Source organism: Bacillus taeanensis (genome assembly GCF_003318295.1).
GTDB lineage: Bacteria > Bacillota > Bacilli > Bacillales > UBA6769 > Maribacillus > Maribacillus taeanensis.
Genome location: NZ_QOCW01000004.1, coordinates 115,344 through 171,891, shown reverse-complemented (window position 1 = coordinate 171,891; position 56,548 = coordinate 115,344). Strand labels below are relative to the sequence as shown.

Genomic DNA, 56,548 nt, shown 5'->3' with positions numbered 1-56,548 from the left:
ACCACTAATTAAGCCTCAAAGCGGAATGAACCGCTTAAAAAGAAAACTGCAGGAATTTATTGAAAATGATGATCATACGTGGGCTGTAGAAGCTCGTCAAAGATGGCAGGACGACCTCGTATTATTAAACCAATTTTATGAAGGAAAAGAAGAGGATGAAAATTTTCAAAACGAAAAAGAAGCATTGCGTACACAATATGAACCAAATATTTCAATAGAAATTATCAATGGCGGGCTTTTTTATTTAAAAACAGCTTTACACAATTAAAAAGTCCACAAATACACATGTGGACTTTTTAATTATTAACTTTGCTGTTTTTTAAACATAGAAGTAAGAGCTAATGGAATCATTCCAAACCATCTATACAAAAATGGTGGACGGTTAGACTTTCGCTCATTTTTAATTTCTTCTCGGGCTTCTTTTGGCTGCGAAATATACTCAACAATTTGTTCTGTCATATATTTTACATAATCGTTTGAAGACATACCATCACCCTGCTTTTTTATTTCTAGTATGTCACATCTTTATATAAATTAATCAATATAGTCAATGATCTTTTTAACAACTTGATCGACTGTTAAAGCAGTTGTATCAATCACATGATCTGCTTCTAGATAATAAGCTATTCGCGCTTCGAGTCTTTCTTTAATTTGCTTTTCTTTATCTCCAATTAACAGAGGGCGTGATTCATCATCTGCTACCCGCCTTAAAATTTCTTCAGGGTCACAATGAAGATAAATAACCGTTCCATTTTCTTTCATAAAACGCCGATTTTCTTCTTTTAAAATAATCCCCCCTCCGGTAGTAATAAGGATATTTTCTACAGGAAGATCATACAAGACCTCTGTCTCATACTTACGAAAGGCTTCTTCACCTTGTTCTGCAAAGATTGATGCAATCGTTTCTCCATATTTTTTTTCAATGTATTGATCGGTATCAATTCCTTTTATGGAAAGCGCTTGACTTAGTGCCTTTCCAATGGTTGTTTTACCTGCTCCCATAAATCCTGTTAAATAAATGGCCTTCATTCAATTCCCTCCACCCAATCTGATACGGCTTTCTTTTCTTTATCATAGTAAAAACTTGCTGTTCGTTCACCTTGTTCAGTAGTGGATGAACGTATATTACTGCATCTTGCTGAGGAATAATTTCATACTGAACAATTCCTGCCTCATACTCCATTATACCTTCTTGTTCTTCTAATGTATCGTTACTTTCTATAATTTCGATACTATCAATAGAACCTATTTGCAGTAAAGTATTATGATAAAGATTATTTTCTGTTTCAGATAAAAAGTGGCGATCATTCGTATAAAGCATCAAATAATGAAGAACAACTAAACAACAAATAAACGAAAGCATAACAACCGTTGGTAAAATAAACCCTTGGGTAGACTTTATTGTTTTCATTGTAATAACACTGTATTCCTTGATGAAAACACCCTTTTCAGTCTATTTCCATCCTTCCCACTAATCGAGATCTCCACCTGCTCTCCACTTACCGAAAACGAAAAACCCTCCACATTTTGCAGCATCACTTCATGGCCCATACCGTTTACCTGTCTCCGAATTAATGCCCCATAACGTTCATAAGTAACGGTTTCGCCATTTCGATTTATCATTTCTAATTTTCGCCACGTTTCATTCAAAGCCTTTGCTTCTCGTATTTCCTTACCTGCTTGATTTAAAAAAAGCTCTACCTCTTTTTGATTCAATCCATCGCTCTTTTTTTCATAAAAAACATTCATCACTAGAGGAAAGAAAGCAAATATCGTACATATTACAGAAAAAGCAAGCATTGCTTCCATTAATGTAAAGCCGCTTTGACTGTGGCTATTATTTAGCTTGTATGCATTTTTTATATTCTCGTTCATTTGCTCCCACCCATTCTACGCAATACTTATGAATATGGCTATTTCCTTCAGATGTTATATAAAATGTTGTGTTTTTTAGAGTGGTTTCTGTTGTCTCTATTTCCATTGAGGCATTTATAACATGTTTTTCTAACAAATCATGCAGGAATGCTAACGCTAAATAGTGCTGCTGCACAGTTTGCCGTTCTTTATACAAAAACTCTAATAATGGTGAAAACACTAAAATCGACAGAATAAGCACAGCAAAACCGGTCATAACTTCAATCAATGAAAATCCTTTACAATTTTGCAACATAAAACCTTCCTTTCCCAAGTTGGACGACAACTTTATATGAAGCGAAATTTGTATTAATAAAAAGCGTGCCTGGTTTTTGAACATTTCCATTTGCTAAATAAACCACTTTATACCCAAGCGTTCCTCCTTTAAAAACAATATGGGATGGAAAGGTCCGCCTTATCAGAAGTTTTTTGTTTTTTCCATACACAACATATTCATGGTTTTCAGGATAAATAGTAAGCGATGTCGTTTCTCCTCTGCTTATTGCGACAGCTTGCGTATAATAAAGATCATCCTGCAGTTGTTCGAGAAAATGGGATGTTTGTTTTGCGGAATAGGCTGTTTGAAAAGAGCTAACAACAATGGCGGTGACTGAAGATAAAATAAGCAGCACAATCATCATTTCAATAAGGGTATAACCTTTATTATGGGGTGGTCGGTTCACTTACGACAACACTACCTTCACTAATGGTGATCGTTCTATTATCCGGGCACACTAATGCGGTCCCTTCAATCGTAACCTCTTCTGGATTTAAATAGTTTGCTGTTACTAGATCATCAATTGTCGATGCTGGAGCTCCTAGCTCTGCTTCATAAGCTGTAGTTTGTGCCTGAACAACTTTAACCGTAGCGTCACAGCTCTTTTCTTTAACAACCGAATTATTTTTTGACATGCTTGGCACCACAATTAATAAAAGGACAGAGATAATCATAATTACAATCATCATTTCAATTAACGTAAATCCTTTTTCATTTTTACACTTCATCCTCGTTTCTCTCCTTCTTTATACCGATTGAATAACATGAAACATTGGTAGTAGAATTGACAAAAACAACAATAAAATAATAAACCCAATACACATAAACAGAATTGGCTGCAGCATCATTAAGTAGCGCTGAATGCGCTCTTCTAATTTTTTTAAAACCATTTCACTATAAAGAGTTAATTCATCAGCAAGTTTTCCATTTGCATGGCCATGACTAATCACAGAAGAAAGCTCCTTTAAATAAAAAGGACGTGTTAAAATAATATTTTCAAGCGGTTCACCCTGCTGAAGTAAAGCCTTTAATTCTTTACCTTCATCTTGAAAAAATAATAAATAATTCTGCTTCTCGAAAACAAGAACTGCTTCATGAATCGACAAGCCACCTTTTAATAGCGCACTTAAATGATTACTGAATAAATAAGTGAAAAATAGAGTAAGTAACGATTGAACAAGAGGAAAAGACAGAAAAATACGAAGCTTTTCATGAGGAGTCTTTCGTCTAATTGACAACAAATAATAAATAAGAACTAAAAATAAAATCGTGCCCATACTTAATATAAGCCATGGCAATATATGAACAAATTGTAAGAGAATTGTTGTTACAAGAGGAAGGTCCACATCTAAGGAATGATAAAGGGATTGAAATTGTGGAAATAAATATTGGAAGACGATGATAATCATTACAATCATAATCCAACATAAGAAAAGCGGATAACGGAGAACTTTTCCTGCTGTTTCTTTTAATGTTTGACGTTTTTTTAGCATCACTCCACTTTGTATGAGCGCTTGTGCAAGATCATTTTTTTCGGAAAAGTATAAATATCCAAGAACATCAGGAGGAAAAGAATAAATATCTAACACTTCGTAAAAAGAACAACCTTCTTTTAGTTGATTTAAAAAAGGAAGAAATATTGTTTCAGCTTCACTTTTATCGTTTAAACTATATAGTTCAATCGCGTGTGCTAAAGGATATCCCTGCTGCAGAAGCTGACCAATGCGTATTAAAAATTCAGCTTTTTGTTTCACACACCATTTTCGCCGCCTTTTAATCATATTAACCGCTCCACCATTCATAACTTTTTTCATTGATATACCCTAAACTTACCGCTGTTTTTAACTGATCCTTTATTAAAGAAAACTTAGGGAATAAGTGAGTATTTGATTGAATTGCTCTTCCTACATCACTTAAATGCTGTTCAGTTAGCACTTCAAATACCGCAAGCCTTCTTATTTGTCTCATTTTCAAACATAATGAATGGCAGCTTCCTTTACAAAAAGGACAGGCTATTTCTATCAACCTCTGCGCCACTACTGCAATTAAGGTTTGAAGTAAATCTTGGAGCGGAATTCCCAATTCGAGCATCCGAAATAATGCCCCAATTGAATCACGCGTATGAACAGTTGAAAGCACAAGGTGTCCAGTTAATGCCGCCCTTACAACAAGCTTAGCTGTTTCAGCATCTCTAATTTCACCGATCATGATAATATCAGGATCATGCCGCAGCAGCGCTTTAAATCCTTCTAAATACGTTACGCCAGCTTTTTCATTAACTTCCACTTGAATAAACTCCTCACAATATTTTTCTATTGGATCTTCAATTGTGATAATTCGCCGCTTTTTCGTTGAATTTGCAGCTTCTAACATCGCATGCAGTGTAGTCGTTTTTCCTGAACCTGTGGGCCCCGTAATAAGAATTAATCCGTGGGGTTTTTGGGCAATTGCATTTAATTTCTGTGCACTTGTAGGAAAAAGAGATAAGGTTGATAAAGAATGATGAGCATTTTGAGGTAAAATTCTTAATGTTAAGCTTTCTAAATATGGAGTAGGCAGTGTAGATAAACGAAGGTTAATGAGCTGGTTTTCAAGCATTAATACCAATGAACCGGTTTGGGGACGACGTTTTTCACCAATATTCATTCCAGCTTGAAACTTAAAAAAAGAAATCAGGCGTTCATAGATAAGTTTTGACATTCTTTCCACTTCCACTAAACTGCTATCAATTCGAAATTGCACGAGCGTATCGGTTCGCTGAGGATGAAAATGCATGTCTGAAGCATGATATTCCAATGCTTTTAATAATATTTGATTGCTTTTTAATTCCATGCTATTCAGTTTTTTTCACCACCTTTCTCGTTCAATACAGATAATTCGCTATTTATCCAGAAATTCCTTCAAATTTTTTATAATTTTTTCCTCGTTTTTTAAAGGTGCATATCCCTTAAAAATTTCTGACATAATAAACGTATTGCCGCATCAATTTCTTTACGATACAAGAAGGGAGAAGCAAAAATGACACAGCCAAAACATCGCAGAGAAGGACAGTTTAAAAGAAGAAAGCAAGCTCAAAACCCTCACGGAAAAGTGAAATCTTTTGAAGAAATTGCTGATGAAGTATCACCAGGAACGTTAACAAAATCACAGCAGCCTACCCCTCAACCGAAAGATTATGATGAAATTGAATATTAATTCATCAAATAAATAATTAAATGATGTATATTTTTATATAAACTTGACATACTAGAAATAAGATTGGGCTATAGCCAAGCGGTAAGGCAACGGTTTTTGGTTCCGTCATGCGTTGGTTCGAATCCAGCTAGCCCAGTTTTTTCTTTATTAAAATTCCTAGACAATCTTTATCCAATGTTATTAAACAATAATTTTTTATTTTCCAACTTCTTTAAATTTCCTTTATCAAACCCCACAATTAATTTTTCTCCATCTGTTAAGATAGGCCTTTTTAATAAACGAGGTTCCTCTGTCATTAACTTTAATAATTCTGTTACACGCAATGATTCAATGTCAATGTTTAGTTCTCGATACGATTGACTTCGAGTCGCTAATATTTCATCAATTCCCTCAGTTGTTAACTTTATTAAATTTAAAAGTTCTTCAATATTGGGTGTTTCACGAAAAAGATGACGTTCTTCAAATGTAATATTATGTTCTTTTAACCATGCTTTTGTTCTGCGGCAAGATGTACAGCTTGGATAAGTATAAAAAACCAAATTTTTTTTCATCGTTTTCCTCCTACTAAATAGTTGTACAATAATCATACAATATTTATACATTAATTGTACAATATTTTAATTTGTTATAATAACCTCTTTGTAAACACCCTATACATAAAATAACCTATAAATGCACATAGTATAGTTTAAATCGACACAAAATTGACAACGGAATAACGTTTACAATTAAAACAATTCTCATATATAATACATATTGAGCTAGTTTGAGCGAAAAGGAGGGACATCTATGGAAATGATGTATCGTGTATTAGGCTTTTGGGCTGGTGTTATTGGTGTAATGGCATGGCTTGGTGACATGCAAAACATGGCTTTACTCTTTTTAGGCCAAACCATTGTCTTTGTATCACTTAGTTATTTGAAATTATCTGAGCGTACGTATATTTATATTTTCGGTGCATACTTAACGTTGTTCATGGTAGGCTTTACATATATCTCAATTTTTGTAATGCCTGTTGGCGGCGCAGGTCACTAAAAAAGACGATGAGGACATTCCTCACCGTCTTTTTTATTTCCAGTTATGATGTTGAATTTGTTTCCCTTGAACAATGACATGAAAATAAGAACTTAAATCACCTTGTGTGATCAGCGTACGTATCGCTCGATTTTTACGGTTTGTTTCAGAAAATGGATTCCGATCTTGATGCTCCTCAAGTTCTTCTAATATGCCTGAAGCTAATAAAAATGATGTTTGAGACATCGTTTTTATATGAATGAGCCCATAGTCTTCTCCAATTTTCTGTAACCCGTCTAAATAAATATGTGTCGTTAAATCCATCTCTCCTAAATAAAGCAAGGGATTTTCAATCATTTGATGACGATAATAGCCCCGCAAGCTGCCATTCCTTCTCGCAGGATGCTGCCACTCCTCATTTGTATATCCATAATCAATTGTTACAATGATCCCCCTTTTCATCCATGAAGCTAACATTTTAATGTAAGCTGTCATTTGTAAAGGAATTTCTAAACGCTGCTTATCAGCAAGGGGAAAGCCATATTTTTCTATCCATTGTAGAATTAATTGATTTTCACATGGTTGATTACGCTCTATTAGTTTACCTTCATCGTTAACAGTAACAAACACTTCATACAATTGATTTTTGCTTTGCTGCACAACATGGACAGGAAAAGCATCAAATAACTCATTAGAAAAAATAATTCCCTCAAAAGAAGGATGGTGTTTTATAAGTTCAGAGACGTTATTATAGTACTTTACTCGTTCTCCAAGATGCTTATATTGAAGACTTTGATGATAAGCACTTTTTTCTACAGCATAATAACAAAAATCGTCTTGACACACACGCTCCCACTCGTTTAAAAAGACTTCGGCAAATTTCCCTTCTCCTGCACCAATTTCACATAACACCCGGGGCAGGTTTTCATCTATAATCATTTTAATAAGTGCTCTAGAAACAACCCTGCTAAAAATAGGGTTCACACTAATACTCGTATAAAAATCACCCTGTTTACCAATCTTTTTCTGTGCTTTTGAATAATAACCATCCTGTGAATCATATAAAACAGTTTCCATAAAGGCAGCATAATCCATACATTGATTAGGACTGCTTTTAATTTTATTAATTAAAAATTCCTTAATCATCTCTTTTTAATTTAATCCTTAAAAACCTGATAAAAACGGATTAGTATCCATCTCTTGTCCAATTGTTGTTTCAGGACCATGCCCGGGAGCTACTACAGTGCCTTCTGGAAGTTCTAATAATTTTTTATGAATGCTCTCTAACAATTGTTGGTGGTTTCCTCCTGGTAAATCTGTTCTTCCGATGCTCCCTTGAAATAAAGCATCACCTGAAAAGACAATACCAGCTTCCTTGTTATAAAATGAAACACTTCCCGGCGAATGACCTGGAGTTTCAAAAACTGAAAATGAAAATCCTCCTAAGGTTAAACATCCTTCTTCCTTAATAAGGTGATCTGCGTCCCGAGCAGTTACTTCTTTTCCAATTGGAAATAAAAGCGAACCATTCTTTGTGCTATCACTAAGCCAATCTTGTTCATTTGTATGGACATAGACTGGAATTGAAAAATGGTCACGAAGCTCATCCACTGCACCAATATGATCAAAGTGAGCATGTGTTAACAAAATTGCCAACGGTTTTAATGAATGCTCTTCTATTATGTGAATTAGCCGCTTTCCTTCACTTCCCGGATCAACAATTAATGATTCTTTTTCCTTATTTGATAAAATATAAGCGTTTTCCTGCAGCGGTCCTACAGGACATTGAAGCCATTTCATAAATTCCCCTCCATTGCAACATTTTCCTTTCTATTTTACACTAAACACAGGTAGATTCCCAAGGAGTGATTCCAATATGAAAATTTGTTACGGAGTAGAAATGAAGGCTCTAAAAGAAAAATTACCAGGCTATACAGCCCAGATTATTAAAAAAACAGCTGAACTTGCTAATGTCATTGATCGTGACGATCAGCTCGTTATTATCGAATCAAAAACCGAAGCAGCACAGCTGGCTGCCTTTTATCAAGAAAAAGACATTTTAGAAAATCAGTTCACTCTTTTTAGACTGGAACAGGTCGAAATGACAGATTTGTTTTTTGACTATGGATTTTCTTCTACTAGTAATCATGCATATTTATATGAAGAAACCTCTCTCCCATTTATTATAAAGAATGGAGATTTAAAACAAATCGAAATGGCACTGCTGCAAATAGAAGAACACCTTATCGCTAAAGAAACGAATGATCAAATCTTTTATTATATTAATCGCCATCAAAAAGAATTGATTGAAAAATATGCACAAGCGTACAACATTACAATCTCATTCCCATACGATGATGAAAACGCTTCTCGACAAACACTGTGAAAACAGTTAAAATAATTGTGGAAAATACCCGCTTAATTTTCATACATAAAACGTTAAAAAGTTGTCACGATTAGCTGTCGGTAACGTTTAGTATTTTTGGGTATACTTAAAAGAAGAGAGGTTTACGTAAGTAAGAGGGGAGGATAATACATGGGTCTTGCAATTATTTTTGGTTTAGTTACTCTTTTAGCTGTTTTTGGGGTTTTTCGTGAGTTACGTAAAAAAAACATGTTTGCTGTGACATTTGCAGTTTTAACTGTTGCTGTATTTGGCTGGTTCACTGTTATGACAGTCATCGATGTTATTTTCGGTGGCGGAGGCTCTGGCGGCCACTAATTTTATCGTGAACTATTTGTAAAAGAGGCTATCTCAATAGGGTCAGACCCTATTGAGATAGCCTCTTTTTTACTAACGATTCATTTTATTTTGGACGCTTTGTAATTTACCCGCCATTGTTGTCTTTTTATCACGTCTGTCATCTATGCGAATATTAGTTGCCACTCGTTTAATCCCAGCTTGAAAAGGAACTTCATGAATGGCCTGTATAACTTGAAATAACTCTGAAAGTTCTCCTTCAATTAGTGTATTCATCGGGGTAAGCTGGTAATTAATTTTCCCGTCTTGTTTATAGGATTCTAACACTTTTTGTATGTCTGCTACATAATTACTGACACTCGGTGATCCTGTTCCAATCGGAATAATTGTTACATCGACAATTGCCATTAATACTCTCTCCTTTTTAATCGTAAATTAACTGCATTTGCTTATTAAAGAAAAAGCGATACATTACTATTGTAACAAGCATTGCACATATTGACACGGACGAAAAGATGCTTAATGAAACAACAATTTGATAGCGAATTGCCTCAATTGGTGAAGCTCCTCCTAAAATAAGTCCCGTCATCATACCTGGAAGCTGTACAAGTCCAATTGTCTTCAATCCATCGATATTTGGAATCATCGCTGCTTTTAATGTCCTTTTTACAATAACCTTTGAAGCTTGATGTGGTTTTGCACCAAGAGATAGTGCCGCCATTATTCTACCTCTTTGTTCCTGAAACTCGCTCTTCATTCTTTCTAAAGAAAGACCAACGGCTACCATACCATTTCCAATAATCATTCCACTCATTGGAATAACTTGCTCTGCCTGAAAAGGAATTAGATCAAATAAAAGCCATAACGATAATACAAGAGCTTCAATAAGAAAAAGAATAAGAAAAACTGAAACATAAATATATGGCAAGCTCTCTCCTCGTTTTCCCGCATGATAGGTTGCGACACTAAGCATAACAGCAAGCATCATTCCAATACCTTTCCAATCATCTATTGAGAAAAGGAATGTTAAAATATAGCCGATTAAAAATAATTGTAAGACCCCTCGTAATGAGGACCATAATATAGACTTACTTAGGCCAAGAACGAAAAACATAGAAAGCGAAACAGGAATCATTACAAAAACGATCATCGTTAACAGTGAAGCATTTGTAATAGTTGTCATAAACCTACTCCTTTAAAAAATAACGCAGCTCTTCTGTTTGCGGAGACCTAAAAAAGGACTCTGTTTCACCATGCTCTACAAGTCTTCCATCTTTAATAAAAAGCGTATGGTTACCTAAACGCTTTGCTTGTTGAAGGTCATGTGTTACCATTACGATTGTTTTCTTTTTTTCTACCATTAATATTGTTAACAGCGATTCAATAACTTCAATTGTTTTAACATCTAAGGCACTTGTTACTTCATCAAGAAGCAGTACTTCTGGATTATTTGCCAACACTCTTGCTAAAGCAATACGCTGCTGTTCTCCTCCGGACAGCTGTGAAATTGGTCTTGTAAGATAGCTTTTAGGAAGCTGCACCCAGTCCAGCAGCAGATGAGCATCTCCCACATCCCATTTATCTCCATTAATAATAGGACCATATTGTAAATTGTCTTCTACAGTCTCTTCAAATAAAGACGGATTTTGGAACACTATGCCAACTTCTTTTCTCAACTTTGAGATATCATAGTCTATAAGCTGGCGTTCTTTATAATAGATCGTCCCCTCAATAGGAGTAACCATACGATTTAATAAAAGTAACAAACTGCTCTTTCCAGCGCCAGAAGGGCCAATAATTGTCAAACATTGACCTTGCAATACATTAAATTGCACATTATGTAAACGCTCTGTAGTTACATTTTCGGCTCTTAAAATTTTTGTCATGACCTTTTGCTCCATCTAATTATAAATTTCACCTATATTAGCTCTTTCTCCATTTATGTTTTAAAATTTCTTATTTAACAGCTTTAGTGTACCATATCAAAAAAAGAATGAGCATTATTTGCTCATTCTTTTTCAGGTCGATTTTACAACATAATGACGGTATGCTGAATGGTTTGTTGGACCAATACCAGCTCCTATATTTAATGAGTGCTCAATAGCTGTTGTAATAAACTCTTTTCCAAGTGCAACAGCTTCTGAAACAGACTTACCTTTTGCAAGTTCCGCTGTAATTGCAGCTGAAAATGTACAGCCTGTACCGTGTGTATGTTTTGTATCAATACGCTTCGTTTTGAACACTTCAAAATTACGACCATCATATAAAAGGTCAATCGCTTTATTGCTTTCATCTAAGTGGCCGCCTTTTACAAGAACAGATGCTGATCCTAAATCATATAAAATTTTAGCCGCTTCCTTCATTTCATCAACGGTTTCAATGTTATCCCAGCCTATTAATTTTGATGCTTCTGGTAGGTTCGGCGTAATAACTGTCGCAAGGGGCAAAAGCTTTTCTTTCATCGCCGTCATTGCTTGCTCCTGCAGCAGAGGAGCCCCACCTTTTGCGATCATAACAGGATCAATGACAACATTTGAAAGCTTGTTCTCTTTTATTTTTTCAGCGATTAATTCAATAATTTCCGCAGAAAACAGCATTCCTGTTTTTAATGCATGAACGCCAATATCAGATATAACAGCATCCATTTGCGCTTGAATTGCCTCTAAAGATTGCGGATATACCCCATGAACACCACGTGTGTTTTGTGCTGTAAGAGCAGTAATAACACTCATTCCATATACGTCGCGTTCTTGAAATGTTTTCAAATCAGCCTGGATTCCAGCACCCCCACCGCTGTCTGACCCCGCAATTGTTAAAGCTTTAGCTATAGCCATTAACTTAATCCTCCATTTCAACCTTAAAAAGTATTCGTTACAGAAAAACGCTTCGGATTAAAATTATCTAATGGAAGACGATCAGCAGCTCCCTCTAGTTGATCGGCCACAATTTTTGCTGTAACAGGACTTAATAAAATACCATTTCGATAATGCCCTGTTGCAAAAATAATATGTTCAAATGGTGCTAATTGACCAATTAGCGGAAAGCCATCTTGTGTTGCTGGTCTTAATCCTGCCCAACGATGAAAAGGATCTCGTTCATGAAGCATTGGTAGGACCTTCTTATTCCATCTTTCTAACCTTGCTATCCCTTTTTCTGTAACGCTTGTATTAAAACCTGCAATATCTTCGGATGCACCGCAAACAAGAGAACCATTTTCTTTGGAGACAAGATAACCTTGGCTTGTAAAGACAAGATGATGAATTGGTTCAGTCATTTTATAAGCACAAATTTGACCGCGAATTGGAAATACAGGAATCGAAATACCAAATGTATCTTCTAATTCTGTCGACCATGCACCATTTGATATAACTAATGTATCTCCATAAAAACACTGACCATCTTTTGCTTGAAGTACAACATTTTGCTGCCATTCTAAAATTTTAACATGTTCTAATTCTTCTTTAATAACAACTCCCATATTTTCACAAGCTTGTTTTAATGCTTTTACATAGTCTGGTGCATAAACGTGGCTTTCTTCAGGGCAATAAAGAGCTGCAGCAATATTTGGTGATAAATTTGGTTCAATTCTTTCAAGCTCATCTCTTTCAAGAATAGATGCTTTCACACCAAAGGTTTGCTGCCATTTCATCCGCGTTTCAAGCGGCAGCCGTTCTGCTTCATGAAAAATAGCGTATAAGCTGCCAGTATTACGATATTCAAATTCACTTCCTGACAGTTCCTTTACAACCTGCTGCCATTCTGGATACAGCTTTAGACTTTGCTGAGATAAACGGAAAAAGTCATCAGGATCTTCAGCAATTTCAGAATAAGGTGCAAGCATACCAGCAGCCGCACCAGAAGCTTGTCCGCCACATTTTGTAATTTCTAACAACGTAACATTATGACCTCTTTGCTGACATTCCAACGCAGCTGATAGCCCGATTACACCGCCTCCAAGGATAACGACATGTTTCCCCATTACTTTCACTTCCTACTTTGTTAATTGTCCTTCAAATGGACTGCTTGCGGTTGCAAATTTCTTTTTCGGAATGCGTCCTGCTAAATAGGAAAGACGCCCTGCTTCAATTGCATATTTCATCGCTCGTGCCATTTTTACAGGGTCTTTCGCTTTTGCGACAGCTGTGTTTAAAAGAATACCGTCTGCACCCAACTCCATGGCTTGGACAACATCATTAGCTGAACCAAGTCCAGCATCGACAATAATCGGTACGTTCGCTTCTTCAATAATAATTGATAAATTGTATGGATTCAAAATACCGAGACCTGTTCCAATTGGTGATCCCCCTGGCATAACCGCTGCTGCACCTGCTTCTTCTAGACGCTTACAAAGGATCGGATCATCTGATGTATAAGGAAGAACAGTAAACCCTTCACTCGCTAAAACTTCGGTTGCTTTTAATGTTTCGATTGGATCAGGCAAAAGCGTGCGTTCATTAGCACTAATTTCAACTTTAATCCAATCGCTAAGTCCTGAAGCTTTTGCAAGTCGTGCAATACGAATTGCTTCTTCAGCTGTGGTCGCTCCTGATGTATTCGGTAAATAAGAAAATGTTTTTCCATTTAAATGCTGTAAAATTGCATCCTCATCTGGTGCTTCTAAATTAACGCGTCGAATCGCAAATGTTAAAACATCTGTCCCTGATTCCTCAATCGCTTGATTTTGAATAAAAGGATTTGGAAAACGTCCCGTTCCTAAAAAAAGACGAGATGTTAATTTTTGGTTACCAATTTCTAAATAATCCTGTTTCATATCAATCATCCTCCTCCAACAAAATGAACAAGTTCAATCTGCATTCCTTCTACTAACGACTTACTATTCCAATTGTTACGGTCAATAATTTCCCCGTCTACTTCTGTTACCACAAAGCCTTCTTGTAAGCCAAAATGCTCGACAACATCCTGAAGGGTTTGGACGGATAATTGTTTTTCTTCCCCGTTAATGATTAATTTCATACCTTTATTCTCCTTGCATCAATTTTACTTACAAATTGTTTAGCAGCATCTTTCACGTCCTCATTTGCCACTACCGCTGTAATCACACAAATTCGAGAGGCCCCTGCATCAAGCACTTGGTCAACATTATGAAGCTTAATTCCACCAATCGCTACAAATGGAATCGTGATTTCTTTCGCTACCTGCTCTACATAAGAGGTTGTCACAGGATCTACAACATCCTCTTTACTATTTGTAGGAAAAACTGGACCAACTCCGATATAATCAGCTCCATTTTTTTCAGCTTCTCTTGCTTCTTCGATACAATGAGTAGAAATCCCAATCACTTTATTAGCCCCAACAATCTTTCGTGCTTCATGAAGTGGAAGATCATCTTGACCTAAATGAATCCCATCCGCATCAACAGCAAGAGCCACATCAATATGATCATTCACAATAAATGTCACACCATACTTTTTCGTTAATTCACGAAGGGCTTGTGCTTTTTTTAATACTTCGATTTTACTGCTTTTCTTATCGCGAAGCTGAATAATATCTGCTCCTCCTTGAATTGCCTCTTCCATTACTTCTAATAGATCACGATCTTTGTGAAACTCTTCGCCTGTAATCACATAAAACTTAAAATCTTTCATACCAATCCCCCTCACAACACCAATAAAATTATTTCACTGCTCTAAAATAAAAAACCATAATCCAGAAAGCGGATTATGGTTTTTATCTCATTAAACCGACTTTCCTACGCTGGGATCATCCAGATCAGGTTCAAGGGTAAAAGATAAGCGGATCTTATTCTCAGCTCACCCGTATTTGTGAGCACCCCTAGTCTTATATCATATTAAATTTTTTATATCTTCTATGAATTCTATTATTGCAAAAAACTTCTTAAGATACAATAGGTGATATATTACAAGTTCTAATAACCTCTATTTCTATTCCATATAAAGGCTTGCTAATAAAATACCTAGATTTTCCTCATAAATTTCTTCAAATTGCGATAATGGAAGCGGGTTTACTCCCATTCCTACTTCAATTGTATATCCTGGCCGTTTCCATTCTTGAATAAACCAATCTTTATATCCTGCAAAACTATCAAGCAATCGAACCGGCTTATAGCCGCTTACACGAGAAAACTCTTTAACAATTGTTTCTGACTCTTTTGGCTCTAAACTCTCATATCCCCAATAAATTTCTTCTCCTTGAGAATGAAAAGCTAACACACGATCAAAGTTACGCTTTTTTGTTAATTCACTCATCGCTAATGCTTCTGGTTCTGTTAAAGGTGCTTGACCCGGATAATCTCTTGGTGCTGGCTCCTGCGGTTTTCGCCTTTGTTCAATCTCCCATTTTGCGGGAAATTGATTATTTAAATCAACACCACGAATATTGGCCTTCCAATTTGAAAAATCAGAATTTCCTTCATTTAATTTTAATACAAGACTGCGATAAGGTTCTTCATTAGGAGGACCATTTAATACAAGATCAACACCATCTGGATCTACCATTGGGACGAGTGATAAAAAGGATGTCAGATACAAAGGCATAAGCATCATTTTGCGAATAGGCTTTATATTTGTAACTGCTAGTAAATAATCATTTAAGAAAGTCATTAAAATAGCAGATGTAATCCATTCATTCCCGTGAAAGGAGCCATTTGCATGAACTTTTTTAGTTCCTACGCCAATTGTTACTTCTGGAATTGGTTTCCCCATAACAGATTTACCAATTGTTTGAGTACGAAGAAATGGATAGACGGTTTTCAGCCTCCGTAAATCTGTCATCATTTCTTTATAATCGTATTCTTTTTTTCCTTGAACAATAGGCCAAGTAACTTTTAAAGGTAAATTTATTGTTTGTCCTACGGTTAATTGATAAGGGTTAATTGATTGATTAAGCAAATAGATTGCATCAATTGACACATTATATCTTTGAGAAAGAACCCAAAAACTTTCTCCTGATTGAACAATATATTTTTTCGTAATAAACCCTGGAATATAAACGGTTTCTCCAATCATTAACTTTGTAACACTTTTATTTAAATTAGAGTCTAATACAAGTTGAAAAGGTACTCTAAACAGCTGACTGTAATACCACAGCGTATCGCCTTTTCTCACCTTCACCTGCAAATGCATCCCCTCCTTAAAAAAAGGAATCTCCTACATTCTAGTCTATGACTGCTTCTAGAAGAGATACATCTTTTTCGTAAAGAGGGCGCTGTTAAACAATACTATGGATAGTAAACTTTTATAGTAAACCTCTACATATAAAAATCCCCTGCACATCATAAAAAAGCGCAGGGAATCCATGTTATTCAATTGGTTGTTCCAATTCGATATAAGACTCTTTTGATTGAGCATTAAAAAACCTTAATAAATCACCATAAATAATTTTGTCAGAATAGGCCAGCTGTGTTTTCGCTTTTTCTTGATATGGCTGGCATTTTTCGCTTTCTACTTCAATGCCGTCTGGCTTTTGGTAGCAAATATTATTTGTATAAACATACTCTTCTGTAATGAAGCTGCCATTACGTAAAACAGCAAAACTAGGACGTTCCTTAGAAAAAAGATCATTGCCAAATTCAATATTTTCTTTCGTATCAATGCCTAATAAATTTAATATAGTCGGCTTTAAGTCAATTTGCCCGCTAACTGTATCAATTACTTGGCCTTCTTGACCTGGGATATGAATAATCATTGGAACCTGCTGAAGCTGTACTGTTTCATAAGGACGAATTTCCGTTTCAAGGTACTCGCTCATCGCTTTATTATGATTTTCTGAAATCCCATAATGATCACCATACAAAATAAAGATTGAATTTTCATATAAACCTTCTTCTTTTAATTGTTCAAAAAACTTTTTAACAGCTTCATCTGTGTATCGCACCGTTGTAAAGTAACGATTTACCGTTCCATCATCAGAAGTCCATTCTGGAAGATACTCATCTTTGGCTCCAAGTGTGAATGGGAAATGATTGGTTAGTGTAATATATTTTGTATAAAAAGGCTGCGGCATCGTTTTTAAATAATCGATGGATTGTTCAAACATAAATTCATCCTTTAAACCCCAACCAATTGAATTCTCATCCGTTACTGTAAAATAACGCTGTGAAAAGAATTGATCATATCCTAACGAATCATACATCACATCGCGATTCCAAAAGCTTTTATTATTTGGATGAAAAACAGATGTATAATAGCCATTTTCATTAAGCATCTTTGGTAAGCCATTATATTGATTTTGGGAATGTGTAAAAAATACAGCCCCACTAGGAAGTGGATACAATGAATTATCTACTAAAAACTCAGAATCGGATGTTTTCCCTTGTCCTGTTTGATGATAGAAATTAGGAAAATAGTAGCTTTCTTTTATTAATTCATTTAAAAATGGTGTAATAACATGTCCGTCTACTGTATTGTTTAACACAAAGCTTTGAATAGACTCTAAAGAAATAACAAACACATTTTTACCTTCTGCTATTCCTGTAAAATTAGGGTTTGGCGCAGTTTTATTTGCATTGATATAGTTTTCAATATCAACAATTTCACTGCCATCGGCTATTGCACGCTGTGCTTTAGCCTTTGATTGCATGATCACATCATAAATATGGTAGTTATAGGTGCCGATGTTTTTAATAAGCATACTTCGATCAAAAGTTCTTGTTAAAAGCTGAGGACGTTCTGTTTCTGCTAATCCAATATTAATTGCAAATAATAGTGCTACACTTGTAAAAACGAGCGCAATTTCTTTTTTGTTTGTTTCAAAGGTTTTAAATGTAGTAAACTTCATAATAAATGCTAGTAAAAAAACATCTGCAAAAAAGATACAATCTGATAATTCAATTAACGACCAAACACTATTTCCTAAATCCCCCATATTGCTCGTTTGAAAAAGAACAGGAATGGTAATAAAATCTGTGAAGAAACGATAAAACACAATATTTGCAAATAAAACAAATGAAGCAATAAAGCTAATAATAAGAATGATTCGATTGCGGATTTTTGAAGAGAAAAATAAACTAATTCCTAAAAATAAAACAACAGAACTAAGCGGATTGATGAACAAGATAAATTCCTGCATAGCATTTTCAATTGATAGATCAAAATAAAACTTATTCACTAAATATGTTTTAAGCCATAATAAAAGTGCAGCAAGCAAGAAAACAGCATACTTTGAAAAGGTATTTTTCATCACTTTTATTACCTCCCTTAACCTTTACAAACCTGTTTTTATGTAATATTTTTATAACAATTTTATTACAAATTCTTTACATACAGCATATGATAATTGTTTTTTTTAGTTTTTGCAATAAAAAATCTGCATTTATTTTCAAATAATGACATCAGACCTACTATTTTATACTCATGATTTTCCATCTATAAATATGAAAAAGGAGCATAAGTATGCTCCTTCCTAAATATTCGTTTTATTAAATCGTATTATGAAGGTATCACTTTATCTTTTTTCGCTAACTTTGTTTTTACAAGCCAAGCTCCTCCAATAACGCCTGCATCATTTCCTAGTGTAGCAATCGCAAAGTCTGATCCTTCTGCAACGCGAGGCAGTGCATAAGTTTCAAAAGATTTTTGCAGTGGTGTTAATAATAAATTTCCTGCCTTGGAAACGCCGCCCCCGATAACAATTTTTTCTGGATTAATTGCATTGGCAAGATTTGCAATCGCTAAACCTAGATGAAAACAAATATGGTTCACAACTTCTTTTGCATAGAGATCTCCTTGCTCTACCGCATCAAATATATCTTTAGAAGTTAACTCTCCACTTTTTTGGAAAATATCAGCTAATACACTGTATGGAGCTTCTTTTATCCCGGCTGCAGCCACTCTTGCAATTCCTGTTGCTGAAGCAATTGTTTCTAAGCATCCTGTTTTTCCGCAATTACAAGGGGTGCCACCTTCTGGAAGTACTGTAATATGCCCAATCTCTCCCGCCATTCCATTTGTACCATGCAGGATTTCTCCATTGGCAACAATGCCACCTCCAACACCTGTTCCAAGTGTTACACAAAGAAGATCTTTGGCACCATCTCCAGCTCCTCGCCACATTTCGCCTAATGCTGCAATATTAGCATCATTATCAATAATAACTGGCAGACCTGTTTCTTCCTCTAAACTTTCTTTTAGCGGGTAATTTCTCCAGCCAATATTAACTGCTTGATAAATAAAGCCTGTTTCCATCTCAATAAATCCTGGTGCTCCCATTCCTATTCCTACTAACTTTTCTTTCTTTTCCCCCAGCTCTTGGAGTTGATCTTGAAGAGCTTTTGCAATATCTTTTGTAATATTTTTACCTTCGTTTGTAATATCAGTTGGAATTTCCCATTTTTCAACAATATTTCCTTTCTCTGAAATAAAGGCCATTTTAATTGTCGTTCCGCCTAAATCAACACCTACATACCACTTTTCCATCATTTCTTCCCCTTTATTTTGTAATTTTATTTTAGTGCAAACGCTTGTATCTTTATTTTAAAGGAAATCTTTTATCTTGCAAATGTTCCTCTTTTAGTTATTTTTTCTTTTCTCTTTTTCCTGCTCACTTTTTAACAGCAGCAGGGCTTGCTGAAATACTTTTACATCAATTAGTTTCGTTTGGAATAATTCCCGTAATTCTTCTTCCATTAATTCAAGGTCAGCTAATCGATTGCCTGTATAAATAATCGTCCCGAACCCTTTTAAAACTTGTTGGATATCAAATACTGTTTTTACACTCTTCACAGTCATTCACCTTTTCTAACCGTTTTCATATTTAGCAGTCCGTTTAAAATCGTTATTACATATTATAGCAACACCTTTCATATATTAAAAGGTTTTCATCTCTTACATGTTAAATATAAAAAACCGCCCAACAACCATTTTGGGCGGTTAACGATCAGGATCTTTCGGTCTAAGTATGCTGGGTCTACGGTTTTTAAGCGGAATAGGAGAACGCAGTAATACATCTCGAAATCCTCGGTGTGAAAACGGAATAAACGGCCATAGATAGGGAATATGAAAAGAAGTTAATCTTGTAAGCAGCACAATCCAAAGTACAGATCCCACCATAATACCTGGCCATGAGAACAATGCTGCTAATAGAAGAAGAACTAATCTTACAAGTCGATTCGCTAAACTAAGCTCATAAGATGGTGTAGCAAATGATCCTAATGCAGCAATAGAAAGATAAAGAATTACTTCATTTGTAAATACGCCTACCTCAACTGCAACTTGACCAATTAAAATAGCAGCAACAAGCCCAAGAGCTGTTCCTAATGAAGAAGGAATATGAATAGTCGCCATCCTTAAAATATCTAATCCTATCTCAATAATAAACAACTGAATAATTAGCGGAATAGCCCCTATTTCTTCAACACCTATAAACTCCAGCTGTGAAGGAAGCAGTTCTGGATCAGACGCTAACACATACCAAATTGGCAGCGCAAAAATTGATAAGAAAACGGCCAGAAAACGCACCAACCGTAAATAGGCGCCAACAAGCGGTTTTTGCCGATACTCTTCAACATGCTGTAAATGGTGCCAAAAAGTTGTCGGTGTAATCAAAACACTTGGTGTACCATCGGTGTAGACTAATATATGTCCTTCATATAAATGAACGGCAGCAGTATCCGGTCGTTCTGTATAACGTACTAATGGATAAGGATTCCAATGCTGACCTACCAGATATTCTTCTATCGTTTTTTCCCCCATTGGCAAACCATCTGTATCAATTTTTTCCAATGAACGCTTTATTTGGTTGACCATATCGGGATCAGCAATATCTTCAATATAACTAACACATATATCTGTTTTCGATCGCCTTCCGATTTGCATATATTCCATTCGCAATGTACGGTCCCTTACTCTTCTTCTCGTTAAGGCTGTATTAAAAATAATGGTTTCAACAAACCCATCACGTGCTCCGCGTGTGACACGTTCTAAATCTGGTTCTTCAGGTCCGCGCACTGGATATGTTCGAGCATCAATAATAATAGCTTCACTAATGCCTTCCACTACAAGAGCAGTTGGTCCGCTTAATACGGAATCAATCACTTTATCTAAGTCATTTTCCGTATCTACTTCTACATAAGGAATATGCGTTTTCATTAATTTAAAGAGCGGATCAGGGTCGAGCTGTTCAGGCTCAAGCTGTGAGAGCAGTTTCATTAAATAGTGAAGAATATCATCTTTGGCAAAGCCATCAATAAAAAACATTGCCATTTTACGTCCAGCATACACTAAATCTAATTGAATAACGTCAAAGCTTTTTTCTACTCCTAGTTCTCTATGTAAATAGTTTACATTGTCTTCAAAATTCGCACTAACAGAATGCTTTTTTTCACTTTCACTCATACCATCTTCCTCCTCCCTCTCCATCTTTAACCAAAATTATTCAGGGCATACCTTTTCAATAAAAAAACTGCGCTTGATGGCTGAAATCCACGAAGCACAGTTTTTATTTATTTTCTTAAAGGCTTATTTAGTAAAAGATGTGACGATTGGTGATTGAAGATAATGATACAATAACCACCATGTATGAGATAAAGAGTCTTGATGTGTGCGTTCATAAGCATGAGAAGCTTCAATACCTGGACCAATTAATCCATGAACAATATCATAACCGGCACGAATTGCAGCAGAAGCATCAGAACCGTAAAATGGGTAAATATCTACTTTATAATCAATGTTATGTTGATTTGCTAAGCGAACGAGATGTTTACGTAAAGCATAATGATAAGGTCCGCTTGAATCTTTTGCACAAATAGAAACAGTATATTCATCAGAAGATTGTCCATCACCAATAGCTCCCATATCAACGGCTAAGTATTCAACCGTTTCGATTGGAATATTTGAATTGCCGCCATATCCAATTTCTTCATTGTTTGAAATAAGAATATTGGTTGTATAAGGCAGGGCAACATTTTGTTCTTTCAGTGTTTTTACCAGCTGCAGCAAAATGGCAACACTTGCTTTATCATCTAAATGTCTTGATTTAATAAACCCGCTGTTTGTTATTTGTACTCGCGGATCAAACGATACAAAGTCGCCTATTCCAATTCCTAACTTTTCAACATCTTCTTTTGACTGAACTCTTTCATCAATTCTTACTTCAATATTTTTCTCATCACGCTTTGCTTCTCCAGCTTCCTTGTAAACATGAACAGAGGTTTGATGCATTAAGATGGTTCCTGAATAATGATGACCCTCACTCGTTTCAATCTGACAATACTCTCCTTCCACTGCATTCCACCGAAATCCTCCAATCATCGCAAGCTTTAAACGGCCATTTGCTTTTATTTCTTTTACCATCGCCCCTAATGTGTCTACATGGGCAGTTAGCAGACGCTGTGCTTTTTCCTCTCTTCCTTTTAACGTAATCATCAGACCGCCTTTATGATTGCGCATTGATTGTATTCCGATATTTTCCAAGTATTTCTCGACATATGTAATTACTTTATCGGTATTTCCCGAAGGACTCGGAATTTCTACAAGTTCTTTAATTAACAACATGATCTCTTCTATATTCAGCTTATTTTTCAATGCAATCAAACCTTTCTATATTGTCATAATCATTATTAACTGTACAACATAATTTTAATTTACCATTCATAAATTGAAAGTATAGGCTGTCCAGTTCGGGAGGTGAACAATGAAAAAACATATTGTGATGCTTGTTATTCTGCTTGCTCTTATTTCAATTTTGCTTCTGTGTTTTATAAAAAAAGACACAGTAAAAGAAACGATCATCTTTTTTCCACTGGATGAGACAGTTCATTTTACTAATGCTAAAACAAACTTAACACTGCTCAAACAAACAGATGAAGATGAGTATACTGTAAAATGGCTTACTTCAGCCTCATTAGCACAACCTGTCTATTTAAGACAAGACATTTCTCTTCTATATGAAGATGGCTATTTAATAGACACCTTCTCTAAATGGAAAGAAAATGCAAATGAGCTGGAACAAATAAAACGAATTAACAGTGAAGACAGCAGCCATTTTCAATCGATTAGTTTTCATCATGCTGAAATTCATTATCCAAATGATATTATTAAAAGCAGTCAAATGATGAGCTATGATGAATTGTATGTAATTGATTCACCAATGAGTCCGCTTGAGTCATTTAAGCAACCTCAAACAAAACAAGAAGAAGAATGGCAAAAAATACTTGATCATGCTAAAAACCAGCATATACAAGTGGTATGGGAAAGTCTGCTCCGCTATTATCAAATACCGATTCAAAAATATAATATGATTTCTTTAACCAACTTATATCGTTATAACACTTCGCCTCTTCCCGGCTTAACTCAACAGCAAACGAATGAAGCTTTGGGAAGGCTTTGGGAAGGGTTATACAAAAATTATTTCCTTGGTTATAAAAAACAAAACGGTCAAGTTGTTTCGCCAATTGAAAGCAGTATTCCTTTAGTATTAATTGATAAACAAGCAACCCACCTTATTGTATTATTTCAGCTTCAGGATGGAAGTAAAGTACAATTACTGCAGCATTTACAGCGTTAATTTATGATTGAATAACTGTAACAACTTGATGAAAATCTTTGCAAATGGCGTATGGTTTATAATTTGATGTTATTGTTTCGTTTCGGGTATTTAAAAAAACAGCCTCCCATCCTGCCTGCATGGCTGCTTCTACATCTAAACGCCAAGAATCCCCCACATATAAAGGAGGCTGTTTCATACTGTTGGTTGCTGCTAATTCAAATATTTTCGGATTAGGTTTTGCAATCCCGCATTCTTCAGAAATAATTAAACGATTATCAGGTAATAAATCTAATAAACCTAGTTCCCTTAATTTTTTCCGCTGCGTTTTTGAAGAACCGTTTGTAATAACACCAATTAAAATACCGTTTTTTAACAGAAACTGAAAGAGAGAGTGAACACCAGGAAAAGGTGCTGCATAATAACTAACAATGCTTTCATAACGTTGATGAAACGCATCCGCGTCTTGATCAGAGTATGGTATTTGAAATGCTTCGACTGTTTTTTTATAGCGAAGCCTTCGATATTCCAGGGCAGTTAGTATCTTTTTTTCATATAATCCCCAATATCGATCACAATTTATCTTAAATTGCTCAAACCATTTGTACGCTGTTAACTCATTATTTCGTGATTCATAATGATAAAAATAAAAATAATAACAATCAATCATCGCATCATTAAATGCTCTTTCATGATCGTATAATGTATTATCAAGGTCAAAACATATTAGCGGCCAACGCATCTTTTCCCCTCCAAAAACTTATATACTTGTTACTATTGAAACATAAAAAAAAGACCTGTTACAAACAATCATTTGCAGCAGGGCCTTTTTATTGCTTTTTTAAATTAACGATTGCATCAAACGCTCACGAATTTGCGGTACAGACATTGTTCTTGCTACTACAAATCGACGAATAACACCTATACCTAACATCTTATTCATTACTCGATAACGGTTTTGATAACCAAGGAAAAATAATAAAACAGCGAGTAGAATTAGCCATAAATTTTTCACCATATTTCCCTCCCTGTTACTACTTTTTGCAAAAAATGAACGCTTTATCCGTTTGAAACACTTTATTGTTTAGTGGAAGCGTTCGGAACACCAATTCCTAAATACCCTAATAAAATCGTCATGATTGGTGATAAATACAAAAAGAATACATAAGGTAAATAGTCAATAACCGCAATGCCTAACGTACTGGCAAAAAATGCTCCGCTTACTCCCCAAGGAATAAGAGGATTAACTAATGTACCTGCATCTTCAAGCGTACGCGATAAATTTTTTAAGTGAAGCTGCTGCTTTTCAAAAAATGGCTTAAATGTTTGGCCAGGTAAAAGAATAGACAAATATTGTTCTCCTGTTAACAAGTTTACCCCAATCGAGGAGAAAGCAGTTAAAGAAATAAGATGTCCTCTTTTTTGAAGCTTTGCTGTTAATCCTTTAATAAGAACATCAATTAAACCGATTTCACGAATGACTCCTCCTAATCCAAGAGCAATCATTATTAAAGATATAGACCACATCATTGACTGTAAACCACCTCGGGATACAATTCCATCAACTAATGAATTTCCGCTTTCTAAGACAAAACCATGCTGCAGCACATTAAAAATGTCAGTTAAAATAATGTTATTTTGCATAATAAAAGCGGTAACGATTCCCGAAAACAATCCAAAAATTAATGTAGGAATAGTCGGAAAGCGGCGCATTGCTAAAAACACGACTAATAATGGTGATAACAATGTGAATAAGCTTATATTAAAAGACGTTTGTAAAATATTTTTAGCGTAATCAATGTCTTGTAAATTTTGTGTGGATTCAAAATGCTGACCAAGCAACACAAATATAAGAATGGTTACAAGTAAACTAGGCAAGGTTGTCCACAGCATATGACGAATATGTAAAAACAAATCGACTTCTGCAATACCTGGAGCAAAATTTGTTGTATCAGACAAGGGAGACATTTTGTCACCAAAACAAGCTCCGCAAATAACAGCACCAGCGGCAAGACCAGGATGAACTCCTAATCCTATCCCAATTCCCATTAAAGCCACTCCCACTGTACCAATTGTTGTAAATGAACTTCCAGTAAATGTTGAAACAATAATGGCAATAAATAATGCACTTAACGTATACCATTCCGGAGAAATCACCTGAAAACCGTAATACAATAATGTAGGTACCGTACCGCTCATCATCCATATCCCAATTAACATTCCCACAAGAGATAAAATAAGAATTGGTTTTATTCCAATTGCAATTCCATTTATGATTCCTTTCTCTAGAACAGCCCATTCAAAACCTGAAAATCTTGCCAACAATACGACTAATAATAAACAGCTAAACAAAGGAATATGAGGCTCTACTTTTAAAAAGATCATACTGTAAAAAATAATTCCCATCATGCCTATAAAAAATAATAATGTTGTTGTTAAGTTTAATTCTTTCTTCATGCTCTCTATGCCATCCCTTCAATCATTTCAGCCACTTTATAATTACAATATTCTTCCGTAACTCTTAAACTACTAGATTTAAACAGGTTCTTAGAACATATTGTAAACCATCTTTCAAAATAAATTATTATTACCATAAACTTTTACTTCAACGCTTTTTTGCGTTGAAGCATTAATCCGTTTAATAGTTTAGCTGATAAATTCGTACTCGTCAATTATTTTAATATAATAAAACTTTTCTAAAAAATCAAAATAAACATTATAAAGCCAGAAGAGGAGGCCCTCTTCTGGCTTTATAAACCAATATATCTTGCATATAAAGATTTTGCTCTTACTATATCTTCCGTCCCTTGGACAAGTGTTCTTCCATCAGGAAAAAGAACGAGCCTTTCTCCTTCAGAAAGTTCTACCCGCAGTAAAAATGGTGTTCGCTTTACTTGAGCTACTTTGGATAATCGTTTCTCCCACTCATCTAATGATAAATGACCCCTTACTTTAATTTGCACAGTTTCACGTCCACAAAGTGATGTCACATTATCTTCTGGTTGACGCTTTAAAGCGGGATATTCTTCTTGTTGACATGTCGGACAATCTTTTTTTGGTTGATTAAACTTCATTTCATAGGTTCGATTTTGCCATATATCAATTGTTAATAAACTTTTTCGTTGGCGGGAATCATTTACTAAATATTTTAATGCTTCCACCACTTGATAGGAAGCAACAATATCAACAATAGGCGAAATAACTCCAACAGTATCACATGTTTGTGTTGTACTGCCATTGTCAGTAATAAAGCAGCGTAAACACGGTGTCTCACCAGGAATAAATAAAGCGCTCATTCCTCTTGAACTAACTGCACCTCCGTATACAAAAGGAATCCCTTTTTTAAAACAAGCATCGTTCATTAGAAAGCGTGTAGAAAAGTTATCTGTGCCATCAATGACAAGATCCATTCCATCAAGAAGCTCGTCAATATTTTCTAAAGTAACATCTGCTACAATTCCTTCTATTTTTATAGATGAATTCATTTTTTTAAGTTTTTGTTCTGCCGCTACAGCTTTTGGTAAAGAAGCCTTTACATCATCTTCATCAAATAACATTTGCCGCTGTAAATTACTTTTTTCTACATAATCACGATCAGCAAATCTTACATGTCCAACGCCAGCTCGAACAAGGTGATTACTAATCGCTGTTCCTAAAGCGCCCATACCAACAATTAATACTCTTTTCCCCGCTAATCTTTTTTGTCCTTCTTCTCCAATTGGCTGAAACAACATTTGTCTTGAATAACGCTCATATTGATTTGTCACCAGCATATCCCCCTATTTCCTTATACTCTTTTTGTGTGTTAATATTTTGAAATTGTTCTGCGTTACAACCTAAGTCTTTTTCAGTTACATATTTTACTGTTATCTTATCAAGAAGTCTCTTCATTGCATATGTTTCAGCTTCAAGGAGGACTTCAATCTCGTTTAAACAGCGTCTATGATAAGCAGCAACAAGCGGCTGAATTTGCCCCTTTATAATAGGCACAATCCCATCTACTTCTCTCTCGGTTTCAATAAGTTCAACAAGCTTTTCAATCACCTTTTCTGAAAGAAGCGGCATATCACAAGGTAAAACAATATACCATGAGGCTTGAACAGTCTTCATCGCTGAATAAATTCCAGCGAGCGGTCCTTTTCCTTTAACCTTACCCTCATCTTCTATTACCGACAAGTGCTTTGGAAAACGGCCTCTTAATGATTCATGGCTTACAATGATAGGATGATGAACATAGCTAGAAAGAACTGACAGGGCACGCTCATAAAAATATTGACTATTGTAAACGGCAAATGCTTTAGGTGTTTGAAAACGCACTGATTTTCCTCCAGACAAAATGACACCGATTACCCTATTATCCAAATAACCCCACCCCCTAATAATGCAGCCATAACCGTAGAAAGAAAATTCACGCTATCATTGCTGCAAAAAGATAAACCTTTATAATACTCTGTTGTTTTATGACAATGTTCTAATTTTTCTGTTTCTTCTCCGCAAACAGTACACTGATAAGAAACTTGGACTGTCGCTCCTAAAAATGTATCAATAAAATTCCCAATAAATCCAATCAATGCAAATAACACTGCATACTCCATTTCAATCCTAAAGATGAATCCAGCCAAAAAAGCAATAAAACAGGAGCCCACTAACGCAGCAAAAGTCCCTAATCCAGATATTGCTCCTGATGTGCCGGACATAACCCTTTTAAATCGCGTAATATGAAAAGGAGCATTTCTTCCTAATGGACCAATTTCAGAAGCCCACGTATCAGCATTTGCTTCAGCTAATGTGCAAATAAAGGCACCAATCCACAGAGGTGATGGCCATATGAAACAGCAGACAGCGGCTAACGCAGCCGCCCCCCCATTAGCAAATACTTGCACGATATCACGCCTTGATCCTTTTTTTGTAACTTGTCTTGTTTTCTTTTTTTTCAGCATGCTCCATGCACTCGAACTTATAAAAAAGGCAAGTAAAAGAACTAATCCCTCTCCTTTAAAACCTAAAGTAACCATGGTGCCTACGATAAAGGCACCAACAGAACCAGAAACGGTTAAGGCTCTAATATAATACCCTCCAATGGCTAATAAAAAAATAAGACAAAGAAAGATAAATATTAACATTTTATTTTATATATCTTTTCTTCTGTAATAATTTCTTGAACTGGTAAATCAAATGGCTCTCGCGGTAATGTGTCAATGATTTGACATTCAAATGCAAGCGCAATGGTTTTATTTGTATATGTACTTAAATAGCGATCATAATACCCTCCACCATAACCAATACGATAGCCATTCTTATCAAATAGAAGGCCAGGCACAATTAATAAATCAACTTCATGAGGGCTTACAGCTTTCGTCTTTAACAAAGAAGGTTCTTTAAGATCCATATAAACAACTTCTAATTGTTCAAAGGATGTAAATAATCGAAAATCCAACCGGTTATCTTCTACCATACACCTTGGAACTGTGGTATTTTTTTCTTGTTTCCAAGCTTGCTCAATAATATGAATCGTATCTACTTCTCTTTGTCTTGAAACGGTTATTCCAACTGTATTTGCTTCTTTCCATGCCGAATGATTAAAGAGTTTTTTTGCAGCTTGGGCAGAACGCTCTTGATATTCTTGATCTGTCATTTGAGATAACCTTTTTTTTACCATACTTCTTAATTGTTTTTTCTCCATTTTCATACACATTCTCCTCTATTGTAAAGTAGAGCAAAACTTTCTTCATATTTTAACAAATGATTTTATTTTTGACGATGCTGTCAGTGAAATAAAAAAAACAGTAGGAATAAATTCCTACTGTTTACTTTGTTTCACGATGTAAAGTATATCTTTTTAATCGTGGGCTGTATTTTTTAAGCTCAAGACGGTCAGGGTTGTTACGCTTATTTTTCTTAGTAATATAGTTGCGGTCACCTGTTTCAGTACAAGCTAATGTAACGTTTACACGCATGTTGTTCCCTCCATTCCAAAATGCAATTATAATTCTTGAGATTACTATAGATCTTTATAAGAATCATACTTTTAAATAATAGCAAATTATTAAAAGACCTTCAAGTGTTGTTTATGATTGTTTTAATGCAAATAGTTGGTAAGCCTTTAAATAATCTTGAACCACATCAACATATGTTGCATGAGACCAAGTTAACGGTGCAACTGAGAGAGGTTCACCTGTATAGGGATGAATTTGTTCAGGAAGTACTCCACTTGAGAAAGCTTGTTTTTCAATCCATTGAAAAATCGAATAAGCCTCTTTTAAATCTTCGAGATTTTTAGATTTCTTTATTTTCCACTTTGCCAGCCAAAGCGTACAAATTAGCCACGGATTTCCTGGCGCCTCAGTCAAGTTTTGGGTTTGTTGAAAATAATAATCATTAAAATAACGTGCAATACCTCCAACTGGGGTTTTTATAGATAACTCCTTTTCAATGATTTCCATTGTACGAATAATGCGCGGATCATCTGCTTCAAACACATCAAATGCAAATAAACCGTACATACTGCTTTCAATTGTAAAATCTTTAATCATTTTACTTGATTCTTCATTATAATAAATGCCTCGAATAAATCTTCCAATTTCTTCATCATATAAATATGTTTCAATTCCAACCTTAATCTTTTCAGCTGCTTTTAAAAATTTGTCGCTTAATTCATCTTCTCCAAACATATTTGCAAAATGGTGTGCTGCCATCAATCCACCATATACAGTACTAGCAGTAAAACTAAACACTCCTCTGCGTTCTTCCCATAAATCATAAGATGGTAACGGCAAATCTCTTTTTTCATCGATATAGCTCATTAAAAACTTTCCGCTGGGCTTTACAAGTGAGCGATATAGAGAGTGAGCAAACTCAATATCTCCTGTTTCTAAATAATGCTGCCAAAATGCCCAAATAACAAGTGCTGTCTCATCCTCCTGAATAGGCAATATTTCTTTTCCATGCTGATCAATAAAAGGATGCCAACTCGAACCAATTGAGCCATCAGGATTATATTTGTGATAAAAGTACCCTTCACTTGATAATAATTTTTCACAGCGGCGATAGAAATTGGCAACCATTCCATGAAAGCCTGCTTTTGCTACTGCTGCTGCAATTAACGCGCCATCTCGCGGCCACAAATAACTGTAGTGATCACGATTAAATTGTAAAATATCAGAATCATTTGCAGCAATAATGGTACCATTCACATTTGTTTGTGTACGAATAATTAATAAACACCTTTTATACAGATTAATCATACTTTCCGTTAAATCACTTTGCGGAATATCTGTTTTGTTTACCCACCTTATCCAATAAAGCTTCATTCTTTCAAGGGCTAACTCTGGTCCTGTTTCATGAACATATTCATTTAGACTTTCTACTTCATGTTTTGTTTTACCAACTGTCATCCAATAGTAAGCTGATTTTTCTTCCTGCGCATCCACTACAGCTTCTAAAGAAAATGTACTGTCAACAGATCCTTGGCTAATTGGATGAAAATGCAGTTGACCGTCTTCTGCATCCCGCCATGTCCCTTCTGCTGATTGAAAGCGTTTTACGCCGGTTGTATACTGAACAATACTTTTTTTATTGAAAAGACCGTTAAATAAAAAATAACGATTTCTCTTATAATGAACCATTGCTTGGTTTTTTGGAGCAAAGTATGCCGTATCACCTACTTCTGATTCATAGATTGTTAAATCATGATGAAAAAACAAACGAACTTTTCGTGCCTTTTGCTCATGATTTTTAACCGTAAACTTCCGAAGCAAAATCATTTCTTGCTGATGAACACCTTCTTCTACAATTAATGTAACGTTTAACCTTTTATTATAGGCTTTGCTGCATGTAACAAGAGCATCTGTATGGTAATTAAGATCAATTTGCCAATCTCCTGATTGAAGCCATGAAAAGACTCCATCTATCCATACCCCAATTCGGTTTGGGTGACCTTGAACATGATTTTGCTGACCTACGAATGGAAAATAAATATCTCGTATTTGCAGGTGTTTATCAAGGTTTACAAGAAGCTGTCCATTCCCAATCACTAATTCTCTAGGCATAGTTTACTTCCTTGTTCATTACTATTAATAAATTCATACTTTTCTGAAGGTCTTTTTGTCTCAAATCGTTTTTATGAAATAATTTTTTCATCCCTTTATCCCTCCTGCATATACTCATAAAATTTAACAAGAGAAAAACTTAGCTGCTATTATTACACTACTCCCATCTGTAACAGTTCAGAACGCAATCATGTAAAAAAGCTTTCATCACCATTTCTTGTTCCACTCTCAATAATATAAGTATGATTAGGTTGTAAATGTTCTATACAATCATTATTCTGTTCTATTATATGAAAAGCCCTAACGATAGTGATATCGTTAGGGCTTCCTGTACTATGAGTTTAAATCATAATATTTTCCTTTTACTAAATAAATGACACTTTCAGAAATATTTGTTGCATGATCAGCTGCTCGCTCAATAAAACGGCAAATAAATGTCAGCTGAGTAATTTGTGCAATCCACTCAGGATTATTTGTAACAATTTCTAAAAGTTCTTTAATTAATTTACCGTACTTTTGGTCAACTTCGTCATCACTGTCAGCAATATTTTTTGCCGCTACAACATCTTCATCATAAAACGCCTGCAGTACATCTTTAATCATTCCTCTAGCTGTTTCAGCCATTTTTGGAATTTCTTCAATCGGTTTAACAAACGGTTCTTCCCCGATACGAATAATAGATTTCGCAATATTTACGGCTAAATCTCCAATTCGCTCAAGATCTGTAGAGATTTTTAAGGCAACGATTAAGCGGCGTAAATCTGTTGCAACAGGCTGCTGTTTTGCAATCATTAAAATAACTTTATCATTAATATCTGATTCTAAATTGTTAATTTTATAATCATTCTCGATGATTTGCAGAGCTTTTTCTACATCTTGATTTTTTAAAGCTATAATTGATTGTTTTAACGCATTTTGAGCTAAATTTCCTAATTCTAATAACTCATCTTTTAATTCTTTAAGCTGTGCATCAAAGTTTTCCCGAACTGACATATACAATCACTCCAATTAAAGTTTAACCAAATCTTCCTGTAATATAATCTTCTGTTCGTTTATCTGAAGGATTTGAGAACAGCTTATTAGTATCATCAAATTCAATAATCTCACCGTTTAAGAAGAAAGCTGTCTTATCAGAGATCCGTGCTGCCTGCTGCATGTTATGCGTAACAATTACAATGCTAAATTCTTTCTTTAATTCTTGAACAAGCTCTTCAATCTTTAAAGTAGAGATTGGATCTAGAGCTGATGTTGGTTCATCCATTAAAATAACATCTGGTTCAATAGCAAGGCAGCGCGCTAAGCAAATACGCTGCTGCTGACCGCCTGATAAACCAAACGCATTTTCATGAAGACGATCTTTTACTTCATCCCAAATCGCAGCTCCACGCAAACTTTTTTCCACAATCTCATCAAGAACTTTTTTATTTCGAATCCCATGAATTTTAGGACCGTAAACAATATTTTCATAAATTGATTTAGGAAATGGGTTTGGCTTTTGGAATACCATTCCTACTTTTGTACGTAGTTCTTCCACACGAAATTTCGAATCAAAGATATTTTTGCCGCTATATAATATTTCCCCAGATGTGCGTACAATTGGTACCATTTCTACCATTCGATTTAATGTTTTAATAAACGTTGATTTTCCGCACCCTGATGGCCCAATGATAGCCGTTACCTGTTTCTCAGGAATTTCAAAGTTAATTTCCTTTAATGCCTGATCTTCCCCATACCATAAATTAAGATTTTTAACACTAAAAACAGATGGAATCTCTTTTTTAGATTCATTACTTGTTGAATTATTTTTCTTTTCTTTTTTTTCATTCATCACTGATTGCATATCCATTCACCTCATTTTTAAAGCTTCAAATTAGTAACGCTTCTGAAACTTATTTCGAATTAACACCGCGATAGAGTTCATAATTAATAATAATAAAAGCAATACAAGAATACCAGCGGCAGCCACTTCATGGAATTCTACCTGTGGTCTGCTTGCCCAGTTATAAATTTGAATTGGCATGACTGTAAAGGATGATAATAGACTATCTGGTACAAATGCTACAAAGGCCGCAGCTCCTACTACAATTAATGGAGCTGTTTCCCCAACAGCACGAGACAGTGCTAAAATACTTCCTGTTAAGATGCCCGGAATTGCAGCCGGCAGTACAACACGGCGAATTGTTTGCCATTTTGTAGCCCCCATTCCATAGGATGCTTCATAAAGATGTTTTGGCACGGCTCTTATTGCTTCTTGTGCAGCTACAACGATAACAGGAAGAATTAATAAACTCATCGTTAATCCACCTGCAAGCACGCTTCGCTCTAAGTCCATTAAACGAACAAATACTGTTAATCCTAATAACCCAAATACAATAGATGGTACACCAGCTAAGTTTGCAATATTAATTTGAATGAAACGTGTAAATCCATTTTTCTTTGCATATTCTTCAAGATAAATCGCACAACCAACTCCTAAGATTAATGATACAGGAGCGGTTACAGCCATTAACCAAAGTGTCCCAAAGAGAGCTGCTTTAATGCCTGCACGCTCTGGTCTTCTTGATGCAAAGTTATTAAAGAAATCCCAATCTACATAGCCAATTCCTTGAGTGAACATCCGATATAAAAGAACAGCAAGCACCACTAGTCCAAACAATGTGGCAGAGAGGAATAAACCTTTCAGCAAATTGTTTACGATTAATCGTTTTCCCATTGTGCGCTGTACAATTTTTGTATCAATTAGTTTCATTTAATATTCCTCCCTGAAACGTCGAGAAATATACTGGGCAATCAGGTTCATAATTAATGTAAAAATGAACAAAGTCATTGCTACAGCATAAATACTATAATAAATTGTAGTACCAAAGCCAATATCTCCTAAACTTACCTGAACAATGTATGCTGTCATTGTTTGAATAGACTCTGTTACATCTAATGTTAATTTTGGTGTCGCTCCACCTGCTAATGTTACAATCATTGTTTCCCCAATTGCACGAGAAATTGCTAGTACGAAAGAAGCAATAATTCCTGATAAAGCAGCAGGAAGAACAACTTTTGTAGCGACTTCAAAACGAGTAGCACCTAAACCAAATGCCCCTTCTCGCATTGCGTTTGGCACTGAACTCATTGCATCTTCAGACAATGAAGCGATCATTGGAATAATCATAATTCCAACTACAATACCTGGACTAAGCGCATTAAAAATAGACATGTCAGGAATAATTTTTTGAAGCATCGGCGTAACAAACGTTAAAGCAAAGAATCCATAAACGATGGTAGGAATACCTGCAAGTACTTCTAGAATCGGTTTAATAAATCTTCTTGTTTTATCAGAAGCATACTCACTCAAATAAATGGCAGATGCTAATCCAATTGGAATAGCTACCATCATAGCAATTACTGCTATTAAAAGCGTTCCTGAAATTAATGATAAAATTCCATAGCTTGCATTTGCTTCCACAAATGGATACCATTTTTTATCAGTTAAAAATTGAATAATTGAAACTCTTTGAAAAAAAGTAATCGTTTCTACAATTAATGTAAACACAATTCCTATTGTTGTTAAAATCGAAATTACTGCACATAAAAATAAAAATGCTGGTACTAACTTTTCAACCAGTCCTTGTATATTTTTTTGTTTGGCTTTGTTTTGTTCAATCATTTCTCTAACAGAACTTGATGCCATTATAGTTCCCCCTTCAATCACATACAGAAACAGGCTAAAAGTGAGAGGATGTTACGCTCCTCTCACTTAGCCCCTACATGAGTTATAACATAAGAATATTATTCACCAGCAATTTCAGCTAATTTATCTAATTGCTCTTGATATTTTTCTTCAGGTAATGCAACATATCCAACTTCTTCTGCAAGTGGTCCAGCATTTTCTAAAACGAATTGTGCATAATCATAAGCTGCTGCATCTGTTAATGCCTCATGTTTAGCATAAGTAAATAATGGACGAGAAAGTGGTGCATACTCACCAGATTGAATTGTATCAAAATCAGGTGTTACCGCTTCATTTGTGTCAGGATTTACAATTGGAGCAACTTTAAGTTTATCTTGATTTTCTAAGTAGTAAGCATAACCAAAGAATCCAATTCCATTTTTAGAACCTGATACACCAGTTACAAGTACATTATCATCTTCAGATGTTTGAGCATCTTGGCGAATTCCGCTTTCTTCTAAAATTTCTTCGTTAAAGTAGTCATATGTTCCTGAACCAGTTCCCGGAGCAAAAAATTCAATTTCTTCTTCAGGCCAGCCTTCACGTACATCTGCCCAAGTTTTTACTTCAGAACCCATTGCAAACATTTTATTTAATTCTTCTACAGTAAGTTGATCCACCCAAGTATTTTCAGGGTTAAGTACAACTGATAAACCGTCATAAGCAAGTGTAAATTCAGTATACTCAATGCCAGCTTCTTCTAATGCTGCTGCTTCTTCTTCTTTAATTGGACGAGAAGCATCACTGAAATGTGTTTCACCAGCAGCAAACTTATCAAAACCATTACCTGTACCAGAACCACCAACTGTTACGCGAACTTCAGGATTTTCCATTTGATATTCTTCAGCAAGTGCTTCCATGATTGGAAGTACTGTAGATGATCCATCGATAGCTACTTCACCACTCAACGATTCTCCAGCTTCCCCAGTTTCTCCAGCTTCTTCTTCGTTGCCACCACATGCTGCTAAAGTAAGCAGTGCAGCCATAGCTAAAAATAACATCCATTTTTTCAAATTCATTTAAAAGTCCTCCCTTTTCTCTTTCCATAATAATTGGCATATCTCTTTCTGTTCTGCTGCTTGTACAAGTACGAATTACATTCCCCTAAAACTACTTTCAGTATGCTTTCTGTCTTGCACAATACTTAGATTAAAGCAAAAGTGTTAATTGTGTTTTAAAGAAATGTTAAGGTTTTGTAAAGTTATTGAAAGCGCATCTAAAAAAACGTCTTAAAACCCTCCCCTTTAATATCTGAAATAAATACCTCTTTCATACAAAAAAGAGAAAAAACTGTTAGTACAGCTTTTCCTCTTTATATTAATTAGCCTTTCGCTCTTTTTTTAAGGAGAAGTATTCGTCTAGTATGGCCCGACCAATATTTAAATTAATTGATCCATTTTTTATTGTCGGCACAACAACAGAAAACGCAACTTCAGGATCTTCATAGGGAGCATATCCAACAAGAGTTTGATTATTAATGCCGTTCTTTTTATCTACTTCAGCAGTTCCTGTTTTACCTGCTGGATTGTAAGGAGCCCCTTTAAAGTGAGAGGAAGCCGTCCCAGCAGTCATCACACTTCTAAACCCTAATTGAACTCGGTCAATATATTCCTGTTTCATTTCAATTCGATTTAACACATTAGGTTTAAGCTTATTAATTACATAAGTGTTTTCATTTTCTTCTACCACAGGTTCATGAATTGATTTCAGTAATCTCGGCTGCACTCTATACCCATCATTAGCAATTGTTGAAATATATTGCGTTAATTGTAAAGGTGTATACGTATCAAATTGCCCAATTGCAAAAAATAAGGATTGATAAAGTTCACCTGATCCTCCGTTATAGCCTGCTGCTTCATATGGAAAATCAATCCCGGTTTTTATCCCTAACCCAAACTGCTGATAGTAGTTCCTCATTGTTTGAAACGTTTCCTCCACTTTTTTATCGTTCACACAACACTTGCTTTCATAGTTGTACTCAGCCATCTTCATCGCAATTTTAAACATATAAACATTCGAAGATTTTTCCAATGCTTTCACATCATTAATACTTCCTAATGTTTTATATGAACTAATTGTCGACTCACCAAATTGAAGCGGTGCATCATACAAAACGGTACCTGGTTGAATGACACCTTCTTGTAAACCTGTTAATACTGTAGCCCCTTTCACAGTCGAACCCATTTCAAAAGCATTATAAATATTTACTAAAGGAGAATCAATAAACTTTCCATCTTTATATTGTTTACCTGCTATCGCTAATACCTCTCCTGTTTTTGGTTCTATCATAACTGCGTAAGCACTATTAAAATTACTGTTTCCTGAAATATTTCTTCCATTTAATATTTGACGCTCTAAAACTTCTTCCACACGTTTCTGTAATTCTATATCAATGGTTAATACTAAATCTTTCCCCCGTTCTCCTGGAATAACTTCTGGAATTCCTACAGGTTGGCCTGATTTATTTGTAACATATTTCTGTTGTTCTTTTTTTCCTCTTAATAGCTCTTCATACTGCTGCTCTAACCCACTTGTACCTACCTTATCGTTGCGATCATAGCCTCTTACTTCATAATAATTAACTTCTTCTTTTGGAATTTGTTTAATACTGCCAAATAATTCTTTTAACATTTTATTATAAGGATATGTTCTTTTAGCATCTAATTGAATTTCAACACCAGGCAATTGTATGAGATGCTCTATAACGAGAGCATGTTCAATATCTGATATTCCTTCTTTTACAGGCTGAGGTGTTAAAGCAAATCCACTATCCATTTCTCTTTTAACAGCCAAAGTTTCCATTTCATCTTTCGAAATGTTTGCAATGTCCGCTTCTGTAATTCGTTCTAACTGCAGTTTGTATGCTTCATCATTTTCTAAAGAAAGCCATTCTTCTTCAGTCAGCTTTTTTTTAGCTTCTTCTGAACGAGTAATAATCCAATAATCCTTCATATCCCTTTCAGTAATATGAGATGTATCTTTCTCAATAATGGAAGCTAAACGTTTTGCAACTTTAAGCTTTTCAGCATTTGTCGTTGTATTTGTTTTTGTGTAAGTAATTGTATAGATTGGTTCATTATCTACTAATGTATTTCCGTATCGATCAACTATTTTTCCTCTTGGGGCATCAATGCGGGCTGTTATATTTTCAACCTCTTCTGCTTTTCGTACATATTCTTCTCCCTCTACAATTTGAATAATCCCTAATCGTAATATCAATGTTGAAAACAGAAGGAAAACAGCAACAAATAGCATATTTAATCGAAATGGAACTTGTCTCTTTAATTTCTTTTTTTGTTGTGGTACCACGATACTTCCCCTCTTCTAAAATCTTTCTCTTTCAAAACAGTATTGAAATATTTATTATTTAAATATTTCGCATGTCATAAAAACTTATGACGGGGAAGAAAGCAGATTTTTCTTATGTTCTTTTCTATACCTAATTTTTCTTATACTAAAATAAACAAGCAAATGACCTGCTCCTATAATCATTAATAAGTATGGGATACTCACTGTTTCATCAAAAATTGTTACCGCAATAATAAAAGAAACAATCGACACAATTCTTCCAAGATTTAAATAAAGCTCTCGTACAACGATATACTCAATTCGCATTTCAGCTGCATTCCAAGACTTACCAATCACATCATATGTTAATGACATATATGGAACAAGGAGAAGAGGATAAGCAACTGAAATAACTGCCGCATAAATTAATAAGCGCGGATATGTTAAATTAAAAATAATAATATAGATGGCCGCATAAAGGAGCATCCCCCCAATTAGGATAGCTTTTTTTCGATAACGCGGTTTAATTAACCTTGTTGCTAAATAATAAGCAACAAAAGAAACGGAGGATTGAACTAACCCAAATGTACCTAATGCTAATTCGCTTTGTGTTGTAATAAAAACCCAAACAACAATAATAAAAATAAATGACCCTTCACGCAATCCTTGAAAAAAATGCGCTGTTAAAATTCGCTGCCAATCTGAATTTTTTTTTCGTTCATGATATATACGTTGAAATGAAAAATTGCCTTTTGCAGAGCGCCGGTTTAAAAAGAAACTTAATATAACGGCTGCAAAAAACATTGTTAGTGACAAAGAAAAAACTAATTTATACCCAAGAAATTTCTCCATCCTAGAAATAACAAAACCAGCAAAAATTGGACCGATCATCCCAGCAAATGAAGTTAACAATCCAAGAAAGCCGTTAAAGAAATCTCTTGTGTCTGGTTCCGTTATTTCAAAAGTTAACACATTAAATGCCAGCCAATAAAATCCAAAGCCTATTCCAAGCAAGCCGCCTAAAACAATTAAATATTGACTAGCCTTATCTCCCATTAATAATACAGTCAAGTAAAATATTGATAAAAAGGAAACACCAAGCCTCAGTACAATTACACGGTCAATCTTTTTTGCCCATTTCCCTGCAATAATAAATGTTAAGGGCTGCATAATGACTACCGCTAAATTATATAATGCAATATCAACAAATTTCCCTGATTGCTTCCATAAAAAAACATTTACAAAAGTATTAGACAAAGCAATACTTAACGAATAAAGCCCGCCTATTAGAAGAAGCAAAAGCAAATCTTTTGTGATATCAACATTTCCAAGCATTTTTTTGATAATTTTCATACGACGTCTCCCCTTTTCGTCTCAATCGTAGTTTGTGTTAATCATGTTTCCTTATACCTCCCAATTCTGTTTAAATCCATCAAACCGTTAATTAACACAAAGACGAAAAAAGGTACATAAAAAAGTCAGCTGATATAAAATATCAGCTGACTTTTTTAACAATTATTTTGCTTCGTTATAACGTTTTTCTACTTCATCCCAATTTACAACATTCCAAAATGATGAAATGTAATCAGGACGTCTATTTTGATAATTCAAATAATATGCATGCTCCCATACATCAAGGCCAAGAACCGGTGTTTTTCCTTCCATTACTGGAGTATCTTGGTTTGGTGTGCTTGTTACTTCTAATTCACCATTATTAACAACTAACCAAGCCCATCCTGATCCAAAGCGAGTTGCTGCAGCTTTTGCAAATTCTTCTTGGAATTTATCATAGCTGCCAAACTTATTATTAATCGCTTCGCTAAGTTCACCAGATGGTTGTCCACCGCCATTAGGACTTAAAATTTGCCAGAACAATGTGTGGTTTGCATGTCCGCCACCATTGTTTCGTACTGCTGTACGAATTTCAGCTGGAACTTCATCAAGATTTGCAAGAAGTTCTTCTAAGCTTTTTTCTTGAAGATCGGCATGACCTTCTAATGCACCATTTAAATTTGTTACATAGGCATTATGGTGTTTACCATGGTGAATCTCCATTGTTTGCTGATCAATATGAGGTTCTAAAGCATTCGTTTCATAAGGTAATGCAGGTAATTCGAATTTTGCCATTTTTACACAGCCTCCCTATAATTATGTAATTTAAATTAATTTCAAGGGTAGTATTCCCTTAAAAATTGTTAATAAAACAAAAAAAAAACATAGTTTAAATACAATTATGTTTAATAAGTCCCTTTAATTAATACCATATCAGATTTACCCGGAATTTTCAATTATTAAACAATAAATACATTTATATTTAAAAAAACAAAACCCTATGTCTGTTCTAGACATAGGGTTTTGTTTAAAAGGATGGCTCGAGACGGAATCGAACCGCCGACACGAGGATTTTCAGTCCTCTGCTCTACCGACTGAGCTATCGAGCCATAATTCATTATTAATTTTGAAGTATACTTTACAAGTGCTCCTCATTCCTCACTAACAAATAAGTCTATCCGACGTAGTGAGCGTGAAAAATTTTGGCTGCACAAGGTACTCCTATTTCAAATGAGCATCGAAGGTTATTCAACAAAATATATTTGAGTCTTTTGGTTGCGGGGACAGGATTTGAACCTGCGACCTTCGGGTTATGAGCCCGACGAGCTACCAGACTGCTCCACCCCGCGATAATATAAGAATCTAAATTTTCTTCCTCCCAAAGCAGCTGTCCCTTTCTTTTCTAGCCTTTCCAACTACTCTATGTAACAAAATATGGCGGAGGAAGAGGGATTCGAACCCCCGCGAGCCGTGAAGCCCCTGTCGGTTTTCAAGACCGATCCCTTCAGCCGGACTTGGGTATTCCTCCTTAATAGATGGTGGACCCTGTAGGACTCGAACCTACGACCGGACGGTTATGAGCCGTCTGCTCTAACCAACTGAGCTAAGGGTCCATTATAATTTATAATTAATATAGCGGCGGAGGGGATCGAACCCCCGACCTCACGGGTATGAACCGTACGCTCTAGCCAGCTGAGCTACACCGCCATGGCTCCACAGGTAGGACTCGAACCTACGACCGATCGGTTAACAGCCGATTGCTCTACCACTGAGCTACTGTGGAATATTTAAGACAAAAATAAATATATCATAAAACAAAAATGGTTTCAACATTTTTCATTATAATCTTTTTATTATTATACCGTTATAAAAAAATATCCAATCATGATTGCTTGAATAACTGTTTTTGCTGCTGTACTGCTTAAAAAGGCAAAAAGTGATCCAACGCCTACTTTAACAGCTTCTTTTAACGTCTTTTTTCCAAACACCTTTTCTCCAATGACCGCTCCTAAAAATGGCCCTATAATTACCCCAAAGAGTGAAAGTACAAATGGACCTATTAAAAGACCTAATGTACTTCCCCATACTGCCGCTTTGGAACCTCCCCTTCTTTTTATACCATATACATTACTTATATAATCAGCACTAAGAAGAAGCAGCAAAAATATTCCTTGTATAACCCAAAATAGGAAAGTAAATGATTCAAATGTAAAAAACACTCCATATAATATAAAGCCAAGCACGATAAAGAGGACACTTGGAATAATAGGATAAATCAGCCCTATAAACGCTACTGTAAACATTAACATAATGATACTCCAATATAAAATGTTCATTTTATCCCTCCTCTTTTATTACTTTTTTTAATCATTATATAAAATTTCCTCATATACAATAAGAAAACCTTTTAAACGATACAAATTGCTTATACAAAGAAAAGAAGACAGGATTAAACTCGTTAACCCTGTCCTTCTTTATTAACTTTCTTCACCTATTACAGCTTCTGCAATATTCACAGCATGGTCACCGATTCGTTCAAGATTGCTAATAATATCTACAAAACCAATACCTGCAGAACCGGAGCACTTCCCTTCATTTAAACGTAAAATATGTTTTTTACGAAGCTGTCGCTCCATTTTATCAATTTTATCTTCCATTTCGAGTACTGATTTTGCTTCTTGCAAATCTTTTGTTTCTAAGGCTTTGATCGAACGATTTAATGTAGAGAGAGTTAATTCAAACATTTCATCTAAATCCGCCATAGCTGAATCAGTTAAAATTACTTTATTACTAATAAGATAATCAACCAGCTCCACTACATTTTCCATATGATCACCAATTCGTTCTATATCACGTACAGAATCCATTAAATTTCCATGCTCTTCAGATTCTGCTTCAGATAAGGAGGTGCCTGAGATACTTACCAAATAATCAGTAATTTTGCGATCTAAGTTATTTATAGCTTCTTCATATTGAGCTGCCTTTTCTGCATTTTTTGGCTGCTTTGTCTTTAAATATTCAAAGGCTTCACCTAGCCCTTGATGAGAGAAATTAGCCATTCTTACGACTTCCGCTCTTGCTTGTCCTAATGCTACAGATGGTGAACGTTCAATAAACACCATATCTAAGTGTTTTGGCTTATATTCAATTGATGAATCTTCCCCAGGTACAAGCTTCGTAACGAGCACTGCTAAAAGCGCAATAAAAGGAAATTGAATAATTGTATTTGTTAAATTAAATGTTCCATGAGCAAAAGCAATTGTAAGTTCAGGATTTAACCCCATAGTCTCTCGCAAATACTCTACGAAATTTGTGAACAATGGAAGTATAATCAAGAAAATTGCTGTTCCAATCAAATTAAAAATAACATGAGTTAAAGCAGCTCGTCTTGCTGCTACTGAAGCCCCGATAGACGCTAACACTGCTGTTATGGTTGTCCCAATGTTATCACCAAATAGTACTGGTAGGGCTGCATCTAATGTTAGGGCATCTTGAGCAAATAACCCTTGAAGAACACCTATTGTTGCACTTGAACTTTGAACAATTACCGTAAATACCGTGCCAATAACAACACCTAAAATTGGATTATCACTCATGCTCACTGTTAAATCTTGAAATGCTTGTAAACTTCGCAGCGGCTTCATACCACTGCTCATTAACTCTAAGCCAAAGAACAATGCCCCAAAACCAAAAAATAATTGCCCAATGTTTTGCAGCTTTTTATGTTTAAAAAAGAAAATAAAGAACGTACCAAAAGCAAGTATTGGTAATGCATAGTCTTTAATCGGTATCCCGATAATAAATGCTGTTGCTGTTGTACCAATATTTGCTCCCATTACAACACCAATTGCTTGTTTTAAAGTCATAAAACCCGCATTTACCAACCCAACAGTTAGAACCGTTGTTCCCGAGCTTGTCTGAAGCAGTATTGTTACAATAACCCCAGTTAAAACACCCATTAATGGATTTGTTGTAAAACGGTCAAGAAGATCTCTTAACCGATCACCTGCTGAACGCTGCAGGGCGTCACCTAAGTATTTAAGACCAAAAAGGAAAATACCAAGTCCGCCGATGAACTCAAATATCATCTCCTGTATATTAAACTCCACTTTTTGCCATCCCCCTAACTATTTTTCGACAATGGTCTACAAACTCCCTGTCTATTATTAAATATTTGTTATCATTTTGTAAAGATGTTTAATGATTTTTATTGTTAATATTAAAAATTTTATTTTTTTATTAAATTTATTAAGATATTGTTAAGGTATTTTTCCTTGTGCACCGTACATTATTTAGCTAAAATTAAAAAGTATGTTTCCTACTAATAAATTACCAAGGAGAAGAAAATGGCGATTTTTAAAACCTTTCTTATAACCATGTTTTCCCCTAAAAAAGCTGCCTTCTTTCGCTTTCATACGATTGGACGAGTAATTCGTTACATTTTTATTTTTATGTTATTCATTGCTATCCCATATACCGTTTCATTTAGTTTATCTATTTTAAACTCTTTTCAGTATGTAGAGAAATCGCTAAAAGAGTTTACTCCTGGCTTTCAAATACATAATGGTGAATTAATATCAGATAAAACAGAAGGTATTATGCGCAAAGAAAAAGATCTTTTATTTATTTTTGATCCTACCAATCAACTCAATAAAGAACAGTATTTAACTGAAAGAAATGCTGTTATTTTCAAAAAAAATGAATTTATTTTAATTAATGATTATGATAGACAAGCCCTTTCGTTCAAAAACTTAAGTAATTTAACCATCTCAAAAAGGGATATTGTTTCTTGGCTTGATACTTTTTCAGAAATCTTTCCCATTATAATCGCTCTTCTGTTTATCCTCATTTATATTCTTGCGGTCGGGTTGCAGTTTACTTACATTTCACTGCTCTCTTATAGTGGAGTTTTTCTACAAAAACTGCTGAAAAGAAACCTATCTTATAGACATCTATGGCGATTATCCAGCTATGCCGTTACAGCACCAACCATAATTATTGTATGTTTAAGCTTTACTTCATTAATAATTCCCGCACCACTTCTTTTCTATATGCTGTTATCTCTTATTTATCTTGGGTTTATTATTTCGAAAACTCCTAAATCAAAAAAAGCACATTAACTGAAAGAGCTCTTTCAGTTAATGTGCTTTTTCATTACAATCTTTGTTCTTAAAAAGAAGGTTATCATTTGGTTCCTTATTTCGATAACATATTTTTAATTCCATCAACGATCGTTAATAAAAAGTCAATAAAACTTTGAATAAACGATTTTGTTTCTTCTCGATTCAAAAATTCATCAAGGTTATTTCGCGCTTGTTCTAATTGATCCTGCACTTGATTCCAATCAATATTCAACTCTTTCATTTTGTTAAATAGAGAAATTAAGCTTTGCAGCTCTTCTTCTGTTAACGTAATCCCTAAATCTGCAGCCACTTTTTCAATGAGAGTTCGTAACTCTTGTTCAGTTTTGGGAGGGTTTTGGGCAATTTCTTCCTTAATTCGAGTCATCAGCTCTGTCGCTTTTTCAACACCAAACTTCTCTCCTAACTGTGCTGACTGAACCATTTCTTCATTAGCAACTTGTTTTTGTTCTTCAGGAATTTCTATATTAGCTGTGATCTCATATGCTTTAATTAATCCTGTCAAAGCAGCTGTTCCAGAAACTTCAAATGGTGCTGTAATATATACTTCAGCATCTTTAACACCTGCTGTCACTAATGAATTCACATACATTTCTTCAGAAACCCATGTAATGTTATTTGTTGTAACAGTTAAGCCAGAATCTTTTTCACCAATTGTAATTTTTGAAGAGGAGAGAGCTCTCGTTCCAATTTGCGCTTTACTTATATATTGTCCTAAATACTGATGCTCTTCTTTATTTGTTACAATAATTGGTTCAATTTCTTGAGAAACTCCCATCTCCTCTAACAGTTTATTTTTTTGTTCTTCGCTTAAATCTTCACCTAACGTTACGATAACATCCCCAGGGGCTGCATCTGCTAATACAGGACTTACGCCGATAAGCAGTGATGCTAACAAACTAAAAATCATTAACCAATTTTTCATTTTCATACTCCTTTTTCCATTCAATCATTATAAGGAACTATTAATTATTATAGTCATTTTAGCAATAGTTTATCTTATAAATATTATTCAGCAATCCTTCTTTTAACCTATTATTGTTTTCATACAAAGAAGTGGACAAGCATAGATTGTATTAAAGTTTAGTAGATGGAGGAAAACGAATGAAGAATCTCTTAAAAATAAGCCTAGTCGGTTTATTACTTTATACCATTTATTATGATTTAAATATCGGCACCCTTCCTCAGCCTACCACAGCATCTGTTCAAAAAATCGAAAACCCTCGTGAAATAAAATCTGAACAGCAGATGACCTATAAAGAAGCTGCTGTTCAATCAGGTGATACTGTTTTAACAATTATCGAAAAATTAAACGGAGAACTAACTGTATCTATTAATAAAGTGGTTCAAGATTTTGAACAATTAAATCATGGTACAAAACCTGAACACATCCAACCAGGAAAAACATATAAATTTCCTATCTATCCATAAACACTCTAAATACTTATACTTCATTTCTTGCCAAATAATGAACTCTATTGCTACAATGAAAACGAATTGCCTCATTTCTTTTTTTCTAATTTCCATTTATAATGATAAAGGCAAAAGATAGATTTTAAAGGAGCGATTCACGAATGAGTGAAATTATCCATCGTACAAAAACACGCCCCGTTAAAGTAGGGAATTTAACAATTGGGGGAAATAATGAAGTTGTTATTCAAAGCATGACAACAACAAAAACACATGATGTAGAAGCAACAGTTGCTGAAATTAAACGATTAGAAGAAGCAGGCTGTCAAGTCGTTCGTGTCGCTTGTCCTGATATGCGTGCGGCAGAGGCAATTTCAGAAATTAAAAAGCAAATTAACATTCCTCTTGTTGTCGATATTCATTTTGATTATAAATTGGCCTTAAAAGCAATTGAAGGCGGCGCAGATAAAATTCGAATTAATCCTGGAAACATTGGAAGACGCGAAAAAGTGGAAGCTGTTGTAAAAGCGGCCAAAGAAAAAGGGGTTCCTATTCGCATAGGGGTGAACGCGGGTTCATTAGAAAAACGAATTTTAGAAAAGTATGGCTATCCAACAGCTGATGGAATGGTTGAAAGTGCTCTTCATCATATAAAAATTCTAGAAGACTTGAATTTTTATGATATTATTGTCTCCTTAAAAGCTTCAGATGTAAATTTAGCGATTGAAGCTTACGAAAAAGCTGCAAAGGCTTTTGATTATCCACTGCATTTAGGGATTACAGAATCTGGTACCTTGTTTGCCGGCACAGTAAAAAGTGCTGCAGGATTAGGAGCGATTCTTTCAAAAGGAATAGGAAACACAGTAAGAATTTCTTTAAGTGCCGATCCTGTTGAAGAGGTGAAAGTAGCACGTGAATTACTAAAATCATTTGGACTTGCTGCAAATGCAGCCACATTGATCTCCTGCCCGACTTGCGGCCGTATTGAAATTGACCTATTCAGTATTGCAAATGAAGTAGAAGAATATATTTCTAAAATTAAAGCCCCAATTAAAGTGGCTGTCTTAGGCTGCGCGGTGAACGGACCTGGTGAAGCACGTGAAGCAGATATCGGAATTGCCGGCGCCCGAGGTGAAGGACTTCTGTTCCGACATGGAGAAATCGTACGTAAAATTCCTGAAGAAACAATGGTTGAAGAGCTTAAAAAAGAAGTAGATAAGCTTGCTGAAGCCCATTATGCTAAGCAGGCAAAGGAAGCAGCAGAAGCAAATAAAACGAAACAAGTATAATATTATTAGAGAGGTTGTCTCAATAGGGTCTGACCCTATTGAGACAACCTCTCTTAAATGAAATTAAATGTAGAAGTTAGTTCTAAAATTATTCGGTCCACCACTCTACCTTGTCTTCTAATGGCTTTCTTGTTACGTTTTTTGGCTGCATATCTGGATAACCGATATAAAGAAACCCTAACACCATTCCCTTATTTGAAACATTAAACGTCTCCTTCATAATTCGATGATAAGTAGGCTTACCTGTTCGCCAAATTGTTCCTAAGCCAAGCTCGTGAGCCATGAGCATCATATTTTGAGCGGCACAAGCACAGGCTTCCACTTCTTCAATCCATTCAATTGTCTCACCGCTAACCGGTTCAACAATCAATGCAATAATTACAGGAGCACGTTTTGCTTTTTTGACTCCTTTTTCATAAGCCTGCTTTTTTTCTTCTGCTGTAGGCTGCTCCATTTCCTCAAGATTAATTTCTGCATAGGCCTCTCCAAGTTTTATTCTTGCCTCGCCCTGCAGAACGATAAACTTCCAAGGTTCTGTACGATAATGACTTGGCGCCCAACGACCTGCTTCTAAAATTTGTTCAATTTTTTCTTTGTTCGGTACCACCTCTTTTACTTTTCCAATGGATCGCCGGTTTTGAATAATTTTCATTAAGGACATCGTTTTCTCCCCCCATCCATGTTATCAATTTTCTGTTATATATCATGATATATTATGTATGTAATAAAGTCATTTGTGAACAATAAACAATTGGGATTATGTAATCATTAGAGGATAAAGGAAATGCACAATAACTAAAAAGAAGCCAAACGGCTTCTTTTTAGTTAGAAAAATGGAGCAAAAAACAAACTGATAATCACTGATGCTGCACCTATACCAATTGCCCAGTTTCCAAGAGATCTTGCACCTCTTCTACGTGCAATAAATCCAACAATTAGCCCAATTGAGCCCAATAACACAGGAAGGAAAAACAGTGATAAAATGGACAGCGCAATCGCAATCATTCCTGTTCCTCTTCCTTCATTTTCATTCGCTTCTTGATTTAGCCCCTGACGTTGTTCAGTTGGTGCATTAAAAGAACTTTCCATTGTCGGACGAATTGGCGCAACTTCAGCTGCCGTTTCTTCATTATAATCATTATTGGCATCAAGTCTTGATATATTGACAACATCCTCTGTCTCAATTCCACTGTCAATATCGTGTTCAAAACGGTTTTTGTCTTCTGCCATATGCATCCCTCACTTTCAATATTTCAGGAGCATTATTAGTATCACACTTGCAGGAAAAAATATAGATGTTAAAGATTGTCTAACAAGGAAGAATAAAAAATGTGCTACAATAATAAACAGAATCGTAAGCTTTTTATACTTTTATCATTTGTAAATTGTTTATTGTTAAAAGTATAAGAAATGAAGGAGTGTCTCGATGAACAAAAAACGTTTTGGTCTTGATATTGATGGTACGGTAACTTGTCCAACTTCATTTATCCCCTATTTAAATGAATCGTTCGAAAAAAATTTGTCTCTAGATGATATTACAGAATACAATTTAACAACCATTTTAGGAATTTCAGAACAGGAATTTTGGAAATGGATGATAAACAATGAAGAAAAAATCTATGCGAACTGCCCTAAATCTTCGGGAGTAGAACACATACTAAATAGTTGGGAAAAAAAACATGAATTATATTATATTAGCGCTCGCGGAGATCACTTATTAGACATAACTTATAAATGGTTCAAGCAGCATCAACTACCATATGAACATATTGAATTAATTGGCAGACATAATAAAATTGAAACAATTGTGAAACATAATATTGAGATCTTTTTTGAAGATAAACATGACAATGCTTGTGAAATTTCTGAGGAGTGCAATATTCCTGTTATCCTTTTTGATACACCTTATAATCGTATGGCTGTACCCAAAAATGTTATACGCGTAAAAGACTGGAAAGAAGCGAATAATTGGGTGAATGAATGGCTGGAGAAAGCTTTATAATACAAGAAAAACAGAGTTTACCCCCTCTCTAATAATGCCTCAATATTAACTGGGGCATTTTAGGGAGTAAGAAACTTTAATCATAAGCGTAAACAATCCAATCATGGAATATTTTTTAGATTTCAACATTTATCCCTCCTTTTTCCTCACCTATATTTAAGTACCGATAATTTTTCTTATAAACAAACAAATAAAAAAGCCGCTTTATTAAAAGCAGCTTCAACCATTTTTGTTATTCCATACAATTCGCACAGTATCCATAAACTTCAAATTTATGACCAGTTACATAAAAATCATTTTTTTTCACTGCTACTTCATTCATTGGACAAACATGCACGTGCTTTGTTTTTCCACACGTTAAGCAAATCAAGTGATGGTGATGATCATTTGTAGCACAACCAAAACGGTAACGCTTTTCTCCCTCTAATTCGGTAACTTCTATTATTTCTAATTCATCAAACAAGGAAAGATTGCGGTATATTGTATCAAAACTGAGACCTGGATACAAAGGTTTCATCGCCTCTAATACCTCTTTTGCTGTTAAATACCTTTTTTCTTTAGCGAAAAGTTCTAATAAATCTTTACGTTTATCCGTATGTTTATAGCCTTTTGCCCTTAAAATTTCCATGGCCGTTATTACATTCAAAATGCTCACCTCTTTATCAGGTTAGTACGCACTCCGCGTGTTTGCTTCCATTTTTTCCAAATAACTGCTGCAATTAAAATAACGACAGATAAAATAACGATTGTTCCACCCGGAGCAATGTCTAAATAATAAGCTGCAATTAATCCAACAATAACAGCTAGTTCTCCAAAAAGAATCGAAAAATAAATCGTTTGCTTAAACCCCCTAGCAATTCGAATGCTTGCCGCAACAGGTAATGTCATTAATGAGGAAACAAGCAAAATCCCGACAATTCTCATAGATGCAGCAATTACTAATGCAACAAGTATGATGAACATAAAATGAATCCACTTGCTTCTAATACCAGAAACAATTGCCTGCTCTTCATCAAATGATAAGAAAAATAATTCTTTATAAAAAAAGATGATCACAATTAAAATCAGAACGGCAATTGTTGTAATAATAAATAAATCAGAACGACTCACAGCAATAACACTGCCAAATAAATAATTAAAAAGGTCAGTGTTAAATCCATCTGCTAAGGAAATAAAAATAACGCTTAAACCAATGCCTGCAGACAAGATAATGGGTATAGCTAATTCTTGATAAAATTTGTATACCTTTCGAAGTTGTTCAATTAACAGCGAACCGATAACAGAGAAAGTCATCCCTAAGTACACTGGATTTAATCCTTGAAAAAAGGAAACATGTTTTGCTAATAATAAATTTGCCGCAATACCCGCTAGTGTAATATGGGATAGCGAATCAGCAATTAATGATTGTCTTCTAACAACAATAAATACACCAAGAAGGGGAGCTAGAAAGCCAATCATAATTCCAGATAAAAAAGCATTTTGTAAAAATTGATACGTTAAAAAAGCTTCAATCATTCCATCTAGCCCCCGTGATTATGATTTAAAACATGGACATCGTGGCCGTAAAAAGAAGATAAACCTTCTTTTTGTATTTTCTCGAATTCATCCGATTGTCCATGAAAGAATAGTGTCTTATTAATACATGCTACATGTGTAATCTTATCTGAGACAGCCCCAACATCATGCGTGACAAGCAGCATTGTTAATCCTTTTTCTTTATTTAAACGCCCTAATAAATCATAAAAATCTTTTACAGATTTAGCATCAATTCCAACAGTTGGCTCGTCTAATATAAGAAGTTCGGGATCACTTACTAAAGCCCGCGCAATAAATACCCGCTGCTGCTGCCCCCCTGATAACTCACCAATATTTCGACTGCTGTATTCTCTCATTCCAACTGTTTGAAGCGCATCATACACTTTTTGTTTATGATCTTTTTTCAAAAAGCGAAACAACCCAATCTTTCCATAAAGCCCCATTGAGACCACTTCAAATACTGTTGCAGGGAAACCTGAGTTAAAACTATTTGCTTTTTGAGAAACATATCCAATTTTATCCCAGCTCTTAAATTTTTGAATTGGTACATCAAACAGAAAGATGGAACCTTGATGTGGTTTTAGAATTCCTAATATGTTTTTTATTAGCGTGCTTTTACCAGAACCATTTGGACCAACTAAACCTAAAAAAGCTCCTCTTGGCAGTTCAAAGTTAATATTCTCTAATACATACTGATTTCCATAGTGAAAGGAGAGATCTTTTATTGAGATGATAGGATTTTTTAATTGATCCATAAATTAACCTCCAAAATATTGCATAGTAACCTTTATATTAAGAATGATTACGATTTAACAATACTGTAGTATACATGAATCTAATACAATTGTAAATGATATTCGTTGTTAAAAATATGTATACGCTTTATAATAAAGAAAACTAATTCTACATAGGCAGGGATTGACATGATGGATGAAACATTAGGAATTATTGATATGGGTTCAAACTCCATTCGACTTGTTATTTATCGAATTGACAACCATGGACGTTATAAAGAAATTCACAACTTTAAAATAGTAGCACGACTGCGTGAATATATGGATGATAATGGAGTTATTAACTCTCAAGGAATGAACATTGTTATTGATACATTAAAGAAATTTCAAGAAATTACACGAAGATATAAGCTAACAAATATTCGCGGAATCGCAACAGCTGCCGTTAGACAAGCGGTTAACCAAACAAAAATATTAGAAAAAATTGCAGCTGAAACTGATTATTCTTTTAAAGTGCTTTCTGAGAAACAAGAAGCATACTACGGTTACTTAGCCGTTATTAACTCAACAAACATCTCTTCTGGAATTACAGTGGATATTGGGGGCGGCAGTACGGAAATTACATATTTTAAAGATCGGAAATTAATGAACTTTCACAGTTTTCCATTTGGATCATTAACATTAAAAAAATTTATTGCAAACGATCTACCTACAAAAGAGGAAATGAATAAACTAACCTCTTTTTTAGAATCAGCCTATCAATCACTTCCTTGGCTTTCTAACAAGTCACTACCTCTCATTGGAATTGGAGGAAGTGCTCGTAACTTATCATTAATTCACCAAAGAAAAAACCGTTATCCCCTGCCTGGCATTCATCAATATGAATTTCAATCCAAAGACATTCACAGTATTAATCAAATGTTATGTTCATTGCCTGCTGAAAAAAGGCAAAAGGTGGATGGATTATCAAAAGACCGCACCGATATTATTATTCCTTCCATTCATGCTCTTGATGTTTTAACAAGTGTTGTAAAAGCACCTGTCTTTATTATGAGTAAAAATGGATTAAGAGAAGGTATTTTCTATGAAGAATTGCTAAGCCCCTTTGAAACAGACAAATTTCCAAATGTTGCTGAAGAAAGCTTTTATCAGCTTCAGCAGGATTACGAAATGAATTTACTTACTGTGAATCAGCTTTCAAAGCTTGCTATGCTGCTGTATGAAAAATTATCAGAATACTTACACTGTTCAATTACTACTAGATACAAATTGTTATTACAGCGAGCAGCAAAGGTAAGCTATATTGGTGAATATATTGACCAAGAGTCTCGACATCAACATACCTTTTACTTGCTTTCCAATCAAACATTAAGCGGCCTTTCTCATAAAGAACGCTTAGAAGTCGCTTTAGTTGCATCGTTCAAATCAAAGTCTTATTTTCAACAATTTTTAGAGCCTTATAAAGACTGGTTCACAAAAGAAGAAATAAAACAATATGAATTTTTAGGCTCCATTCTTAAATTCTCCTATGGTTTAAATATTACACAGCAAAACCTTGTCCATGATATTGAAATGAGGAAAGAAAAAAAACAAGTAAACCTTTCTATTAACTGCTTGCGAGAAGCTCCTTTTGAGGAAAGTAAAGCACTAAAGTATAAAAAACATCTTGAAAAAATAATAAAGGTTCCCATTACCCTTAATTTTATCGTAACATAAAAGAAGCCCCCTCTTGAACGTAGGGGGTTTCTTTGTGTTTGACAGGTTAACACTTAACTCCAAGTTACCTTCGAACTGTTAGTGGATAGGAGACTTAAATTTTGCCCCTCGCGTTTCTTGGGTATTCATAATGGTAATAAATGCTTTAGGGTCAATTTCATAAACAATATTTTTTAACTTTGTTACTTCCAGTCTTGTGATAACAGCATAAATCACTTCTTTCTCTTCATCCGTATAGCCGCCTTTTCCTTTTAATTTCGTTGTACCTCTGCCTAGACGATCTAAAATGCTGTCTGATACTTCTTCATAAAGATCCGAAACAATAATAACAGCTTTTGTTTCGTCAAGCCCTTGAATAACGGTATCAATGGTTTTAAATGCTATATAATAAGTCATCACAGAATACATTGCCTGTTCCCAACCGAACACAAATCCTGCCCAACTAAAAATAAAAATGTTTAAAAACATAACAAATTCTCCAATTGAAAAGGGAAGTTTCTTTGTTAATAAAATCCCTAAAATTTCAGTTCCATCTAAAGACCCACCATGACGAATTACCATTCCAACCCCAATTCCTAAGATAAGGCCTCCAAAGACTGAAGCTAAAATTGGTTCATTAATAAACGCTGGCACATGGTGAAGAGAAGACTCAATAGCTGCTAAGCTAAAAATCCCTACTAATGAAGAAACCACAAATGTTTTTCCAATTTGTGTATAACCAAAATACATAAATGGTAAGTTTAACACAATAACAAGTATTGCAAAATTCACCAATGTTAAATGATCAAGAATTAATGAGACGCCAATAATTCCTCCATCAATAATATCATTTGGTACGAGAAACAGCTCAATGGATACTGCTGCTAGACCAGCCCCAATGATAACCATTACTAATCGGTAAATAAGGTGAGATATGCTTTCTTTTTTATGCTGTTTTTTCTCCATCATTCCCTCCTACAACCTTTCTCGTTCATTTATCCAATTTATAATTTCTTCTTTTAATAATGCAGGGAAAGGAATAATATGATCGGCATGAGTTAGATACTGTTTTGGTAGAGAGGTTTCCACTGCTAAAACTTTTGCCCCAGCTTTTTTAGCCGCTGTTATACCAAGCGGAGCATTTTCTACAATCAACCACTCTTTCGGGTCAATCATTAAAGCTTCCATAGCTCTTTGATATGGCTCAGGATGCGGCTTTCCATTTTTTACATCACTTCCGGTAATAACTGCATCAAATGTTAAGTTTTTTGATTTTAATACTTCTTCAGCAAATTCCCGATTACTTCCTGTTATAAGAGCTGTCTTTAATCCTTGTTTTTGTATGTAACGAATCGTGTCAATTGTATCTTCAAAAAATGACAAAACATTTATTTCTTTAAATAATAATCTTTTGCGATTATAAATTAACTGTTTGGCTTCAGTTGATAGCGAAAACGAATAATGATCATTTAGCCAATCAATTGTTTTGGGACCGTTCATTCCCTCTAATTGAAAGATAAGTTGTTCCTCAATTTTATATTTATGTTCTAAAAATGTTTGCTGCCAAGCTCTCGCATGATTTTTCATCGTATCAACAAGTACACCATCCATATCAAATCCAATCGCTTTTATCATTTCATGCATTCCTTTCTATCTATTTCTTACTTTAATAGTAACACGAACGCCTTGTGAAAACATGATCAAAGTTCTTTAAAAATGATTTTTCACCCTTTTTAGGCTCAAACATACATTGTCTATAGAGACATATTTCGTAAACGTATCAGGGAGGGAATAAAGTCATGAATCCAATCGTACAGCAGATGGTAAATTATAAACTTAATCATTTAACAATTGATGAACTGCTGGAGCTTTCAAAAAAATATAATGTGACTATCACTCGTGTTCAAGCGCAGAAGGTTATTCAAATATTACAAAGAGAAAAAGTTGATATTGCAAATTTGAAACAGCGTCAAAGAATTTTAACTACAATTGGAAAAGAAACGAATCCCCGCTTAATGAAACAAATTGATATGCTTCTAACACAACTTTTATAAAATATAAAATATAAAAAAACAAAGCAAAAGCTTTGTTTTTTTTATATTTCTAGTAATTTTCTTTGCAATTCAGGGTTAAATTCTTTCGCCTTAAGCATTTCTATTTCTAGGAAGTATGGAGGCTTTTTATTTTTCTTGTCTGAACCAACATAAGGCGTTTCTAAAATTTTAGGTGTATTTTCCAATTGAGGATGATGAACAATATAATTTAGTGCATCAAAACCAATATAACCAAATCCTATGTTTTCATGACGGTCTTTATGTGCTCCGCGTTCATTTTTACTATCATTAATGTGAAGTACTTTTAAGCGTTCAATTCCAATCAACTTATCAAACTGGTTCAGCACACCATCAAAATCATCAACAATATTATAGCCTGCATCATGTGTATGACAGGTGTCAAAACAGACAGATAGTTTATCATTATGGGTAACTCCATGAATAATTTCTGCAATTTCTTCAAATACACGTCCACACTCTGATCCTTTTCCTGCCATTGTTTCTAGAGCAATTTGTACATTTTGATCTGGAGTAATCACTTCATTTAATCCTTCAATGATTTTAGCAATTCCTTGAGCTGCTCCTGCACCCACATGGGCTCCGGGATGAAGAACGATCTGTCCTGCTCCGAGTGCTTCTGTACGTTCAATTTCTGAACGTAAAAAGTCTACACCTAATTGAAATGTTTCTGGTTTTGTTGTATTTCCAATATTAATAATGTAGGGGGCATGGAC

At 34.9% G+C, this 56,548-nt stretch carries 65 protein-coding genes, 7 tRNA genes, 1 pseudogene and 1 riboswitch (2 of these 74 only partly in view); of the genes and pseudogenes, 13 read left to right on the top strand and 60 right to left on the bottom strand.

Annotated elements, in window-relative coordinates:
• Positions 1–268, top strand: partial view of a YqhG family protein gene (locus tag DS031_RS06095; protein ID WP_113805036.1) — the final stretch only. 518 nt of this gene lie to the left of the window's left edge; 268 of the gene's 786 nt are visible here — the last part of the coding sequence; the start codon falls outside the window, past its left edge; its stop codon occupies positions 266–268.
• A gap of 35 nt (positions 269–303) precedes the next feature.
• Here the strand turns inward: DS031_RS06095 and DS031_RS06090 are convergent, their stop codons facing one another.
• The 9 genes from DS031_RS06090 to comGA are packed head-to-tail and all read right to left on the bottom strand — an operon-like array spanning position 304 to position 5,023.
• Positions 304–486 (bottom strand): YqzE family protein, encoded by a 183-nt coding sequence (locus DS031_RS06090; RefSeq protein ID WP_113805035.1) that lies wholly within the window; start codon positions 484–486, stop codon positions 304–306.
• Positions 487–534: 48 nt separating this feature from the next.
• Positions 535–1,029, bottom strand: coding sequence for a shikimate kinase (locus DS031_RS06085; RefSeq protein WP_113805034.1), 495 nt, complete (start codon positions 1,027–1,029; stop codon positions 535–537).
• Positions 989–1,411, bottom strand: a complete 423-nt coding sequence (gene comGG / locus DS031_RS06080; protein WP_113805033.1) for a competence type IV pilus minor pilin ComGG — start codon at positions 1,409–1,411, stop codon at positions 989–991. Before comGG ends, DS031_RS06085 begins: the two co-directional genes overlap by 41 nt.
• Positions 1,408–1,875: a competence type IV pilus minor pilin ComGF gene (gene comGF / locus DS031_RS06075; protein ID WP_113805032.1), complete on the bottom strand. Its 468-nt coding sequence runs from the start codon at positions 1,873–1,875 to the stop codon at positions 1,408–1,410. Before comGF ends, comGG begins: the two co-directional genes overlap by 4 nt.
• Positions 1,838–2,167 carry a type IV pilus modification PilV family protein gene (locus tag DS031_RS06070; protein ID WP_181833039.1) on the bottom strand — a complete coding sequence of 110 codons (330 nt, stop codon included), beginning with the start codon at positions 2,165–2,167 and terminating at the stop codon, positions 1,838–1,840. Before DS031_RS06070 ends, comGF begins: the two co-directional genes overlap by 38 nt.
• Positions 2,154–2,597: a competence type IV pilus minor pilin ComGD gene (gene comGD / locus DS031_RS06065; RefSeq protein WP_113805030.1), complete on the bottom strand. Its 444-nt coding sequence runs from the start codon at positions 2,595–2,597 to the stop codon at positions 2,154–2,156. Before comGD ends, DS031_RS06070 begins: the two co-directional genes overlap by 14 nt.
• Entirely contained in the window at positions 2,578–2,919 is a 342-nt protein-coding gene (gene comGC / locus DS031_RS06060; protein ID WP_113805029.1) for a competence type IV pilus major pilin ComGC, read from the bottom strand. The genes comGD and comGC overlap by 20 nt, the downstream gene beginning before the upstream one ends.
• Before the next feature lie 18 nt (positions 2,920–2,937).
• The gene (gene comGB, locus DS031_RS06055; RefSeq protein ID WP_113805028.1) at positions 2,938–4,005 is read right to left on the bottom strand and encodes a competence type IV pilus assembly protein ComGB; all 1,068 of its coding nucleotides are present in this window, start codon (positions 4,003–4,005) and stop codon (positions 2,938–2,940) included.
• Positions 3,974–5,023 (bottom strand): competence type IV pilus ATPase ComGA, encoded by a 1,050-nt coding sequence (gene comGA, locus DS031_RS06050; protein WP_113805027.1) that lies wholly within the window; start codon positions 5,021–5,023, stop codon positions 3,974–3,976. Before comGA ends, comGB begins: the two co-directional genes overlap by 32 nt.
• Before the next feature lie 186 nt (positions 5,024–5,209).
• Between comGA and DS031_RS24060 the strand changes: the two are divergent.
• A pseudogene (locus tag DS031_RS24060) lies at positions 5,210–5,314 on the top strand (DUF6254 family protein); the annotation flags it as partial.
• A gap of 136 nt (positions 5,315–5,450) precedes the next feature.
• Positions 5,451–5,522 (top strand) — tRNA-Gln (locus DS031_RS06045).
• Between the two features lie 31 nt (positions 5,523–5,553).
• On the opposite strand, the gene DS031_RS06040 is transcribed toward DS031_RS06045, so the two are convergent.
• Positions 5,554–5,937: a Spx/MgsR family RNA polymerase-binding regulatory protein gene (locus DS031_RS06040; RefSeq protein WP_113805026.1), complete on the bottom strand. Its 384-nt coding sequence runs from the start codon at positions 5,935–5,937 to the stop codon at positions 5,554–5,556.
• A gap of 238 nt (positions 5,938–6,175) precedes the next feature.
• Between DS031_RS06040 and DS031_RS06035 the strand changes: the two genes are divergently transcribed.
• A complete protein-coding gene (locus tag DS031_RS06035) occupies positions 6,176–6,421 on the top strand; it encodes a DUF2626 domain-containing protein (protein ID WP_113805025.1) in 246 nt (81 codons plus the stop codon).
• A gap of 33 nt (positions 6,422–6,454) precedes the next feature.
• On the opposite strand, the gene DS031_RS06030 is transcribed toward DS031_RS06035, so the two are convergent.
• On the bottom strand, positions 6,455–7,546 hold the full coding sequence (locus DS031_RS06030; RefSeq protein WP_113805024.1) for a class I SAM-dependent methyltransferase: 1,092 nt from the start codon (positions 7,544–7,546) through the stop codon (positions 6,455–6,457).
• An 18-nt stretch (positions 7,547–7,564) separates the two neighbouring features.
• The gene (locus DS031_RS06025) at positions 7,565–8,200 is read right to left on the bottom strand and encodes an MBL fold metallo-hydrolase (protein ID WP_113805023.1); all 636 of its coding nucleotides are present in this window, start codon (positions 8,198–8,200) and stop codon (positions 7,565–7,567) included.
• Positions 8,201–8,276: 76 nt separating this feature from the next.
• Between DS031_RS06025 and DS031_RS06020 the strand changes: the two genes are divergently transcribed.
• A complete protein-coding gene (locus DS031_RS06020; protein WP_113805022.1) occupies positions 8,277–8,786 on the top strand; it encodes a hypothetical protein in 510 nt (169 codons plus the stop codon).
• Between the two features lie 150 nt (positions 8,787–8,936).
• Positions 8,937–9,122 carry a DUF2759 domain-containing protein gene (locus tag DS031_RS06015; RefSeq protein WP_113805021.1) on the top strand — a complete coding sequence of 62 codons (186 nt, stop codon included), beginning with the start codon at positions 8,937–8,939 and terminating at the stop codon, positions 9,120–9,122.
• Between the two features lie 72 nt (positions 9,123–9,194).
• Here the strand turns inward: DS031_RS06015 and DS031_RS06010 are convergent, their stop codons facing one another.
• The 14 genes from DS031_RS06010 to DS031_RS05945 form a co-directional block, all read right to left on the bottom strand.
• A complete protein-coding gene (locus DS031_RS06010) occupies positions 9,195–9,509 on the bottom strand; it encodes an MTH1187 family thiamine-binding protein (protein ID WP_113805020.1) in 315 nt (104 codons plus the stop codon).
• 16 nt (positions 9,510–9,525) lie between these two features.
• Entirely contained in the window at positions 9,526–10,284 is a 759-nt protein-coding gene (locus DS031_RS06005; RefSeq protein ID WP_113805019.1) for an ABC transporter permease, read from the bottom strand.
• Positions 10,285–10,288: 4 nt separating this feature from the next.
• The gene (locus DS031_RS06000) at positions 10,289–10,987 is read right to left on the bottom strand and encodes an ABC transporter ATP-binding protein (RefSeq protein ID WP_113805018.1); all 699 of its coding nucleotides are present in this window, start codon (positions 10,985–10,987) and stop codon (positions 10,289–10,291) included.
• A 132-nt stretch (positions 10,988–11,119) separates the two neighbouring features.
• Entirely contained in the window at positions 11,120–11,935 is an 816-nt protein-coding gene (gene thiD / locus DS031_RS05995; RefSeq protein WP_113805017.1) for a bifunctional hydroxymethylpyrimidine kinase/phosphomethylpyrimidine kinase, read from the bottom strand.
• Between the two features lie 23 nt (positions 11,936–11,958).
• Positions 11,959–13,080: a glycine oxidase ThiO gene (gene thiO, locus DS031_RS05990; protein ID WP_113805016.1), complete on the bottom strand. Its 1,122-nt coding sequence runs from the start codon at positions 13,078–13,080 to the stop codon at positions 11,959–11,961.
• A 12-nt stretch (positions 13,081–13,092) separates the two neighbouring features.
• The gene (locus DS031_RS05985) at positions 13,093–13,872 is read right to left on the bottom strand and encodes a thiazole synthase (RefSeq protein ID WP_113805103.1); all 780 of its coding nucleotides are present in this window, start codon (positions 13,870–13,872) and stop codon (positions 13,093–13,095) included.
• A gap of 5 nt (positions 13,873–13,877) precedes the next feature.
• The gene (gene thiS / locus DS031_RS05980) at positions 13,878–14,075 is read right to left on the bottom strand and encodes a sulfur carrier protein ThiS (RefSeq protein ID WP_113805015.1); all 198 of its coding nucleotides are present in this window, start codon (positions 14,073–14,075) and stop codon (positions 13,878–13,880) included.
• Entirely contained in the window at positions 14,072–14,707 is a 636-nt protein-coding gene (thiE, locus tag DS031_RS05975; RefSeq protein ID WP_113805014.1) for a thiamine phosphate synthase, read from the bottom strand. Before thiE ends, thiS begins: the two co-directional genes overlap by 4 nt.
• Before the next feature lie 84 nt (positions 14,708–14,791).
• Positions 14,792–14,906: riboswitch (TPP riboswitch) on the bottom strand.
• A gap of 98 nt (positions 14,907–15,004) precedes the next feature.
• Positions 15,005–16,198: a M14 family metallopeptidase gene (locus DS031_RS05970; protein ID WP_113805013.1), complete on the bottom strand. Its 1,194-nt coding sequence runs from the start codon at positions 16,196–16,198 to the stop codon at positions 15,005–15,007.
• 181 nt (positions 16,199–16,379) lie between these two features.
• On the bottom strand, positions 16,380–18,260 hold the full coding sequence (locus DS031_RS05965; protein ID WP_113805102.1) for an LTA synthase family protein: 1,881 nt from the start codon (positions 18,258–18,260) through the stop codon (positions 16,380–16,382).
• A gap of 248 nt (positions 18,261–18,508) precedes the next feature.
• On the bottom strand, positions 18,509–19,498 hold the full coding sequence (locus DS031_RS05960; RefSeq protein ID WP_113805012.1) for an ROK family glucokinase: 990 nt from the start codon (positions 19,496–19,498) through the stop codon (positions 18,509–18,511).
• Between the two features lie 90 nt (positions 19,499–19,588).
• Complete coding sequence (locus tag DS031_RS05955) at positions 19,589–19,801, bottom strand: YqgQ family protein (protein ID WP_245947234.1); 213 nt, start codon at positions 19,799–19,801, stop codon at positions 19,589–19,591.
• Positions 19,802–19,948: 147 nt separating this feature from the next.
• A complete protein-coding gene (locus DS031_RS05950; protein ID WP_113805010.1) occupies positions 19,949–21,412 on the bottom strand; it encodes a spore germination protein in 1,464 nt (487 codons plus the stop codon).
• Positions 21,413–21,535: 123 nt separating this feature from the next.
• Positions 21,536–22,570, bottom strand: coding sequence for a M42 family metallopeptidase (locus tag DS031_RS05945; protein WP_113805101.1), 1,035 nt, complete (start codon positions 22,568–22,570; stop codon positions 21,536–21,538).
• A gap of 139 nt (positions 22,571–22,709) precedes the next feature.
• On the opposite strand from DS031_RS05945, the gene DS031_RS05940 reads away from it, so the two are divergent.
• Complete coding sequence (locus tag DS031_RS05940; protein WP_113805009.1) at positions 22,710–23,582, top strand: hypothetical protein; 873 nt, start codon at positions 22,710–22,712, stop codon at positions 23,580–23,582.
• Between the two features lies 1 nt (position 23,583).
• Here DS031_RS05940 and DS031_RS05935 read toward each other — a convergent pair whose 3' ends face one another.
• The 25 genes from DS031_RS05935 to DS031_RS05820 all read right to left on the bottom strand — a co-directional run bounded on the left by DS031_RS05935 (position 23,584) and on the right by DS031_RS05820 (position 44,041).
• Positions 23,584–24,303 carry an HAD family hydrolase gene (locus DS031_RS05935; protein ID WP_113805008.1) on the bottom strand — a complete coding sequence of 240 codons (720 nt, stop codon included), beginning with the start codon at positions 24,301–24,303 and terminating at the stop codon, positions 23,584–23,586.
• Between the two features lie 99 nt (positions 24,304–24,402).
• On the bottom strand, positions 24,403–24,576 hold the full coding sequence (locus tag DS031_RS23540) for a hypothetical protein (protein WP_181833037.1): 174 nt from the start codon (positions 24,574–24,576) through the stop codon (positions 24,403–24,405).
• A 62-nt stretch (positions 24,577–24,638) separates the two neighbouring features.
• Entirely contained in the window at positions 24,639–26,018 is a 1,380-nt protein-coding gene (gene nhaC / locus DS031_RS05930) for a Na+/H+ antiporter NhaC (protein WP_113805007.1), read from the bottom strand.
• A 293-nt stretch (positions 26,019–26,311) separates the two neighbouring features.
• On the bottom strand, positions 26,312–27,334 hold the full coding sequence (locus DS031_RS05925; RefSeq protein ID WP_113805006.1) for a ThiF family adenylyltransferase: 1,023 nt from the start codon (positions 27,332–27,334) through the stop codon (positions 26,312–26,314).
• Complete coding sequence (locus DS031_RS05920) at positions 27,312–27,923, bottom strand: molybdenum cofactor guanylyltransferase (RefSeq protein ID WP_181833036.1); 612 nt, start codon at positions 27,921–27,923, stop codon at positions 27,312–27,314. Before DS031_RS05920 ends, DS031_RS05925 begins: the two co-directional genes overlap by 23 nt.
• Entirely contained in the window at positions 27,908–28,684 is a 777-nt protein-coding gene (locus DS031_RS05915; protein WP_113805004.1) for a DUF92 domain-containing protein, read from the bottom strand. Before DS031_RS05915 ends, DS031_RS05920 begins: the two co-directional genes overlap by 16 nt.
• Positions 28,678–29,250 carry a 5-formyltetrahydrofolate cyclo-ligase gene (locus DS031_RS05910; protein WP_181833035.1) on the bottom strand — a complete coding sequence of 191 codons (573 nt, stop codon included), beginning with the start codon at positions 29,248–29,250 and terminating at the stop codon, positions 28,678–28,680. The genes DS031_RS05915 and DS031_RS05910 overlap by 7 nt, the downstream gene beginning before the upstream one ends.
• Positions 29,251–29,368: 118 nt before the next feature.
• Positions 29,369–29,518, bottom strand: coding sequence for a 50S ribosomal protein L33 (gene rpmG / locus DS031_RS05905; RefSeq protein ID WP_113805002.1), 150 nt, complete (start codon positions 29,516–29,518; stop codon positions 29,369–29,371).
• A 111-nt stretch (positions 29,519–29,629) separates the two neighbouring features.
• Complete coding sequence (locus DS031_RS05900; RefSeq protein WP_113805001.1) at positions 29,630–31,609, bottom strand: glycoside hydrolase family 15 protein; 1,980 nt, start codon at positions 31,607–31,609, stop codon at positions 29,630–29,632.
• Positions 31,610–31,942: 333 nt separating this feature from the next.
• Complete coding sequence (gene phoU, locus DS031_RS05895; RefSeq protein ID WP_113805000.1) at positions 31,943–32,602, bottom strand: phosphate signaling complex protein PhoU; 660 nt, start codon at positions 32,600–32,602, stop codon at positions 31,943–31,945.
• 22 nt (positions 32,603–32,624) lie between these two features.
• Positions 32,625–33,455, bottom strand: a complete 831-nt coding sequence (gene pstB, locus DS031_RS05890) for a phosphate ABC transporter ATP-binding protein PstB (protein WP_113804999.1) — start codon at positions 33,453–33,455, stop codon at positions 32,625–32,627.
• Positions 33,456–33,479: 24 nt separating this feature from the next.
• A complete protein-coding gene (gene pstA, locus DS031_RS05885; RefSeq protein WP_113804998.1) occupies positions 33,480–34,358 on the bottom strand; it encodes a phosphate ABC transporter permease PstA in 879 nt (292 codons plus the stop codon).
• Positions 34,359–35,294, bottom strand: coding sequence for a phosphate ABC transporter permease subunit PstC (gene pstC / locus DS031_RS05880; RefSeq protein WP_113804997.1), 936 nt, complete (start codon positions 35,292–35,294; stop codon positions 34,359–34,361).
• A 98-nt stretch (positions 35,295–35,392) separates the two neighbouring features.
• Complete coding sequence (locus DS031_RS05875) at positions 35,393–36,352, bottom strand: PstS family phosphate ABC transporter substrate-binding protein (protein WP_113804996.1); 960 nt, start codon at positions 36,350–36,352, stop codon at positions 35,393–35,395.
• 298 nt (positions 36,353–36,650) lie between these two features.
• Complete coding sequence (locus DS031_RS05870) at positions 36,651–38,642, bottom strand: peptidoglycan D,D-transpeptidase FtsI family protein (RefSeq protein ID WP_245947233.1); 1,992 nt, start codon at positions 38,640–38,642, stop codon at positions 36,651–36,653.
• 84 nt (positions 38,643–38,726) lie between these two features.
• Positions 38,727–39,974: an MFS transporter gene (locus DS031_RS05865; RefSeq protein WP_113804995.1), complete on the bottom strand. Its 1,248-nt coding sequence runs from the start codon at positions 39,972–39,974 to the stop codon at positions 38,727–38,729.
• Positions 39,975–40,136: 162 nt separating this feature from the next.
• Positions 40,137–40,748 carry a superoxide dismutase gene (locus tag DS031_RS05860; protein WP_113804994.1) on the bottom strand — a complete coding sequence of 204 codons (612 nt, stop codon included), beginning with the start codon at positions 40,746–40,748 and terminating at the stop codon, positions 40,137–40,139.
• A gap of 241 nt (positions 40,749–40,989) precedes the next feature.
• Positions 40,990–41,062 (bottom strand) — tRNA-Phe (locus DS031_RS05855).
• Positions 41,063–41,225: 163 nt separating this feature from the next.
• A tRNA-Met gene (locus DS031_RS05850) sits at positions 41,226–41,302 on the bottom strand.
• Positions 41,303–41,388: 86 nt separating this feature from the next.
• Positions 41,389–41,481 (bottom strand) — tRNA-Ser (locus DS031_RS05845).
• A gap of 8 nt (positions 41,482–41,489) precedes the next feature.
• A tRNA-Ile gene (locus tag DS031_RS05840) sits at positions 41,490–41,566 on the bottom strand.
• A gap of 20 nt (positions 41,567–41,586) precedes the next feature.
• Positions 41,587–41,660: transfer RNA gene (locus tag DS031_RS05835), tRNA-Met, on the bottom strand.
• A 1-nt stretch (position 41,661) separates the two neighbouring features.
• A tRNA-Asn gene (locus DS031_RS05830) sits at positions 41,662–41,736 on the bottom strand.
• A gap of 73 nt (positions 41,737–41,809) precedes the next feature.
• Entirely contained in the window at positions 41,810–42,289 is a 480-nt protein-coding gene (locus DS031_RS05825; RefSeq protein WP_113804993.1) for a DUF456 domain-containing protein, read from the bottom strand.
• 141 nt (positions 42,290–42,430) lie between these two features.
• Positions 42,431–44,041, bottom strand: a complete 1,611-nt coding sequence (locus DS031_RS05820; RefSeq protein ID WP_113805099.1) for a Na/Pi cotransporter family protein — start codon at positions 44,039–44,041, stop codon at positions 42,431–42,433.
• 258 nt (positions 44,042–44,299) lie between these two features.
• On the opposite strand from DS031_RS05820, the gene DS031_RS05815 reads away from it, so the two are divergent.
• On the top strand, positions 44,300–45,073 hold the full coding sequence (locus DS031_RS05815; protein WP_113804992.1) for a DUF1189 domain-containing protein: 774 nt from the start codon (positions 44,300–44,302) through the stop codon (positions 45,071–45,073).
• A gap of 76 nt (positions 45,074–45,149) precedes the next feature.
• Here the strand turns inward: DS031_RS05815 and DS031_RS05810 are convergent, their stop codons facing one another.
• Entirely contained in the window at positions 45,150–46,019 is an 870-nt protein-coding gene (locus DS031_RS05810) for a DUF1002 domain-containing protein (protein ID WP_113804991.1), read from the bottom strand.
• Between the two features lie 179 nt (positions 46,020–46,198).
• Between DS031_RS05810 and DS031_RS05805 the strand changes: the two genes are divergently transcribed.
• Together DS031_RS05805 and ispG are read left to right on the top strand one after the other, a co-directional pair.
• Positions 46,199–46,525: a LysM peptidoglycan-binding domain-containing protein gene (locus DS031_RS05805; protein ID WP_113804990.1), complete on the top strand. Its 327-nt coding sequence runs from the start codon at positions 46,199–46,201 to the stop codon at positions 46,523–46,525.
• Positions 46,526–46,668: 143 nt separating this feature from the next.
• A complete protein-coding gene (gene ispG, locus DS031_RS05800) occupies positions 46,669–47,793 on the top strand; it encodes a flavodoxin-dependent (E)-4-hydroxy-3-methylbut-2-enyl-diphosphate synthase (RefSeq protein WP_113804989.1) in 1,125 nt (374 codons plus the stop codon).
• 88 nt (positions 47,794–47,881) lie between these two features.
• Here ispG and DS031_RS05795 read toward each other — a convergent pair whose 3' ends face one another.
• Positions 47,882–48,454, bottom strand: a complete 573-nt coding sequence (locus tag DS031_RS05795) for a nitroreductase family protein (protein WP_113804988.1) — start codon at positions 48,452–48,454, stop codon at positions 47,882–47,884.
• Between the two features lie 164 nt (positions 48,455–48,618).
• Positions 48,619–49,023: a DUF308 domain-containing protein gene (locus DS031_RS05790; protein ID WP_245947231.1), complete on the bottom strand. Its 405-nt coding sequence runs from the start codon at positions 49,021–49,023 to the stop codon at positions 48,619–48,621.
• Between the two features lie 196 nt (positions 49,024–49,219).
• Between DS031_RS05790 and DS031_RS05785 the strand changes: the two genes are divergently transcribed.
• Positions 49,220–49,795: a 5' nucleotidase, NT5C type gene (locus DS031_RS05785; RefSeq protein ID WP_113804986.1), complete on the top strand. Its 576-nt coding sequence runs from the start codon at positions 49,220–49,222 to the stop codon at positions 49,793–49,795.
• A 232-nt stretch (positions 49,796–50,027) separates the two neighbouring features.
• Here DS031_RS05785 and DS031_RS05780 read toward each other — a convergent pair whose 3' ends face one another.
• The 3 genes from DS031_RS05780 to DS031_RS05770 are packed head-to-tail and all read right to left on the bottom strand — an operon-like array spanning position 50,028 to position 52,086.
• Entirely contained in the window at positions 50,028–50,441 is a 414-nt protein-coding gene (locus tag DS031_RS05780; protein WP_113804985.1) for a Fur family transcriptional regulator, read from the bottom strand.
• Between the two features lie 5 nt (positions 50,442–50,446).
• Entirely contained in the window at positions 50,447–51,310 is an 864-nt protein-coding gene (locus DS031_RS05775; RefSeq protein ID WP_113804984.1) for a metal ABC transporter permease, read from the bottom strand.
• Between the two features lie 5 nt (positions 51,311–51,315).
• Complete coding sequence (locus DS031_RS05770; protein ID WP_113804983.1) at positions 51,316–52,086, bottom strand: metal ABC transporter ATP-binding protein; 771 nt, start codon at positions 52,084–52,086, stop codon at positions 51,316–51,318.
• A 171-nt stretch (positions 52,087–52,257) separates the two neighbouring features.
• On the opposite strand from DS031_RS05770, the gene DS031_RS05765 reads away from it, so the two are divergent.
• Positions 52,258–53,781 (top strand): Ppx/GppA family phosphatase, encoded by a 1,524-nt coding sequence (locus DS031_RS05765; protein ID WP_181833034.1) that lies wholly within the window; start codon positions 52,258–52,260, stop codon positions 53,779–53,781.
• 78 nt (positions 53,782–53,859) lie between these two features.
• On the opposite strand, the gene DS031_RS05760 is transcribed toward DS031_RS05765, so the two are convergent.
• Together DS031_RS05760 and DS031_RS05755 are read right to left on the bottom strand one after the other, a co-directional pair.
• Positions 53,860–54,729 (bottom strand): YitT family protein, encoded by an 870-nt coding sequence (locus DS031_RS05760; protein WP_425451930.1) that lies wholly within the window; start codon positions 54,727–54,729, stop codon positions 53,860–53,862.
• A 6-nt stretch (positions 54,730–54,735) separates the two neighbouring features.
• Positions 54,736–55,395, bottom strand: coding sequence for an HAD family hydrolase (locus DS031_RS05755; RefSeq protein ID WP_181833033.1), 660 nt, complete (start codon positions 55,393–55,395; stop codon positions 54,736–54,738).
• Between the two features lie 164 nt (positions 55,396–55,559).
• Between DS031_RS05755 and DS031_RS05750 the strand changes: the two genes are divergently transcribed.
• Positions 55,560–55,814, top strand: a complete 255-nt coding sequence (locus DS031_RS05750) for a DUF2624 family protein (protein WP_113804979.1) — start codon at positions 55,560–55,562, stop codon at positions 55,812–55,814.
• Positions 55,815–55,855: 41 nt separating this feature from the next.
• Here the strand turns inward: DS031_RS05750 and DS031_RS05745 are convergent, their stop codons facing one another.
• Positions 55,856–56,548: the 3' portion of a deoxyribonuclease IV gene (locus DS031_RS05745; protein ID WP_113804978.1), read on the bottom strand. 201 nt of this gene lie beyond the right edge of the window; only the last 693 of its 894 coding nucleotides appear in the window; the start codon falls outside the window, past its right edge; the stop codon is at positions 55,856–55,858.

What these genes read in the sequence shown, in the direction of transcription:
- DS031_RS06090 (WP_113805035.1), bottom strand. Translation starts at nt 486, where the DNA reads ATGTCTTCAAACGATTATGTAAAATATATGACAGAACAAATTGTTGAG.
- DS031_RS06085 (WP_113805034.1), bottom strand. Translation starts at nt 1,029, where the DNA reads ATGAAGGCCATTTATTTAACAGGATTTATGGGAGCAGGTAAAACAACC.
- comGG (WP_113805033.1), bottom strand. Translation starts at nt 1,411, where the DNA reads ATGAAAACAATAAAGTCTACCCAAGGGTTTATTTTACCAACGGTTGTT.
- comGF (WP_113805032.1), bottom strand. Translation starts at nt 1,875, where the DNA reads ATGAACGAGAATATAAAAAATGCATACAAGCTAAATAATAGCCACAGT.
- comGC (WP_113805029.1), bottom strand. Translation starts at nt 2,919, where the DNA reads ATGAAGTGTAAAAATGAAAAAGGATTTACGTTAATTGAAATGATGATT.
- comGB (WP_113805028.1), bottom strand. Translation starts at nt 4,005, where the DNA reads ATGAAAAAAGTTATGAATGGTGGAGCGGTTAATATGATTAAAAGGCGG.
- comGA (WP_113805027.1), bottom strand. Translation starts at nt 5,023, where the DNA reads ATGGAATTAAAAAGCAATCAAATATTATTAAAAGCATTGGAATATCAT.
- DS031_RS06040 (WP_113805026.1), bottom strand. Translation starts at nt 5,937, where the DNA reads ATGAAAAAAAATTTGGTTTTTTATACTTATCCAAGCTGTACATCTTGC.
- DS031_RS06035 (WP_113805025.1), top strand. Translation starts at nt 6,176, where the DNA reads ATGGAAATGATGTATCGTGTATTAGGCTTTTGGGCTGGTGTTATTGGT.
- DS031_RS06030 (WP_113805024.1), bottom strand. Translation starts at nt 7,546, where the DNA reads ATGATTAAGGAATTTTTAATTAATAAAATTAAAAGCAGTCCTAATCAA.
- DS031_RS06025 (WP_113805023.1), bottom strand. Translation starts at nt 8,200, where the DNA reads ATGAAATGGCTTCAATGTCCTGTAGGACCGCTGCAGGAAAACGCTTAT.
- DS031_RS06020 (WP_113805022.1), top strand. Translation starts at nt 8,277, where the DNA reads ATGAAAATTTGTTACGGAGTAGAAATGAAGGCTCTAAAAGAAAAATTA.
- DS031_RS06015 (WP_113805021.1), top strand. Translation starts at nt 8,937, where the DNA reads ATGGGTCTTGCAATTATTTTTGGTTTAGTTACTCTTTTAGCTGTTTTT.
- DS031_RS06010 (WP_113805020.1), bottom strand. Translation starts at nt 9,509, where the DNA reads ATGGCAATTGTCGATGTAACAATTATTCCGATTGGAACAGGATCACCG.
- DS031_RS06005 (WP_113805019.1), bottom strand. Translation starts at nt 10,284, where the DNA reads ATGACAACTATTACAAATGCTTCACTGTTAACGATGATCGTTTTTGTA.
- DS031_RS06000 (WP_113805018.1), bottom strand. Translation starts at nt 10,987, where the DNA reads ATGACAAAAATTTTAAGAGCCGAAAATGTAACTACAGAGCGTTTACAT.
- thiD (WP_113805017.1), bottom strand. Translation starts at nt 11,935, where the DNA reads ATGGCTATAGCTAAAGCTTTAACAATTGCGGGGTCAGACAGCGGTGGG.
- thiO (WP_113805016.1), bottom strand. Translation starts at nt 13,080, where the DNA reads ATGGGGAAACATGTCGTTATCCTTGGAGGCGGTGTAATCGGGCTATCA.
- DS031_RS05985 (WP_113805103.1), bottom strand. Translation starts at nt 13,872, where the DNA reads ATGAAACAGGATTATTTAGAAATTGGTAACCAAAAATTAACATCTCGT.
- thiS (WP_113805015.1), bottom strand. Translation starts at nt 14,075, where the DNA reads ATGAAATTAATCATTAACGGGGAAGAAAAACAATTATCCGTCCAAACC.
- thiE (WP_113805014.1), bottom strand. Translation starts at nt 14,707, where the DNA reads ATGAAAGATTTTAAGTTTTATGTGATTACAGGCGAAGAGTTTCACAAA.
- DS031_RS05965 (WP_113805102.1), bottom strand. Translation starts at nt 18,260, where the DNA reads ATGAAAAATACCTTTTCAAAGTATGCTGTTTTCTTGCTTGCTGCACTT.
- DS031_RS05960 (WP_113805012.1), bottom strand. Translation starts at nt 19,498, where the DNA reads ATGATGGAAAAGTGGTATGTAGGTGTTGATTTAGGCGGAACGACAATT.
- DS031_RS05950 (WP_113805010.1), bottom strand. Translation starts at nt 21,412, where the DNA reads ATGAGTGAAAGTGAAAAAAAGCATTCTGTTAGTGCGAATTTTGAAGAC.
- DS031_RS05945 (WP_113805101.1), bottom strand. Translation starts at nt 22,570, where the DNA reads ATGTTGTTAATTAAAGAACTTGTAGAAATTCCGAGTCCTTCGGGAAAT.
- DS031_RS05940 (WP_113805009.1), top strand. Translation starts at nt 22,710, where the DNA reads ATGAAAAAACATATTGTGATGCTTGTTATTCTGCTTGCTCTTATTTCA.
- DS031_RS05935 (WP_113805008.1), bottom strand. Translation starts at nt 24,303, where the DNA reads ATGCGTTGGCCGCTAATATGTTTTGACCTTGATAATACATTATACGAT.
- nhaC (WP_113805007.1), bottom strand. Translation starts at nt 26,018, where the DNA reads ATGAAGAAAGAATTAAACTTAACAACAACATTATTATTTTTTATAGGC.
- DS031_RS05925 (WP_113805006.1), bottom strand. Translation starts at nt 27,334, where the DNA reads ATGCTGGTGACAAATCAATATGAGCGTTATTCAAGACAAATGTTGTTT.
- DS031_RS05915 (WP_113805004.1), bottom strand. Translation starts at nt 28,684, where the DNA reads ATGTTAATATTTATCTTTCTTTGTCTTATTTTTTTATTAGCCATTGGA.
- DS031_RS05910 (WP_181833035.1), bottom strand. Translation starts at nt 29,250, where the DNA reads ATGAAAATGGAGAAAAAACAATTAAGAAGTATGGTAAAAAAAAGGTTA.
- rpmG (WP_113805002.1), bottom strand. Translation starts at nt 29,518, where the DNA reads ATGCGTGTAAACGTTACATTAGCTTGTACTGAAACAGGTGACCGCAAC.
- DS031_RS05900 (WP_113805001.1), bottom strand. Translation starts at nt 31,609, where the DNA reads ATGCCTAGAGAATTAGTGATTGGGAATGGACAGCTTCTTGTAAACCTT.
- phoU (WP_113805000.1), bottom strand. Translation starts at nt 32,602, where the DNA reads ATGTCAGTTCGGGAAAACTTTGATGCACAGCTTAAAGAATTAAAAGAT.
- pstB (WP_113804999.1), bottom strand. Translation starts at nt 33,455, where the DNA reads ATGGATATGCAATCAGTGATGAATGAAAAAAAAGAAAAGAAAAATAAT.
- pstA (WP_113804998.1), bottom strand. Translation starts at nt 34,358, where the DNA reads ATGAAACTAATTGATACAAAAATTGTACAGCGCACAATGGGAAAACGA.
- pstC (WP_113804997.1), bottom strand. Translation starts at nt 35,294, where the DNA reads ATGGCATCAAGTTCTGTTAGAGAAATGATTGAACAAAACAAAGCCAAA.
- DS031_RS05875 (WP_113804996.1), bottom strand. Translation starts at nt 36,352, where the DNA reads ATGAATTTGAAAAAATGGATGTTATTTTTAGCTATGGCTGCACTGCTT.
- DS031_RS05865 (WP_113804995.1), bottom strand. Translation starts at nt 39,974, where the DNA reads ATGAAAATTATCAAAAAAATGCTTGGAAATGTTGATATCACAAAAGAT.
- DS031_RS05860 (WP_113804994.1), bottom strand. Translation starts at nt 40,748, where the DNA reads ATGGCAAAATTCGAATTACCTGCATTACCTTATGAAACGAATGCTTTA.
- DS031_RS05825 (WP_113804993.1), bottom strand. Translation starts at nt 42,289, where the DNA reads ATGAACATTTTATATTGGAGTATCATTATGTTAATGTTTACAGTAGCG.
- DS031_RS05820 (WP_113805099.1), bottom strand. Translation starts at nt 44,041, where the DNA reads ATGATATTTGAGTTCATCGGCGGACTTGGTATTTTCCTTTTTGGTCTT.
- DS031_RS05815 (WP_113804992.1), top strand. Translation starts at nt 44,300, where the DNA reads ATGGCGATTTTTAAAACCTTTCTTATAACCATGTTTTCCCCTAAAAAA.
- DS031_RS05810 (WP_113804991.1), bottom strand. Translation starts at nt 46,019, where the DNA reads ATGAAAAATTGGTTAATGATTTTTAGTTTGTTAGCATCACTGCTTATC.
- DS031_RS05805 (WP_113804990.1), top strand. Translation starts at nt 46,199, where the DNA reads ATGAAGAATCTCTTAAAAATAAGCCTAGTCGGTTTATTACTTTATACC.
- ispG (WP_113804989.1), top strand. Translation starts at nt 46,669, where the DNA reads ATGAGTGAAATTATCCATCGTACAAAAACACGCCCCGTTAAAGTAGGG.
- DS031_RS05795 (WP_113804988.1), bottom strand. Translation starts at nt 48,454, where the DNA reads ATGTCCTTAATGAAAATTATTCAAAACCGGCGATCCATTGGAAAAGTA.
- DS031_RS05790 (WP_245947231.1), bottom strand. Translation starts at nt 49,023, where the DNA reads ATGGCAGAAGACAAAAACCGTTTTGAACACGATATTGACAGTGGAATT.
- DS031_RS05785 (WP_113804986.1), top strand. Translation starts at nt 49,220, where the DNA reads ATGAACAAAAAACGTTTTGGTCTTGATATTGATGGTACGGTAACTTGT.
- DS031_RS05775 (WP_113804984.1), bottom strand. Translation starts at nt 51,310, where the DNA reads ATGATTGAAGCTTTTTTAACGTATCAATTTTTACAAAATGCTTTTTTA.
- DS031_RS05770 (WP_113804983.1), bottom strand. Translation starts at nt 52,086, where the DNA reads ATGGATCAATTAAAAAATCCTATCATCTCAATAAAAGATCTCTCCTTT.
- DS031_RS05765 (WP_181833034.1), top strand. Translation starts at nt 52,258, where the DNA reads ATGGATGAAACATTAGGAATTATTGATATGGGTTCAAACTCCATTCGA.
- DS031_RS05760 (WP_425451930.1), bottom strand. Translation starts at nt 54,729, where the DNA reads ATGATGGAGAAAAAACAGCATAAAAAAGAAAGCATATCTCACCTTATT.
- DS031_RS05755 (WP_181833033.1), bottom strand. Translation starts at nt 55,395, where the DNA reads ATGATAAAAGCGATTGGATTTGATATGGATGGTGTACTTGTTGATACG.
- DS031_RS05750 (WP_113804979.1), top strand. Translation starts at nt 55,560, where the DNA reads ATGAATCCAATCGTACAGCAGATGGTAAATTATAAACTTAATCATTTA.